This is a genomic window from Mycobacterium terramassiliense (assembly GCF_900157385.1).
Classification (GTDB): domain Bacteria; phylum Actinomycetota; class Actinomycetes; order Mycobacteriales; family Mycobacteriaceae; genus Mycobacterium; species Mycobacterium terramassiliense.
In genome coordinates, this window is sequence record NZ_LT717701.1 from 1212376 (window position 1) to 1270046 (window position 57671).

Annotated in this window: 50 protein-coding genes (1 of these 50 running past the window's edge); 21 read left to right on the forward strand and 29 right to left on the reverse strand. The window is 62.3% G+C overall.

Annotation, left to right across the window (positions count from 1 at the left end; all coding sequences use genetic code 11):
- Nucleotides 1–142 precede the first annotated feature (142 nt).
- Nucleotides 143–1012: an enoyl-CoA hydratase/isomerase family protein gene (locus MTAB308_RS20485; RefSeq protein WP_083746606.1), complete on the reverse strand. Its 870-nt coding sequence runs from the start codon at nt 1010–1012 to the stop codon at nt 143–145.
- Nucleotides 1013–1293: 281 nt separating this feature from the next.
- Between MTAB308_RS20485 and MTAB308_RS20490 the strand changes: the two genes are divergently transcribed.
- The 4 genes from MTAB308_RS20490 (at nt 1294) to MTAB308_RS20505 (ending at nt 6896) form a co-directional block, all read left to right on the forward strand.
- Nucleotides 1294–2913, forward strand: a complete 1620-nt coding sequence (locus tag MTAB308_RS20490) for an FAD-dependent oxidoreductase (RefSeq protein ID WP_077101629.1) — start codon at nt 1294–1296, stop codon at nt 2911–2913.
- A gap of 496 nt (nt 2914–3409) precedes the next feature.
- Nucleotides 3410–4543, forward strand: coding sequence for an Rv3169 family protein (locus MTAB308_RS20495; protein ID WP_077101631.1), 1134 nt, complete (start codon nt 3410–3412; stop codon nt 4541–4543).
- Nucleotides 4544–4552: 9 nt separating this feature from the next.
- Entirely contained in the window at nt 4553–5704 is a 1152-nt protein-coding gene (locus MTAB308_RS20500) for a phosphotransferase family protein (protein WP_077101633.1), read from the forward strand.
- Entirely contained in the window at nt 5694–6896 is a 1203-nt protein-coding gene (locus tag MTAB308_RS20505) for a cytochrome P450 (RefSeq protein ID WP_077101635.1), read from the forward strand. Before MTAB308_RS20500 ends, MTAB308_RS20505 begins: the two co-directional genes overlap by 11 nt.
- On the opposite strand, the gene MTAB308_RS20510 is transcribed toward MTAB308_RS20505, so the two are convergent.
- The 4 genes from MTAB308_RS20510 to MTAB308_RS20525 all read right to left on the reverse strand — a co-directional run bounded on the left by MTAB308_RS20510 (nt 6876) and on the right by MTAB308_RS20525 (nt 10276).
- Nucleotides 6876–7259 (reverse strand): salicylate esterase, encoded by a 384-nt coding sequence (locus MTAB308_RS20510; protein WP_077101637.1) that lies wholly within the window; start codon nt 7257–7259, stop codon nt 6876–6878. The genes MTAB308_RS20505 and MTAB308_RS20510 overlap by 21 nt on opposite strands.
- Nucleotides 7260–7410: 151 nt before the next feature.
- Nucleotides 7411–8190 carry an ATP-binding protein gene (locus tag MTAB308_RS20515; protein WP_077096936.1) on the reverse strand — a complete coding sequence of 260 codons (780 nt, stop codon included), beginning with the start codon at nt 8188–8190 and terminating at the stop codon, nt 7411–7413.
- On the reverse strand, nt 8187–9704 hold the full coding sequence (istA, locus tag MTAB308_RS20520) for an IS21 family transposase (protein ID WP_077096938.1): 1518 nt from the start codon (nt 9702–9704) through the stop codon (nt 8187–8189). The genes MTAB308_RS20515 and istA (MTAB308_RS20520) overlap by 4 nt, the downstream gene beginning before the upstream one ends.
- Nucleotides 9705–9793: 89 nt before the next feature.
- On the reverse strand, nt 9794–10276 hold the full coding sequence (locus MTAB308_RS20525) for an alpha/beta fold hydrolase (RefSeq protein ID WP_077101639.1): 483 nt from the start codon (nt 10274–10276) through the stop codon (nt 9794–9796).
- A gap of 546 nt (nt 10277–10822) precedes the next feature.
- Here MTAB308_RS20525 and MTAB308_RS20530 point away from each other — a divergent pair.
- Together MTAB308_RS20530 and MTAB308_RS20535 are read left to right on the forward strand one after the other, a co-directional pair.
- Nucleotides 10823–11776, forward strand: a complete 954-nt coding sequence (locus MTAB308_RS20530) for an alpha/beta hydrolase (protein WP_077101641.1) — start codon at nt 10823–10825, stop codon at nt 11774–11776.
- A 507-nt stretch (nt 11777–12283) separates the two neighbouring features.
- Nucleotides 12284–13417, forward strand: a complete 1134-nt coding sequence (locus MTAB308_RS20535; RefSeq protein ID WP_281253144.1) for an AraC-like ligand-binding domain-containing protein — start codon at nt 12284–12286, stop codon at nt 13415–13417.
- Between the two features lie 300 nt (nt 13418–13717).
- Here MTAB308_RS20535 and MTAB308_RS20540 read toward each other — a convergent pair whose 3' ends face one another.
- Nucleotides 13718–14389: a TetR/AcrR family transcriptional regulator gene (locus tag MTAB308_RS20540; RefSeq protein ID WP_077101644.1), complete on the reverse strand. Its 672-nt coding sequence runs from the start codon at nt 14387–14389 to the stop codon at nt 13718–13720.
- Nucleotides 14390–14447: 58 nt separating this feature from the next.
- Here MTAB308_RS20540 and MTAB308_RS20545 point away from each other — a divergent pair, with 58 nt between their 5' ends.
- Nucleotides 14448–15332, forward strand: a complete 885-nt coding sequence (locus tag MTAB308_RS20545; protein WP_077104570.1) for an SDR family NAD(P)-dependent oxidoreductase — start codon at nt 14448–14450, stop codon at nt 15330–15332.
- A gap of 101 nt (nt 15333–15433) precedes the next feature.
- Here the strand turns inward: MTAB308_RS20545 and MTAB308_RS20550 are convergent, their stop codons facing one another.
- Nucleotides 15434–16987: an acyl-CoA synthetase gene (locus MTAB308_RS20550; RefSeq protein ID WP_077101646.1), complete on the reverse strand. Its 1554-nt coding sequence runs from the start codon at nt 16985–16987 to the stop codon at nt 15434–15436.
- A gap of 646 nt (nt 16988–17633) precedes the next feature.
- Between MTAB308_RS20550 and MTAB308_RS20555 the strand changes: the two genes are divergently transcribed.
- From MTAB308_RS20555 to MTAB308_RS20585, 7 genes are all read left to right on the forward strand, one after another.
- On the forward strand, nt 17634–18236 hold the full coding sequence (locus MTAB308_RS20555; protein WP_216823686.1) for a TetR/AcrR family transcriptional regulator: 603 nt from the start codon (nt 17634–17636) through the stop codon (nt 18234–18236).
- A 98-nt stretch (nt 18237–18334) separates the two neighbouring features.
- Nucleotides 18335–19948 (forward strand): MFS transporter, encoded by a 1614-nt coding sequence (locus MTAB308_RS20560; protein ID WP_245831457.1) that lies wholly within the window; start codon nt 18335–18337, stop codon nt 19946–19948.
- On the forward strand, nt 19935–21305 hold the full coding sequence (locus MTAB308_RS20565) for a carotenoid oxygenase family protein (protein WP_077101650.1): 1371 nt from the start codon (nt 19935–19937) through the stop codon (nt 21303–21305). The genes MTAB308_RS20560 and MTAB308_RS20565 overlap by 14 nt, the downstream gene beginning before the upstream one ends.
- 743 nt (nt 21306–22048) lie before the next feature.
- Complete coding sequence (locus tag MTAB308_RS20570) at nt 22049–23680, forward strand: GMC family oxidoreductase (RefSeq protein ID WP_077101652.1); 1632 nt, start codon at nt 22049–22051, stop codon at nt 23678–23680.
- Between the two features lie 156 nt (nt 23681–23836).
- A complete protein-coding gene (locus MTAB308_RS20575) occupies nt 23837–24172 on the forward strand; it encodes a nuclear transport factor 2 family protein (protein ID WP_157900989.1) in 336 nt (111 codons plus the stop codon).
- Nucleotides 24169–24714: a carboxymuconolactone decarboxylase family protein gene (locus MTAB308_RS20580; RefSeq protein ID WP_083746608.1), complete on the forward strand. Its 546-nt coding sequence runs from the start codon at nt 24169–24171 to the stop codon at nt 24712–24714. Before MTAB308_RS20575 ends, MTAB308_RS20580 begins: the two co-directional genes overlap by 4 nt.
- 501 nt (nt 24715–25215) lie before the next feature.
- Entirely contained in the window at nt 25216–26211 is a 996-nt protein-coding gene (locus MTAB308_RS20585; protein WP_342744162.1) for an alpha/beta hydrolase, read from the forward strand.
- Between the two features lie 225 nt (nt 26212–26436).
- On the opposite strand, the gene MTAB308_RS20590 is transcribed toward MTAB308_RS20585, so the two are convergent.
- The 5 genes from MTAB308_RS20590 to MTAB308_RS20610 are packed head-to-tail and all read right to left on the reverse strand — an operon-like array spanning nt 26437 to nt 32791.
- Nucleotides 26437–28014 carry an MCE family protein gene (locus tag MTAB308_RS20590; protein WP_077101658.1) on the reverse strand — a complete coding sequence of 526 codons (1578 nt, stop codon included), beginning with the start codon at nt 28012–28014 and terminating at the stop codon, nt 26437–26439.
- Entirely contained in the window at nt 28014–29240 is a 1227-nt protein-coding gene (locus MTAB308_RS20595) for an MCE family protein (protein WP_083746609.1), read from the reverse strand. The genes MTAB308_RS20590 and MTAB308_RS20595 overlap by 1 nt, the downstream gene beginning before the upstream one ends.
- Nucleotides 29237–30643: an MCE family protein gene (locus MTAB308_RS20600; RefSeq protein ID WP_077101660.1), complete on the reverse strand. Its 1407-nt coding sequence runs from the start codon at nt 30641–30643 to the stop codon at nt 29237–29239. Before MTAB308_RS20600 ends, MTAB308_RS20595 begins: the two co-directional genes overlap by 4 nt.
- A gap of 41 nt (nt 30644–30684) precedes the next feature.
- The gene (locus MTAB308_RS20605; protein ID WP_077101662.1) at nt 30685–31764 is read right to left on the reverse strand and encodes an MCE family protein; all 1080 of its coding nucleotides are present in this window, start codon (nt 31762–31764) and stop codon (nt 30685–30687) included.
- A 1-nt stretch (nt 31765) separates the two neighbouring features.
- The gene (locus MTAB308_RS20610) at nt 31766–32791 is read right to left on the reverse strand and encodes an MCE family protein (RefSeq protein WP_077101664.1); all 1026 of its coding nucleotides are present in this window, start codon (nt 32789–32791) and stop codon (nt 31766–31768) included.
- A gap of 202 nt (nt 32792–32993) precedes the next feature.
- Here MTAB308_RS20610 and istA (MTAB308_RS20615) point away from each other — a divergent pair, with 202 nt between their 5' ends.
- Both istA (MTAB308_RS20615) and MTAB308_RS20620 read left to right on the forward strand, forming a co-directional pair.
- The gene (gene istA / locus MTAB308_RS20615) at nt 32994–34547 is read left to right on the forward strand and encodes an IS21 family transposase (RefSeq protein ID WP_077097370.1); all 1554 of its coding nucleotides are present in this window, start codon (nt 32994–32996) and stop codon (nt 34545–34547) included.
- Complete coding sequence (locus MTAB308_RS20620) at nt 34544–35356, forward strand: ATP-binding protein (protein WP_077097804.1); 813 nt, start codon at nt 34544–34546, stop codon at nt 35354–35356. Before istA (MTAB308_RS20615) ends, MTAB308_RS20620 begins: the two co-directional genes overlap by 4 nt.
- A 65-nt stretch (nt 35357–35421) precedes the next feature.
- Here MTAB308_RS20620 and MTAB308_RS20625 read toward each other — a convergent pair whose 3' ends face one another.
- The 10 genes from MTAB308_RS20625 to MTAB308_RS20670 all read right to left on the reverse strand — a co-directional run bounded on the left by MTAB308_RS20625 (nt 35422) and on the right by MTAB308_RS20670 (nt 45160).
- Nucleotides 35422–36606, reverse strand: coding sequence for an MCE family protein (locus MTAB308_RS20625; protein ID WP_281253124.1), 1185 nt, complete (start codon nt 36604–36606; stop codon nt 35422–35424).
- A gap of 279 nt (nt 36607–36885) precedes the next feature.
- Nucleotides 36886–38061 (reverse strand): PucR family transcriptional regulator, encoded by a 1176-nt coding sequence (locus tag MTAB308_RS20630; RefSeq protein WP_077101668.1) that lies wholly within the window; start codon nt 38059–38061, stop codon nt 36886–36888.
- 606 nt (nt 38062–38667) lie between these two features.
- Entirely contained in the window at nt 38668–39795 is a 1128-nt protein-coding gene (locus MTAB308_RS20635) for an NAD(P)H-dependent amine dehydrogenase family protein (RefSeq protein WP_157900990.1), read from the reverse strand.
- Nucleotides 39792–40394 (reverse strand): TetR family transcriptional regulator, encoded by a 603-nt coding sequence (locus MTAB308_RS20640; protein WP_077101677.1) that lies wholly within the window; start codon nt 40392–40394, stop codon nt 39792–39794. Before MTAB308_RS20640 ends, MTAB308_RS20635 begins: the two co-directional genes overlap by 4 nt.
- Before the next feature lie 36 nt (nt 40395–40430).
- A complete protein-coding gene (locus tag MTAB308_RS20645) occupies nt 40431–41213 on the reverse strand; it encodes an SDR family NAD(P)-dependent oxidoreductase (protein ID WP_077101679.1) in 783 nt (260 codons plus the stop codon).
- Nucleotides 41213–41722, reverse strand: a complete 510-nt coding sequence (locus MTAB308_RS20650; protein WP_077101681.1) for a VOC family protein — start codon at nt 41720–41722, stop codon at nt 41213–41215. The genes MTAB308_RS20645 and MTAB308_RS20650 overlap by 1 nt, the downstream gene beginning before the upstream one ends.
- Complete coding sequence (locus tag MTAB308_RS20655) at nt 41719–42537, reverse strand: glucose 1-dehydrogenase (RefSeq protein WP_077101684.1); 819 nt, start codon at nt 42535–42537, stop codon at nt 41719–41721. Before MTAB308_RS20655 ends, MTAB308_RS20650 begins: the two co-directional genes overlap by 4 nt.
- A complete protein-coding gene (locus MTAB308_RS20660) occupies nt 42534–43610 on the reverse strand; it encodes an NAD(P)H-dependent amine dehydrogenase family protein (RefSeq protein ID WP_077101686.1) in 1077 nt (358 codons plus the stop codon). Before MTAB308_RS20660 ends, MTAB308_RS20655 begins: the two co-directional genes overlap by 4 nt.
- Nucleotides 43603–43812, reverse strand: a complete 210-nt coding sequence (locus MTAB308_RS20665; RefSeq protein ID WP_077101688.1) for a ferredoxin — start codon at nt 43810–43812, stop codon at nt 43603–43605. The genes MTAB308_RS20660 and MTAB308_RS20665 overlap by 8 nt, the downstream gene beginning before the upstream one ends.
- A 4-nt stretch (nt 43813–43816) precedes the next feature.
- Nucleotides 43817–45160, reverse strand: a complete 1344-nt coding sequence (locus MTAB308_RS20670) for a cytochrome P450 (protein ID WP_077104578.1) — start codon at nt 45158–45160, stop codon at nt 43817–43819.
- 136 nt (nt 45161–45296) lie between these two features.
- Here MTAB308_RS20670 and MTAB308_RS20675 point away from each other — a divergent pair, with 136 nt between their 5' ends.
- From MTAB308_RS20675 to MTAB308_RS20685, 3 genes are read left to right on the forward strand one after another with little or no spacing between them, the layout of a single operon-like run.
- Nucleotides 45297–46445, forward strand: coding sequence for an NAD(P)H-dependent amine dehydrogenase family protein (locus tag MTAB308_RS20675; protein ID WP_077101690.1), 1149 nt, complete (start codon nt 45297–45299; stop codon nt 46443–46445).
- Nucleotides 46445–47254 (forward strand): MlaE family ABC transporter permease, encoded by an 810-nt coding sequence (locus MTAB308_RS20680; RefSeq protein WP_077101692.1) that lies wholly within the window; start codon nt 46445–46447, stop codon nt 47252–47254. Before MTAB308_RS20675 ends, MTAB308_RS20680 begins: the two co-directional genes overlap by 1 nt.
- Before the next feature lie 11 nt (nt 47255–47265).
- Complete coding sequence (locus MTAB308_RS20685; protein WP_077101694.1) at nt 47266–48111, forward strand: ABC transporter permease; 846 nt, start codon at nt 47266–47268, stop codon at nt 48109–48111.
- A 406-nt stretch (nt 48112–48517) separates the two neighbouring features.
- On the opposite strand, the gene MTAB308_RS20690 is transcribed toward MTAB308_RS20685, so the two are convergent.
- The 7 genes from MTAB308_RS20690 to MTAB308_RS20720 all read right to left on the reverse strand — a co-directional run bounded on the left by MTAB308_RS20690 (nt 48518) and on the right by MTAB308_RS20720 (nt 55046).
- Complete coding sequence (locus MTAB308_RS20690; RefSeq protein ID WP_245831459.1) at nt 48518–48994, reverse strand: Rv2253/PknI dimerization domain-containing protein; 477 nt, start codon at nt 48992–48994, stop codon at nt 48518–48520.
- Nucleotides 48995–49408: 414 nt separating this feature from the next.
- Nucleotides 49409–50044 (reverse strand): hypothetical protein, encoded by a 636-nt coding sequence (locus tag MTAB308_RS20695; protein WP_077101696.1) that lies wholly within the window; start codon nt 50042–50044, stop codon nt 49409–49411.
- Nucleotides 50041–50961, reverse strand: a complete 921-nt coding sequence (locus MTAB308_RS20700; RefSeq protein WP_083746610.1) for a hypothetical protein — start codon at nt 50959–50961, stop codon at nt 50041–50043. Before MTAB308_RS20700 ends, MTAB308_RS20695 begins: the two co-directional genes overlap by 4 nt.
- Nucleotides 50962–51226: 265 nt before the next feature.
- Complete coding sequence (locus MTAB308_RS20705) at nt 51227–51895, reverse strand: TetR/AcrR family transcriptional regulator (RefSeq protein WP_157900991.1); 669 nt, start codon at nt 51893–51895, stop codon at nt 51227–51229.
- 314 nt (nt 51896–52209) lie between these two features.
- The gene (locus MTAB308_RS20710; protein WP_077101700.1) at nt 52210–53634 is read right to left on the reverse strand and encodes an NAD(P)(+) transhydrogenase (Re/Si-specific) subunit beta; all 1425 of its coding nucleotides are present in this window, start codon (nt 53632–53634) and stop codon (nt 52210–52212) included.
- A complete protein-coding gene (locus MTAB308_RS20715) occupies nt 53631–53954 on the reverse strand; it encodes an NAD(P) transhydrogenase subunit alpha part 2 (protein ID WP_077101702.1) in 324 nt (107 codons plus the stop codon). The genes MTAB308_RS20710 and MTAB308_RS20715 overlap by 4 nt, the downstream gene beginning before the upstream one ends.
- Nucleotides 53955–55046 (reverse strand): Re/Si-specific NAD(P)(+) transhydrogenase subunit alpha, encoded by a 1092-nt coding sequence (locus MTAB308_RS20720; RefSeq protein ID WP_108637370.1) that lies wholly within the window; start codon nt 55044–55046, stop codon nt 53955–53957. It abuts the gene before it with no gap.
- 988 nt (nt 55047–56034) lie between these two features.
- Here MTAB308_RS20720 and MTAB308_RS20725 point away from each other — a divergent pair.
- A complete protein-coding gene (locus tag MTAB308_RS20725; RefSeq protein WP_077101704.1) occupies nt 56035–56874 on the forward strand; it encodes an IclR family transcriptional regulator in 840 nt (279 codons plus the stop codon).
- 204 nt (nt 56875–57078) lie between these two features.
- Nucleotides 57079–57671, forward strand: the 5' portion of a protein-coding gene (locus tag MTAB308_RS20730) for a phosphosulfolactate synthase (protein ID WP_083746612.1). Its footprint extends 202 nt past the window's final position; the window shows 593 of its 795 coding nt (coding positions 1–593); its start codon is at nt 57079–57081; its stop codon lies beyond the right edge, outside the window.

Genomic DNA, 57671 nt, shown 5'->3' on the forward strand with positions numbered 1-57671 from the left:
CGGTCGGCGCGGTAAGCGCGGGCCCGGATCACCAGGCTGACCGATTCAGCAGTGACGGTGGGGGCTGACGGCGCTGAGGCGGACTAGCCACCAACGAAGTCCCGAATCGGTGGCGGTGGCGCAACGGGATCGACCCGCTCTCTCACAGTGGTTTCCATGTTCGCTGGCCACCGTCGCGAAACGCGGCGAACGATTCCATAATTTCCCCGCTCGCAGAACACATCACCTGGGTGCGGTTCTCCAGATCGAGGGCGTGCCGGAGGCTGGGTGCATCGATGGTCTGCCACATGGTCTCTTTGGTCATCCACACCGCTAGTGGGGCATTGTTGGCGATTTCACGCGCCTTTTCCAGCGCGCTGTCCGGTAGTCGGTCGGCCGGGACAACGTCGACGACCAAACCCATGCCCAGTGCCTCGGCGGCGTCGAAAACCCTCCCGGTCAGCATGAGTTCGGCGGCGCGTGATCCCCCGACTAGCCGAGGCAGGTGGTAGCTGGTTCCCATGTCACACGCTGACACCCCGTGCCGAATGAACACCGCCCCGAACGTGGCGTCTGCGGAAGCAATCCGGATGTCGCAGGCCAGAGCCAGCGCAAATCCGCCTCCCAGGGCGGGCCCGTCGATGGCAGCGATCACCGGCTGGCGTAATCGGTGGATTTTTTCGAACGCCGATGCCATGAGCTCCTGGGCGGCGAAAGTAATACCTATCGGCGATTGAGCCGCGCCCAGAAACCCGGCGGCCGGCGTCGCGGCTGTGTTGGTGAAATCCTCAGGCGCAGCTTTGATGTCGGCGCCAGCGCAGAATGTCCCGCCGGCTCCTGTCAGGACCACGGCCCGGATGTCTGTTCTGCCCTGGATCTGGTCAAGCAACTGGTGCAACTCGGCCAAGGTTTGGCTGTCCAACGCGTTGCGCCGGTGTGGACGATTAATCGTCACGATTGCCGTCTGGCCGTCGTGAACGGACGCCAGGTCAATCGCCGGGCCGCGTCGCTGCGGCGGAGATGTCACGGTCATGAAGGCCTTCGTTTTCTGCGGATGGTCACCGGCCGGTGGTGCACCGCGACCCAGATTATATTACATGCTGTAAGCCAAGTCTTGGAGATTCCGACGCGGATGTGTACTAGACAGGTGTCCAGTCTCGTGGCGATCTAGTGATCATCTCAATACACCTGCCCACCGCGCGCTTTCGCGACGCATTGCAGGGCCACCGTGCGGCGCTCCTCAGCTAACCGACCTACCAAATCAGACACGTGTCCAGCTATGATGGGGGAACTAGATCGCTGAGGAGAACGCCCGTGACCTTTGTTATCACCCAGAACTGCTGCAAGGACGCCAGTTGCGTACCGGTCTGCCCGGTTGATTGCATCCGTCCCCTGGATGACTCCACTGACATGCTCTTCATCGACCCGGAGGCCTGCATCGACTGTGGCGCCTGTATGCAGGAATGCCCCGTCGAGGCGATCCATTATGAAGATGATCTGCCGCCAGAACAAAGAAGCTTCCAACAGATCAATGCCGAGTACTTCCGACACCATCCCCTTGAGCCGGCCCCGGTGCCCGCGCCGGCCCAGCCGGTGTCCGTCGGGGCGGGCTCGCTGCGGGTGGCAATCGTTGGCGCCGGGCCTGCCGGCAGCTACGCCGCAGCGCAGCTACTCGCCATCGACAACATCGACGTCAACATCTTCGAGCGGCTGCCCACTCCATTTGGCCTAATTCGCTACGGTGTTGCCCCGGATCACCAGAACACCAAAGCGATTTCGCGTATCTTCGAACCTACGTTCCGCAGCGGCCGGTTGCACTGTTTTTTCAACGTCGAAGTCGGAACACACATCAGCCATGAAGAGTTGACCGCACACCACCACGCTGTCATCTACGCCGTGGGCGCACGCAACGGCCGCACTCTTGACATCCCTGGCGAAGAATTAGCCGGCACGTACAGCGCCGCGCAATTCGTCGGTTGGTACAACGGTCACCCCGAGCATCAAGCTCACCAGATCGACCTCACCGCAGAGCGCGCCGTGGTCATCGGCAACGGAAACGTCGCCCTTGACATCGCGCGAGTGCTGCTTACCGACGCGGCGTTGCTGGCCAAAACCGATATCGCCGACCATGCACTCAACGCACTAGCCGCTAGCAGGATCCGGGAGGTTCACCTACTGGCGCGCCGCAGCTTCCGCGACGCCGCGTTCTCGGTAGGTGAATTCCTCGCACTGGGGCATCTCGATGGCGTCGACATCATCATCGACGACGAAGACCTCTCGCCCCGTCCAGAGGATGACCTCGAAGTCAAGCTCAAGCTGCAGATCGCCGGCCAATACGCCCGTCGCACGCCAGATCCGGCGAACAAGCGACTGATGTTCCGGTTTGGCCTCACTCCCTCCGAGGTCATTGGTGCACACAGAGTCCAAGGAATCCGGACACGGCCGACCGTAACGTCCAACGACGGCGAGGTGATCGCTACCTCGCTAGTTGTGGCCGCTATCGGTTACCGCGGGGCACCCATTCCCGGGCTGCCGTACGACTCTGTGCCCGGAGTGCTGCCCAACGACGGCGGCCGCGTGCTCGATACTGAGGGCGCCGTCATGCCGGCTGTTTACGTCACCGGTTGGGTCAAGCGCGGCCCCCAAGGAGTCATCGGCACGAACAGAGCCTGCGCGGCCGAAACCGTCGCCCACCTGATGGCTGACTTCGATCACGGGAAGCTAGCCCGAAACGTCAGCTCGGCCGATGGACTGCACGCCCTGCTTGCCCAGCGTGGATTGGCACCACTGGACTGGAACCACTGGCAACGCATCGACGCTGAAGAACGCAGGTCTGGCACCAAGACAGGACGGCCACGGGTCAAAATCGTCGACATCGCCCACATGCTTGATGCCGCGCAGGGGAATCACGACACATCGCGGGTCGCCCAGTAATCCCCAGTCCCTGAGATCGGCCCGCCAACTCCGCCATCTCACTCTCCGCTGGTGAGCGCGCCGAGTGTCGCTTAGTGCAGCGCCGGATTTATCGGGTCTGCCTCCGAAGGATCGGAAATTGAGAGTGACCGCCCGATAACGGGGGACAGGCGCGGAGCCGACCATGAATCCTCGTCGTGCATGAAGGTGCGGTTGGCATCGCCATGGCGCGCGGATTCAACACCTGACGCCTTACTGTCACGCGCATGGCACCCGCACAAGCGCGAGCCGCAATACGCCCCAAGTAAAACGACGACGGCAAAGACGTGGCCGCCCCTGAGTGAGTCTGGCCGGCTCGTGCCCGCATCGGCGGCATCGGCACATAGTGTGTAAACACGAGGCAATCCTCGTTTATAGTCCTGTGTGGAGCGTTCGTTGATCAGATTCGGGTCGAAACTGGCTGTCCGCTGCTGACGACGACTCAACGTCTCGATGTGCAAGGAGCAAAGGAACTTTCGTGCTGAGCCCGTTCGACGACTATCCGATTCACGCCTCGGCAGATCCGGTCACCCATCCTGCCAGCAGCGACCCCAACCACTACGACCGCTATTGGTTTAACGGCCACCAGCGCGACTGTGAGTTGTACTTCGGCGCCTCAATGGGCCACTACCCAGTCCGAAACATTGTCGACGCAGCATTCAGCGTCGTATGGGACGGCATCGAGCACTCAATTTTCGTCTCCGGCGCTATGCCCAAGGACCGCGCGACCAGGGTCGGACCAATACGGATCGAGGTCATCGAACCGATGCGCACCATCCGCTACATAGTCGAGCCTAACGAACACCGAATAGCTTGCGAGCTAACGTTTTCCGCGACAACTGTGGCGGTGGAGGAGCCCCGTCAACGGCGGCTCTCGGAGGTCGGTGTGGTCTTAACCGATCACACTCGCATGACGCAATGGGGGACATGGGAAGGAGTCATCAGTGTCGATGGACAGGATCTGTCGGTGCGCTCCGAGCAGGTACCCGGTGCCCGAGACAGATCCTGGGGTGTGCGGCCCGTGGGCGAACAACTCTCAACGTTGCAGCAGCCAATCATCCCGAACGTGTTTTGGCTGTGGGCGCCCCTGCACTTCGACGACCGGTTCACCCACCTCGCTCTACATGAGAACCCCGACGGGTCACGGTGGCTGGAATCGGCACTCATTCTCGATCCCCTCCGCGGCGAGACCGCGCCCTGGGACAAGGTCGGCGTCAGGGAATGCCAAAACCTTCGCTACCAACTCAACTGGGCGCCCGGGCGCCGGGAAATCACCAGGGCGGATATCTGGTTCGACGACCCGGCGGACGGTGAGGTGCACATCGAACTGACAAAGGCCTTCACCTTCCGGATGCGCGGGATTGGGTACTGGCATCCGTACTGGGCTCACGGCAGCATGCACGGCCAACTAGAGACGGGACGGGACTCGATTAGGCTCGACGACTTCGACCCACGCGATTTCAGCTCAGTGCACGTGCAAAACGTTGTCACAGCAAAAATGGGAAAACACAAAGGGATTGGCGTCCTTGAGCAGCTTCACCTAGGCCCACACGCCCCGTCCGGTCTTACCGGCTTCCTGGACGGCTACCAGCCATGGACGCAGCGGACATAGGAACCGCCGATGTCCGAGTACACCACTTTTGAGCAAGCCCGCCCCAGTGCGTCTCAGCGTGATCCAGAACACCTACGTAGCCGCTTTCAACACTGGCTGCACCACCGCTGGCCCGACGCCGCGGTTCTCGACGCGTCAGTTCCTTCCTCCAACGGGATGTCAAGCGAGACCGTCATTGTCACGACCGAGCGAGGCACACAGCAGCACCGCTTGGTAGTACGTATTGCACCACAGCCACAATCCAGCACCGTCTTCGCCCATTACGACATGCACGAGCAGTATCGGGTACTGGAGAGGCTACGGGCTCAGCTCGATCCCCCGGCGGTGCCGCAGGTGCTGTGGTGTGAAGACCACCCGGACCCGATGGGCGCACCATTTTTTGTGATGGATCACGTCGACGGCGAGATCCCTGCCGACGTGATGCCCTACACGTTCAACTCGTGGCTCACCGCGGCCAGCCCGCAGCAGCGTCAGCGGCTGCAGCACGCGACGATCGAACAGCTCGCGCGGGTGCACGCTGCAGCGCCGGCCGACTTCTCCTTCCTCGACCACCGGCAATCCGGCGAAACCGAGTTGCAGGCCCACGTCCGACGCACCCGCGAGTACTACGACTGGGCCAGGGGAGACCGGCCCGGCGTGCCGCTGATTGAGCAGGGATTCGACTGGCTGTACGAGAACTGGCCGCAGCAGGCATCGTCGCGCCCCGGCAGGGAAAGCGGCACGGTGCTGTCATGGGGGGATGCGCGCATCGGCAACATCATCTACCGCGACTTCGTCCCGGTGGCGCTGCTGGACTGGGAGATGGTCTCGTTGGGTCCCCGTGAGCTCGACCTTGGCTGGATGCTGTTCTTCCACAGCTTCTTTGAAGACATCGCACACACCGCGGGCCTGCCCGGACTTCCGGACCTTCTGCGCCGCGTGGATGTCGTCGAGGCCTACGCCGAGCTCGCCGGATATCGTCCCGCTGGGCTCGATTTCTACATTGTTTACGCCGCCCTGCGCCAAGCAATCATCTTGGTGCGAATCCAGCTGCGCGCCATCGCCTTCGGGCAAGCCGAGGTGCCAGACCAACCCGACAACATGATCATGCACCGTGAGACGTTGGCCAGGATGCTCGACGGCACCTACTTCCGAGAGGAAACAGATCACTATGACAGCTGAAACGAACGGCGGAATCAACTATGACCCCTACGATCTCCAGATCGCCGCCGACCCCTATCCGGTGTTCCGGCTGATGCGCGAGCACGCACCGCTGTACTACAACCCGACGCAAGAGTTTTACGCCCTGACTCGATTCACCGACGTCGACGCCGCCCTGGTCGACCACGACACGTATAGCTCAGCCCGCGGTGCGGTTCTCGAGCTGATCAAAGCCAACGCCCCCGTCCCATCCGGTGTCCTGGTCTATGAAGACCCACCGATTCACGGCGTCCACCGCAAGTTGCTGGCCCGCATGTTCACGCCCCGCAAGGTCTATGCGCTCGAACCCAAGATTCGCGAGTTCTGCGCCCGCTGTCTCGACCCGCTAATCGACACGGGCCGGTTCGACTTCGTCAAAGACCTTGGCGCACAAATGCCCATGAGAGTGATCGGCATGCTGCTCGGAATACCTGAAAAAGATCAGGAAACCATCCGCGACTGGTCCAACGCACACATCACCACCGAACCAGGCAAACCAATGAAGTTCGCCTCCGACGGCTATCAAACCGGCGACATCTTCACGGAGTACATCGACTGGCGTGCCGAGCACCCATCCGATGACATCATGACCGAATTACTCAATGCCGAATTCGAAGACGAGACAGGCACAATTCGCCGACTTACCCGGGACGAGCTGCTCCTGTATGTCAGCGTCGTCGCCGGTGCCGGCAATGAAACGACCACTCGGCTGATCGGCTGGGCCGGCAAAGTATTAGCCGAGCACCCCGATCAACGGCGTGAGTTGGCCCAAAACCCGTCCCTGATACCGCAGGCAATCGAGGAACTCCTACGGTATGAACCGCCTGCGCCTGCAGTGGCGCGATACGTCACCCACGACGTTGACTACTATGGGCAGACGGTCCCGGCTGGGAGCGTCATGATGCTGATGATCGGGGCAGCCAACCGCGACTACCGCCAGTTCCCGCCGGACGGGGACTTTTTCGATATCCACCGCGAGCCACGTCAGCACTTAACTTTCGGCGTGGGAACCCACTACTGCCTCGGAGCGGCGCTGGCACGCCAGGAGGGCCGCATCGCGCTCGAGGAAGTCCTCTCGCGCTTTCCCGAATGGCAGATGGACTCGGCAAAGGCTCGCCTTTGCACTTCTTCTCTTGTGCGCGGCTGGGACTCGCTACCCGCGGTTATCCCCTAAATAGTCATCACGTCCCGCCTCAACGAGTTTGTCGGCCACACTGAGCGGTTGGGTGAACAGAGCTTCGTGGCTGCCCGGCATCTGGACCAACCGGAAGGTCCCGAGACGAGTTGACATGCGTGGATGCCAACCCAAATCACCCGGTGGCATCACCAGGTCCTCAGTCCCGACAAGAAAGCTGCGCGGGATCGAAAGTTCATGGAACTTCGTCATATCCAGTGGTTCCACCCACGGACCGTACGGCTCGGGAGAAAGCTGGGAATAGGTTCGCTGAACGAGGTCTAGATCACCGTCGTTGATGAAGATATCGCGCCAGACATCGAAGGGGACGGTGAACGTGTTGTCTGCCGATTCGGACGCCATCTTCGTGAACGCCTCGCCCCGATGTCAATGGACAGCTGTAACTGCCCATGGGCGGACATGAGAACTGCTCGTAGGTGGCCAATAAGAACTGCCCAGTGGCGGACACGAATCTGCCCATGAGGGTGTGTCCGCCACCGGTCGTTCGCTGGTGTCAGGTCAGGGGTTTGACTCCTTTCCCGTGCAGGGCTTGGGCCAGGCGCACGGAGTCGCCGCTGGTTTGGCATAGGTGCGCGTGGTGCAGGAGCCGGTCGACGGTGGCGGTGGCCAACGTCTTGGGCATGAGCTCATCGAAGCCACTGGGATGCAGATTCGACGAGATCGCCACCGATCTGCGTTCGTAGGCCGCTTCGACGATGCGGTAAAGCCCCTCAGCGGCATCAGCACCGACCGGAAGAAGTCCCACGTCATCAATGACGACGAGCTCCGCGCGCACGATCTTGGCCACCGCCTTGCCCAGGGAATCGTCAGCACGGTGCGCACGCACCAGCACCCCGATCTGCTCGAGGGTGAACCACGCCACCGGCATACCGGCTTCGATAACTTTTTGCCCGAGCGCTTCCAAGAAGAACGTCTTGCCGGTGCCGGCAGGCCCGCAGACCACCAGGTTCTCGCGGCGACCCACCCATTCCAATGTCTGTAGCGCCTGTTGGGTGGGTAACGGGATTGACGAGGCGCCCGGATCCCAGGCGTCGAAAGTCTTCCCGGTCGGGAATCCGGCGGCTTTGCGGCGGGCGGCCAGCATGGAGCGGGCGCGTCCGGCGGCTTCTTCGGTCAGCAGTGCTTTGATGACCTCGGTGGGATCCCAGCGCTGCGCGCGGGCAGTGGCCAGCACATCGGCGGCGATCGCTCGTGCGTGCGGCAATCGCAACCCACGCATCAAGGTTTCGACGTCGGCGGGCAGCGCCGCGGTAGTAGTAGTGGTGGTGGTCATGCGATGCCTGCCTCGGGGGCATCAATGATGGTGCGGCCGAACAGGTTCCACCCGCTGGTGCCTTGCGCCAGCGAGGTGTCCTCGCCGGCGCCACGTCGGGTGGGATCCAACCCCTTGCTGGCAAGGATGGAGTCGAGATCGCCGGTGGCGAACCGGCCGTGCACGGCGGCATGACCCAAGGCCCAGTCGACATCAGCGCAGCCGGCCAGTGCTGAGAGTTCGACGGCGTGGGCCATTTTCTGCAGAATCCGTTCAGTGCCGACGGCGGCGGCTTCTTTGAGCCATACCGCTGCACCGGGACCCAAGGCCAGGAATGTCTGTTCGGAGACGGTGCGGGCATGGACGCGATAATCACCGGGAACCTTGTCACGGTGGTCGGGGAAATGATCATCGTTGATTGCGGGGCTGCCCGGGGCAGCGCGGCGGTGCCGGGCCACCTCGATGGGGCCGCCGTCATCGAGGGCGCAGATCACCACTTCGTCGGCGCTGTCGTGATGTCGGATCCACACCGTGTGGCCCAATAGTGTTGCTGGAACTGAGTATTGGCAGTGGTCGAAGGTGACCATCGGGGTGTTGTCCGGGACCCGACGGGTCACCCCCAATGCGGCGGTGTGGGGCAGGTCGGGCACCGCGTGCAGGGCGGGGCGTTCCTGGGTGAGCATCTCGACGGGGCGTCGACCCGTGGTGCGGTGGACCCGGGCGTTGATCTCGGCGTTGAACTCAGCGCACGCGGCTTCGACGTCGGCGAAGGTGTCGTACTGGGGCAGCAGGTTGGTCTCGGTGGGCACGATATCTGCTTTGGCGAGTTTGACGGCGTTCTCCACCCCACCTTTGGAAGCGGGGTCGGCGGGTTCGCAGGTCAGCACTGAGATGCCGTAGTAGCGGCCGAAGGTGACCGCGGCGCGGTTGCGGACCGGCACCCCGGCGACGTGTCCGGTGGTGACCGTCTTCTCGTTGTCGGTCAGCAGGTAGGTCGGGGCGCCACCTACAATGCGGAAAATCCGGTCCAGGCCGGCGAAGACACTGGGAGCGGTGCGGTCCCGCAGAGCCACGACGACGCGGTATCGGCTCCACGCCAGCCACGCCACCAGCAGGACAATTTTGCGGCCGGCCACAAGCGGGCCGTCGGCGAAGTCGTACTGCAGCCACAGCCCAGGTTCGGTGATCCACGGCCGGTGCACCCGCGTATTGCCCAGTCGCCATTGCGCTTTGATCTCCGCCAGGGCTCGTCGGGTGGTGCGGTCGGTGCCGCTGTATCCGAGCGCGACGAGTTTGTCGTGGGCTTTGTCGCCGCGGATCTTGCCTTTCGAATCCGCGACCCAGCCCTCCAGGACGTCGCGCCAATCGTCGATCATCCGGGCCCGCCGCGTGGCTGGCGGCAAGCCGGCGTCGCGGTCTTCAACCGCTTTCTTCACGGTGTGATGCGAGCACCCACACAGCTCAGCGGCAGCCCGGTAGGACCCGGTCAGGTCGTAGGCATTGAGTATTTCCATGAGTTCTCCGTCAGACTTCAAGTAGGTCTCTCCTGGGGTTGTCGTTTCGACTAGGCATCGACATCGAAACCGCAGGAGAGGCCGCCACAGCGCTGGCGCGCCGAGCAGCATCAGGTAGGTCTGGGCAGATTCATGGCCGCCTGCGGGCACTTTCGTGTCCGCCGGTGGGCAGAACTTATTGGCCGCGAATGGGCATTTCCATGTCCGCCAGTGGGCATTTTTTCATGTCCGCCGACACCCCGACCAGGCAGCAACTCGAGCGCGGTCTCTCCGCTGTAGAGGACAAAGGCACTCCAGAACACTAATCGACGAATGCGTTCCGGAACGGCCTCTGCCACCTTGCTGATGATTGTGCCTGCGTAACCGTGACCAACTAGAACGAAATCCGTCAGGTTCTTGTCGAGGATGAAGTTCACGACCGATTGAGTCGATTGGGCGTGGGTAACATTCTTTGGGACGTTCTTGCCGTGCCCGGCTACCGTTGGAGCGAAGGCGGTGTGGCCCAGTTGCTCTAAGTGTCGGACAATCGGCCGCCAGGCCGACCCGTCGTGACAACCGCCGTGCACCAAGACAAATGTATGCGTGTCGGACATGGCTGGTGGAACGCCTTTCCAGGTCGATTATTTGGTCAGGATCCTCGCGTCCAACGGGAGCGTGATGCACCCTCGCCCTCGAACGACCCCGACGTTGACTCACTAAGCGCCCAAGTCGGGATATCTCCACCACAACTGTCAGTCAGACACCGCGTAATCGCTTGTATATTTGCGCACAGAAGTTGGACAGATGCGGTCGTGCATTCCTGTGACTGAGGCCGGTGGCCGACCTCGGCTGACCTCGTCATCCGTGCCGATCCAGGTGCAATGGCTTGCCGCCATGAGGCGTGGTTTGTCGCTTGGCGGCGCCTTGGTTGTCGGATGGCGAACAGAGTTTGACTAGGTGCGCAAGGCCCCGGTTCGACGCCCAAGCTCTCTATTCCTCTCGGATACAGTCGCTTTCGTAATCGGCTACGGGCTGTCCGAATGACGGCACTGGTATGAGACTCGCTGGATGTCCTTCGGCCGACCAATACGGCCCATCACCTAGGGCCCTAGGAGTAACCAACGGGACGAATCGGTGAACAGTCACAAGGAGGTATCTCAGTGGACCATGTGCTTGATCCCGAACTTGCTGCGGTAGCGCGCGGCCTGCCGAAGATGGACCTTTCCGACCTTGCCTCGGCACGCGAGACTGAGCAGCTGCTGGTCATGCAGCTGCCGAAGTACGACGAGCGGATTGCGCTGACTGTCCAGGACGTCGTTGTCAGCGCCGGGCAACATGGCGCGGACGTAGCGGTGCGGGTCTATGCGCCGGCCGAGCGCCCGACTCTTGCACCTGCGCTGCTGTACCTGCATGGCGGGGCCTATGTGATGGGCGGTCTGGCGATGTCCGATTTCACCGCACGGCTGCTCGTCGAACGCGCCCACATCACCGTAGTGGCGGTGGACTACCGGCTGGCCCCAGAGCATCCCTATCCGGCGGGTTTGGAGGATAGCTACGCGGCCCTGCGATGGGCTGTCGACAATGGCGCGGCATTTGGCATCGACCCCACCCGCCTCGGAGTGTTAGGTGAGAGCGCCGGTGGTGGCCTGGCTGCGGCGCTCGCGTTGCTCACGCGCGACCGCCGTGGCCCCCGTCTGGCCGCGCAGTTTCTCGACGCCCCGACGGTTGATGATCGCCTGGACACTCCATCGATGGCGATGCTCGTCGACACGCCCATGTGGCAGGCCGTCAACTCTCCATATAGTTGGGGTTACTACCTGGAGGGCACTGCAGAGCCCGGCAGCGTCGACGTCCCGATCTATGCCGCCCCCGCCCGCGCCGCGGTGGCGGATCTAGCCGGACTACCGCCCGCGTTCGTGACGGCCTATCAGATCGATCCGACGCGGGATGAGGGTCTTGACTACGCGCACAAGCTCATTCAGGCAGGAGTGCCCACCGAGGTCCACCACTATGCCGGGGCGTTCCACTTGTCCCACGTCATTCCGGGGACGGCCATCGCTGGCCGAATGATGGCGGACCGCATCGAGGCGATCCGCCGGCTGCTGCCTGCGTAAACGTTGCGTGGCGCGCTGTACGCGTCCCTGCGACCACGCCATCATGGCGCGCCCCGGCGCACCCGTCATCGCCGAGCCGGTGTCGGTTCGGGTAACCGGTTAGGCAACGGTGTAGATCTCTCGCGAACGCCGAGAGCGACGGTATCCGCGGCTTCCTCGACGAAGCAACACAGCGGAGGCGCGGCCCGGCAGTCGTAAAGCGGCTGTGAGGAATGCCACTTCCTTCTGCCTGGAGTGAACCTTCATAGCGCTGGCCTCGTTTTCGCGGCAGGAACATCGTCAGCGGGACACGGGTGTCCGCGGTCGCGCGTTGGCGCAAAGAGATTGGTTCGGTGCAGCATGTAGTTCGGTAGTCCGAGCGCGCGGAAGATGCGATTGCACACGGCGTTAAGCTGCGGCGATCGTGCGGTCGGCTTTCCGTTAGCGCCGCAAGCAGCAGGATGATCTGATAGCGAAGGGGTTAACATTGGATGCGTCCGCTTGGTCAGTCGCGGGGTTATGCGGATCATGCGAAGGCTTCGCGGCCGCCAAGCGACACACGCTGTCAGCGAACGCCCTCTAGCCGACGACCTGAGCGCGCAGAAGCACCAAACGCCGAATAGGTTTGGGTCGTGGATATCTGGAGGTTGGCTCGTGACTTGTTGTGATTCCCGGGGCACGGAGCGGCTGGAAGCGTTCAATGAGTTCATTTCGAAGCGATTGGCTCCGATGCAGCTGTCGACCTCGCATTCGGAGAACTTCCGCGCCGGGGGGCGTGCCGCCGATCTCGGCGTCGTGCAATTGACCCACCTTTGGGCTCATAATGCGTTCGTCGCCCGGCGCACTAGAAAGCTCGTCTCCAGCGGCCCGGACCACCTGAAGGTCATGGTTCAGCTGCACGGCAGCTGCTGCATTTCGCAACAAGGTGGTTACGAGGCCGTTTTGGCGCCGGGTGACTTCGTTCTATATGACACGAGCCGTCCGTACCAGATCGTGAGCAATGGGTCGTCACGGATGCAGGCCGTGACATTTTCGCGCGACGCGTTACAGCTAGCCCCATCACAATTGGAGCGCGTTGCAAGTCAGCCGATCAGTGGCCGCCGCGGCTTGGGATTGGTGGTGGCACAGTATCTTTCCAATATCACCCGACAGATCGATGCCGGTGGCCGTTCTTTCTCCTGCCATCTGGCCGATGCCACGTTGGATTTGCTCGCTGCGTTGTTCACCGAGCGGCTGGACAGTAGCGGCGGAGCCAACATCAACGACGGGAAAATTGGATTGCTGTTACGTGTTCGAGCCTACATCGAGCATCGGCTCGGCGATCCGCGCCTTGACGTCGCGGAGATCGCGACGGCGCATCATATTTCGATACGTGCCTTGCAGAAGCTGTTCGAAAGTGACGGGCAAACGGTGACTGGTTGGATACGTACGCGGCGAATCGAGCACTGCCGCAGGGACCTTGCGAACGCTTCGCTTGCAGGCCAGTCGGTGGGCGCGATCGCCAGCAAATGGGGCCTGGTGGACCCGGCACACTTCTCACGACTGTTCAAGTCAACCTACGGTCTACCTCCGCGGGACTACCGAGCCAAAGCACTGGGCCGCATGTCGCCGGGGCTCGTGCCGGGGGAGCGCACCCAGCTGCAGCAGAATTGTGGGCCCTGATCTGGCGGCAGGTCTCCTCGAACAGCTGAACGTGGTTGGCAGGAACTGCGCGTGCCTAACCCAGCGTCCGTGAAGGGCACGCGAGCGGGCCTCGACGTGAAGCCTTTTGGCATCCCCGGCGTACCGCTTCAGGACGACACGTCGGTAAGCCATCGCCATCCGAAATCGCTCCCGATGTAGGCGACCTAGTCAGGGGCAATCGAAGACCGCCGAAACGACGGCGCCTCTCAATGCCAGCGCGCTCTTAATGCCGGCAACGAAAATCAGCTCGGCTCACAAGTTCAGGTTGCTGCCGTGCAGTCAATTCCGTCGTGCGGCAGCGTTGGTCATGCCGTCGAGTAGTGCTATCAGTATTCGGGTGACGCGGGGCTCGATCTCCACGACGGCGTGTGCCAATCGGGGGTCGCTGCGGTAGAGCCCGGCAACTTCGGGGCCTGGGGTGGCGACGTGCCAGAACGTGCCGGCCAGGCTCGTCGCGGTGGCAATGATGTCCGCTGCGTCCTGCTCATTCAGCGACGGCGACACCGAGCGGATGGCCGTCGCCAGACGGTCAACCTCGGCCAGGGCGATCAGCTTGTATTCGCGCAAAGTGCCGAGGGAGACGTTGCGTTCAAGGTGCAGGGGCGTTTGGGCTAGCAGGTCGCAGAAGAATCCGCGCGATGCCAGCGTCCTCGCGATGGTCGCGGCGACCTCTCCGGTCTGCGGTTGCCTGAGCATGTGAAGCTCGTGACATAGGGCGGCTGACCACTCCTGCCACGCATCGGCGGTGAGACGCAAAAAGATCTCCTCTCGCGTCTCGTAGTAACGCAGCATTGCCGATTTATGCATCCCTACCGCGTCGGCGATGTCGGTCAGAGTCACTTTGCTGATGCCGTTGTCGGTGCCCAGTGATCGCGCTGCATGCAAGATGGCTCTCTGTCGCTGTTGTTTTGCCTGTGAAGAGCGGGCTCGCTGAAACGCGTGGTCGGCCACCAGCGCATCATAACGCAACGGAGTTGCGGTATTTACGCAACAGTGTTTCACTATGGAAATGCAGAAAACGTGGTTCGTCACCGGCTCGTCCCGCGGCTTTGGACGCGCCGTCGTCCGGGCTGCTCTGGGCAACGGCAACAGCGTCGCGGCCACGGCTCGGCGCCCTGAGCGGCTCGACGATCTGGTCGCCGAGTTCGGCGATCGGATATACCCAATCGGGCTGGACGTCGCCGACCCCGATGCGGTGCAGGACTCTGTCAGCGAGGCCTGGCAACGGTTCGGCCGGCTGGACGTGGTTGTCAACAACGCCGGCTATGCCAATGTGGCGCCCATCGAGACCGGGGACGCCGCTGATTTCCGGGCGCAGTTCGAGACCAACTTTTGGGGCGTCTACCACGTTTCCAAGGCCGTGATCCCGCTACTGCGTAAGCAGGGCGGCGGTGTGATCATCCAGTTCTCGTCCATAGGCGGCCGTGTGGGCGGTACTCCAGGGATTGCGTCCTATCAGGCCGCCAAGTTCGCCATCGACGGGTTCAGCCGGGTATTGCGCGCTGAGACCGCCCCGTTTGGCATCAAGGTACTGGTGGTGGAGCCCAGCGGGTTCTCCACCGATTGGGCAGGCTCGTCGATGACCGTGCATGCAATTCCCGACATCTATTCCGACACCGTCGGCGTGATGAATACCGTTATGCGACAGCCAGATGCCGGCGCGGCCGGCGATCCCGAACGTGCGGCACAAATTCTGGTTCAGATAGCCGACCGGAAATCGCTTCCCGAGCACCTGCCGCTGGGCGTCAACGCCGCGGAGAGCGCTATCCAGGCAGACCTCCAACTGCTCCACGACGACTTGACCTGGCGGAGGGTCAGCCGGTCTGCCGACTACGCCGAACCCTATCCAGTGCAGTTTCCGGCAGACTGCGCCAGCAAGGTGGGGACTAGTTGATGCGCCACATTTCTCACGCGTGTTCGAGTTGACCCTATGGCCTACCGCCCGCCACGGCCGGGCCGGCGAGCGCTGCGGCGAGCGCGAGACGGCATCGGATGTCAGGAGATTAGCGGGCTCAAGGTGATCCCGGATTGAGCCTTGAGAACACCTTTGGCCAGCTTGCCCGCCTCGGACCGCGGAAGATTGTCGACGAATCGGACGGTCCTCGGCGCCTTGTAGGACGCGATTCGGTCCTTGACGAAGCCGATCAGCTCATCGGCGAGCTCGGCGGTGGGGGTTGTTCCTGCGGCCGGCTGGACGAACGCCGCCACCGATTCGCCCATCTCGGAATCCGGGATGCCGAGGACTGCGACATCGAAGACAGCGGGGTGCAACGCCAGGACGTTCTCGGTCTCCTGCGGGTAGATGTTGACCCCGCCGGAAATGATCATGAAGTCCTTGCGGTCAGTTAGGAAGAGATAGCCGTCATCGTCGACAAATCCGACATCACCTAAAGTCGTCCAATTCGGGTGCAACGGGTGTTGGGCGGCTCGGGTCTTGTCGGGATCGTTGTGATAGGTGAATATTTGACGGTCGCGCTCGAAGTAGATGTTACCGACCTTGCCCGCAGTGAGTTCGTTACCGTCGTCATCGCAAATGTGCAGCAACCCAATGACCGGCTTGCCGACGGTACCGGGCTTACGCAGCCACGTCGCGCTGTCGGTGACCGTAAAACCGTTGCCCTCGGTGGCACCGTAGTACTCGACTAAGATCGGACCCCACCAGTCGATCATCTGATTCTTTACCTCAATCGGACACGGGGCGGCCGCGTGAACCGCCATTGTCAGACAGGACGTGTCATAGCGCGCACGAATCTCGTTGGGCAGCTTGAGCATCCGCACAAACATGGTCGGCACGAACTGCGCGTGCGTAACGCGATGCTCCTCGATCGCACGCAAGCAGCCCTCCGCGTCGAACTTCTTGACGACAACGACCGTACCGCCGTAGGCCTGCACGCCGGTGCTCCACCGCAACGGTGCCGCGTGATACAGCGGAGCGGGGCTTAAATAGACAGTGTCCGGCCGGAGACCGAAGCGCCCGCCCAGCAGATCCAGCATCGGGTCGCCGCCCTCCCAGATCTGCCCAGCCGGCAACTGCGGTCGAACCCCTTTCGGCCGGCCGGTCGTTCCCGAGGAGTACAGCATCGCCGCGCCATGGGGCTGGTAGTCGAACGGAACTGCCGAGGCACCCGCCAGCGCCTCGGAGTAGCGCCGATAACCCGGAAGGTCATCGCCGAAGGCCAGCCTCAAACCCACATTGGGGGACGACTCAACCACGGCGGCGGCCAGGTCGGCCTTGGCTGAGCTGACCACCAGGGCCCGCGCACCGGAATCGTTCACAATGTAGGCGATCTCTTGAGGCGACAAGTGGTGATTGATCGCAGTGATGTAGAGCCCGGAACGCAGCGCAGCCCAGTACACCTCAAAGACCCGCAGATCATTGTCGCTCAGCAACGCGACGACATCGCCTGGGCGCAGACCAGCATCGTAGAGGACGTGAGCCAGCCGAACCGAGTCCTCTTCCAGCTGGCCGTAGGTGAGGACCTCACCGGTCTCGAAGAGAACCGCTGCAGGGCGGCCCGGCGAGGTCAAGGCATACTTACCGGGATACACGTCAAGGCGTCCTAGTCATTCCGTGGCTGAACATCAGCCGTTTCGGGGGTTTGACACCACTGTGGCTCGTACCATCGTCGCGATGCTTGTATGCGTACGCACCCTTGTTGAGTGGACGCGCACGACGGCTCAGCTTTACAACTGATACTGCCTTGCGTGACGACTACACAGTCATGGGAGGCAACGGCGATAGGGCTTCCGGATCACGGCATTGTTGACTAGCGCGCCGACAGCGTTGAAGCACGCCATGGTGGGATCACACCGCTGCATCTCACCCGATCCGGCCGAACTGCTGCACTTGGATTTCACGCCATGCTAGGCGGGTCACCGACCTGATCGATACACACACCGATGCGCGTCGCACGTCGAGCACTGCCGGACATGACGCACTATTTGCAGCCAGGTTCCCCAATTTCTACCCCATTCGGTGAGCCCCAACGGTGATGGCGTAGCAACAGCCATCGTCGGGGCGCCCGGCTTCGAGGCATGCGCCCAGACAGGGCGGCGGCGTACGCCATAACCCACTCGAAGCCACTAACCAGCCTGCGCAACCGCTAATGTTAGTGTTGTCAACATCGGGGAGAAGGGAGATCTGTTGGCCACTCCACGATCCGGTGCCGCGGTCGACGCGTACCACCACGGCAATTTGCGGCAGGCACTCCTCGAGCACGCTGTCGAACTCGCCAGGTCGGGTGGGCCAGACGCGGTCGTGCTGCGCGACGTCCAGCGCATGGCCGGCGTCAGTAACTCCGCGGCCTACCGGCACTACGCCGACCGCGACGCACTGCTAGCCGCAGTCACCGAGTATGCAGAAACGCGCCTCGCCGACGCGATGGTCGCACGGCTCAACGCCTTGCCTCGCCGAGGATCCACCGCCAAACGGGCGCTCGCCCGTCTTCGTGCCACCGGGCAGGGCTACATCGACTTCGCGCTCGCCGAACCGGGGCTTTTCCGAACGGTTTTCACACACAGGCGCCCCGCGCGCGGCGGCCATTCGCGCCAGCCCGACGACTCGGGCGCCGTGCGAGAGCGCCATACATTTCAGGTCCTGGTTCGCTGCGTTGACGACCTCGTAGACGCAGGCGTGGTCTCCCCCGACCGGCGCGACGGCCTCGATGAAGCCGCCTGGGCTGCGGTGCACGGTCTGTCAGTCTTGTTCATCGACGGCCCGCTGAGTGCAGTCGAGACCGGCCGCAAGCAGCTGATCATCGACCGGATGCTCGATCTAATCAGCGACGGCTTGCGCTGAGTCCGCTCAAATGTTGACAGCACTAACATAGCCTGTCATGCTTCAAATGTTAGTGCTGTAAACATTGTTTTCCCTGTCAACATTAAGGCGGTAGTCCGGTGACCATCGAAACTCCCAAGCGTCTCGCCCGAGGCGCGCATACCACTCCGCCGCGCCGGCGCCCCGCGCTCATCCTGGCCGTCGTACTTGTGGCTGCACTGGCCATAAATGTGGAAGCCACGATCGTGAACGTGGCTCTGCCGACGCTGAATTGGGCCCTTGGGGCGTCGACGCGCGGCCTGCAGTGGATCGTGGACGCCTACAACCTGGCGTTCGCCGCCCTGGTGCTGGCGGGTGGCACCGTCGGCGACAAGTTCGGACGACGCGGCGCGCTGATCGCCGGGTTGGCACTCTTCGCAGCCAGTAGCGTCGGGGCGGCGCTGTGCACTTCCACCGGAACGCTGATCGGGATGCGCCTAGTGATGGGCATCTCGGCGGCGCTGATCTACCCGACCACACTTGCGATCATCACTGACACCTTCCGCGATCCCAAGCAGCGGGCCGCTGCGATCGGCGCGTGGGGCGCGGTCACGGGCCTCGGGGTGGCCATCGGCCCCATCCTCGGAGGCGCACTGCTGGAGAAATACTGGTTGGGCAGCCTGTTCTTGGCGCTCGCACCGATTGCGCTCGCCGCCGTGCTCGGCGCGGTGCTGTTCGTGCCGACCTCGATCCCGGAGGCGGGCGCCCGGTTGGACCGGGGGGGTCTGCTGTTGTCGATCGTGACGCTCGGAGCGTTGGTGTATACCCTCATCGAGGCGCCCGACCGTGGCTGGACGGCGAACCGGACACTGCTAGGTTTCGGCGTGGCGGCAGCAGCCATGGCCGCATTCGTCTGGTGGGAACGCCGCCGCGCCGAGCCGCTGATCGACGTCAATCTGTTCACAAACCTGCGTTTCAGCGCGGCCAGCGGCGCCGTGACGGTCGCCTTCTTCGCCCTGTTCGGTTTCATCTTTCTGATCACCCAATTTTTCCAGCTACTGCAGCGCTTCGGGCCCCTTGACACCGGTGTGCGCATCCTGCCTGTCGCCTTATCGATCGCCGTCGGATCCGTCCTAGGCACACGGCTCGCGGTGACCCGGATCGGCACCAAGGCGATCGTGTTCACCGGCCTGCTATTGCTCACTACGGCGTTCGCGTGGGTGGCCACCATCACCGTCGACGTGCCTTACCTGCATGTCGCTGCGGCAATGGTGCTGCTCGGCGGCGGACTCGGTCTGACGACTGCCCCGGCTACCGACTCGATTATGGGTGTGGTCCGGCCCGAACAGGCAGGAGCAGGTTCAGCGGTTAACGATGCAACGCGCCAGATCGGCGGCACGCTCGGCGTAGCAGTGATCGGCAGCATCTTCTCTACTCTCTACGTCCGACACCTGTCCGACAGCGAGGTCCTACACTCTGCACCGGAAGCCGCGAAGATCACAGCGCGCCAAGGGCTGGCCCAAGGCCTGCAGGTCGCCGTCCAGTCCCCGCCATCGGTCGCCGCAGCAATCCGAGACACGGTCAGTGACGCGTTCATGTCCGGTCTACACGGTGGCTGCCTAACGGCCGCCGCCGTCTGCCTGGTCGGTGCATTCTTCGTCCTAGCCGCCCTGCCCGCCCATCCCGCCAAAGCGATTCCGGCATTGAGGAACGCAGGTCACATGAAAGGGGCCGACAGAGATGCACCCCGCTGACGCCAATCCCGACAATGCGACTCTGTTTGGCGCCGGCGAGTTCTTCCGGCGCGACAACTACGCGCCGGTCGTCGACGAACTCACTGCCTTCGACCTACCAGTTGAGGGGGCGATCCCTGCGGAACTGAATGGCTGGTACCTGCGCAACGGCCCCAACCCGCGGCAGTCCAGTGGGCACTGGTTCACCGGTGACGGCATGATCCACGGCGTTCGACTGGAAGGTGGACGAGCGGCCTGGTACCGCAATCGGTGGATACGCACCGACAGCTTTGAGGAGTACTTCCCGCTCTACAATGCCGACGGCACCCGCGATCTGCGCTCCAGTGTTGCCAACACCCACGTGGTCAACCACGCCGGCAAGACCCTCGCGCTCGTGGAGGCATCGCTGCCCTACCAGGTCACCAACGACCTTGAGACGATCGGGGCCTACGACTTCGGCGGCAAGCTTGTCGACTCGATGACGGCACACCCAAAGATCTGTCCGACGACGGGCGAGTTGCACTTCTTCGGCTATGGCAATCTCTTCGAGCCGCATGTCACCTACCACCGAGCGGATGCTAGCGGTGAGCTGGTCGTCAACCGCCCACTCGACGTTAAAGCCTTGACAATGATGCACGACTTCGCGCTGACCGCCGAGCACGTCATCTTTATGGATTTGCCGCTTGTCTTCGACGTGAATGTCGCGATGGAGGGCGCTTCTTTGCCCTTTCGATGGAACGATGCATATGGTGCGCGACTCGGTGTCCTTCGCCGCGACGATCCGTTCGGCCAGGTGCGATGGTTCGACATCGATCCGTGCTATGTGTTTCACGTAGCCAACGCGTACGACTCGACCACTCCCGACGGCACTGAGGTCATTGTTTTGCACGCCGTTCGTTATCCGGAGTTGTGGCGGGAAAACGGCGATCTGGACGCCGCGGGCGTGATGTGGAACTGGACAATCGATCTCACCGCCGGCCGGGTCGCCGAACGGCAGATCGACAGCCGGCCGGTCGAATTCCCGCGCATCGACGACAGGTTGGTCGGCTTGCCCGCCAGATACGCAGTCTCGGTTGCCGACAAGCACCTGGTGCGGTTCGACTTCGCCTCAGGCGAAGTCGAACCGCACCGTTTCGGTACTGCATCCGCTCCGGGTATCCCAGGCGAGGCAGTATTTGTTCCATCGGCGAGTGGTCCAGCCGACGAGTTGGGCGGCTGGTACGTCGGCTACGTCTATGATCCGGTCCGCGACGGAAGCGATTTGGTGATTCTCGATGCATCCGACTTCGGGGGTGAGCCGGTAGCCAAAATTGTTCTGCCGCAGCGGGTCCCATATGGATTCCACGGAAATTGGATCACCGACTGCATCGATGGGTAGGCGACCCCTTACGGTCCTTGACTATCCGATCACGCCCGCCATCCGGCATTTCTCGGACAGCTCCTTGGACGCTACTGGGTACGTCCGTACACATGGTGACCAAGTTCAGCACGCTGCCCCGGGGCGTGATCACTCCGACTCCCGACCCTGCGCCCAAATGTACTTTCGGGCCCGGGCGTCCGTATTCAGCCGGACCCGAAGTTCGGGGCACCCGGCTTCGAGGTGGAAACGGTATCCGGATCGAGGCCGGCCGCGACGATGCTGTCACGCATTTAACTGCTGTGAACCCCGGTGAAAGGCACCGTTAGACGATGTGGCGGGCAGTCGATTCAACGATTTTGTTCCGATATGCGTTAACGGTTGGTGTTGCTGCTACATCCGCGAGGGCGATCTGTCCAGCAGACCTAGCCACCGGTGAGCTCGGCAGAGGGATGGCTACCAGCAGCGGGCACCTCACAGTTGTGAGAATCTGTTTAGCTCCTATGCGAAGCACCGCCTAACTCCAGTAGCCGTGGGTAGCCGGTTCGCCCCGGAAATGCGTGATTCGCACGAATGCAAATTGCTTGCGCACCCGTACAAGCGATCGGGCGCGGTCTGCCTCACAGTGGTGATCAGGCAGAACAGATTCACAACACACCGTGCCTCTCCGGCAAAGCGAAACACGTCGCAAACAGTCACCTGGGCGACGGACTCGGTGGCCCGGCCGGACATGGCGACGACTACTCGCAGCAAGGAACGGATCAATGAATAACCACGGCTACGGCGTCGTCATGGCCGACTACGTTGTGGTCGGTGCTGGATCGGCCGGCTCGGTCATCGCCGAACGACTCAGCGCCGACCCAGGCAATCGGGTGGTCGTGCTCGAAGCCGGTGAAAAAGACAACGACAGGCGCATCCGCATGCCCGCCACTTGGATCCAGTTGTTCCGCAGCGAAGTCGACTGGGATTTCGTGACCGAACCGCAGCCGGCGCTCAACTGCCGACGTATCCACTGTCCACGCGGCAAGACGCTGGGCGGTTCCTCGTCGACCAACGCCATGATGTGGGTGCGCGGATTCGCCGCCGACTACGATGAGTGGGCGCAGTGCGCCGGCGAGCAATGGTCGTTCACCAGCATTGTCGAATATTTCCGCCGCATCGAAAAGGTCGAAGGAGCGTGCGAACCAGACGAAGGCATCGACGGCCCGCTGCACATCTCCCAGCAACGCAGCCCTCATCGCCTAACGGCGGCGTGGCTGCAAGCGGTTCAACAGTCCGGCTATTGCCTAGAACGCCCAAATCGCCCCCAGCCGAACGGCTTCAGTCAAGCAGTCGTTACTCAGCGCCGGGGCCGGCGATGGAGCACCGCCGACGCGTACCTGCGGCCCGCTCTGCGGCGTAGCAACCTCACGGTGATCACCAACGCCACCGCCACCCGAGTACGCTTCGCCGACAAGCAGGCGATCGGCGTGGAATGCGAAATCGACGGGAGAGTCCAGTTCGTTCGCGCCGGCCGCGAGGTCATCCTGTCTGCGGGCGTGATCAATTCACCCCAGCTGCTTATGCTTTCTGGCATTGGCCACCACAACGAAATGGCTCGGCATGGCATTGACACCATCTACCACGCTCCTCAGGTGGGGCAAAACCTGCGCGATCACCTCATGGCGATGCTCGGCTTCGATGTAGACGCCAACACCTTGTATGGAGCCGGAAAACCCTTTCAGATCGCCAATTATTTGGTTCGGCGTCGCGGCATGCTCACCTCTCCGGCCGCCGAAGCCTACGGATTTGTCCGCAGCAACCCCCGAATGGCTTTACCCGATTTGGAGCTGTTTTTTGGCCCCGGTCCCTTCTTCGACGCGGGACTGGGCGAGCCGTACGGACATGCAGTCACCCTGGGATCGATCCTAATCAAGCCGCACAGCACCGGACGCATCATGCTGCGCTCGCCCAACCCGAAAGCCAAACCCCTCATCGACCCTCGGTACCTGTCCGACAGCGGCGGAAGGGATCGGGCCGCGATCATGGAAGGATTACGGATCTGCGCAAAGGTCGCCACGGCACCGGCATTGAGTAGCCTGCTTGGCAGGATCGCCCGCCCCCGCGGCGCCGTCGATGCCAGCGAAGCTAATCTCGAACGGGCGCTCAATGACGAAGCGCATAGTCTCTACCACCCGGTTGGCACCTGCCGCATGGGCAGCGATCCCGATAGTGTCGTCACCCCCGAGCTCGTGGTTCGTGGGGTGCGGGGACTTCGCGTCGCAGATGCCTCCATCATGCCCAGCATCATCCGCGGCCACACCCACGCGCCGAGCGTCCTCATAGGTGCCAAGGCCGCAGACCTCATCGTTGAGGCAAACCGCGCACCGAGGCGGGCGATCTCGCACCTCGACTAAGAGGAGGCGGAGGTGACGACCGGCAACCGATGCAGCACGTTCACATAGCACCGGCAACGTATTTCACGAGGCCAACATTCGAAAAGCGCGATCCGACTGCGGATCCGATTATCTCGAAGGGAGCATCCGGTGAATGGCCCATGCATCGGGGACGTATTGCAGGAGTTAGTGTTTAGCCACCACGGAACCATCGAAGAACTCATCGACAAATACTTTGCCGATGATTACGTACATCGTTTCAACGGCACAGTACACACTCGCGCCGAGTTCGCTGCCATGGCGAAGGCCGCACGTGCGCAGATCGTGAAAGGAACCGTTACTACGCTCGAGGAGTTTTGCGCCGGCGATTGTTATGCCGAACGCCATCTGCTCGATGTCACCAGCACGGATGGATCGACCGAGCGGACCGAAGTGTATGTCATCGGCCGGTATTCTGACGACGGCCGCTTTGCGCGAATTAACGAGGCTGCTGTCAGGCTTTCGTCGTCATGACCCGTCTCAGCAGCTCACCGCGGCCCGAATTGCCCGGCGATGTAGCACAATTCATGTCGCGTTTGCCGTCTGACCCGCTTCTGGCGACGCTCAGTTACTCTCCGGCCACGGTGGAGTTATTTGTTCGGCAAGGATTGGCTCAATCCACCGGTCTCCAGTTATCAGACCGGCTACGTGAGGTGGTGATCCTTACGGTCGCTGCCAGTTGCGACTGTGAGTACATCGCTGCCCAACACGAGCCGATGGCGGCCGCCGCTGGTCTATCTCGTATCGAGTGCGCCGCAATCGCCAGGAACGATTTCGTGGGTGGTGATCTTCCCCCGATCGACCGAATGGTGGCGGAGTTTGTCACCGCGGTGATTACCACGCCGCGAGTGGCGGACCGACTTTTTGATCAGGCCCATGCCGTTCTCAGTGATCGGGAGATCGTCGAGGTGCTTCAGATCTGTGGGTACTACTGGTGCCTAGCCCGGGTAGCGACGGTCCTCGATATCACGTCGACCACCATCCACGGTCAGATGCCAAGTCTGGGCGACAGCTGACTTGGCCCAACGCGCCGTGCACACGAACGGTCGTCAGTTTGTTGCGGCAAACGTGCACGCTCAGCTAGTACTTAACTGCTCCGCCATGCCGGAGACTCAAGGCAGAGAGCAGAATTACCGGCTCTCAGGGCAAGGTTGACCGGGCTGCCCGACGACATCGCATTATCGGGCTGGTGCGTCCGTCAATAGTCGGTGAGAATGGCCGTAATCCGCTCTATCTGATAAAGCGGTCAGTTCGGCGCCCAGCGAGTCGCGCTTCCGATAGCGATGTATATCGCCAGACTGCAGCGTCTTTCGACTCGTCGTGGGTGCGCAGACTACGACGAGTGAGATTTCATATCCTATAAGTCAGAGGGCGAGCGCACCGCAATGTCGACGCCAAGTCAGAGCGTCACGCGCCGTATGTGTAGCGGCCCGCGCGCACGGTCGTCGGACCCATCTGGTTATGCTTCCGACTTTTGTCGGAAGCAAAACGAATGTTCACAGTGCAAACTCATAGATGTGGCTGATGAGATGTCCTTGACTGGAGCCGGAATCACACCGATTCCTGGAGTCGTCCTTACCTATCCGTTTGATCCCGAAATCGCCGCGGCGATACCGATGTTGCCCGAAATGCGTGAGATTGATTTGCCGACGCAGCGGCGCCGAACTGCAGAGATGTTCGCTCAACTCCCCAGCGCGGACACAACAGGCGTGACGGTAGAAGATCGGATGGTTCCGGGCGCAGTTGGTGACCCCGAGGTCGCGATCCGGATTTACCGGCCGGTGGGGGAGTGCTTCCCAGCGGCGATCTATGACGTCCACGGCGGGGGATTTGTGGTCGGTGACTTAGAGATGAATCACCGGGCCAATGTGGTGCTTGCGCGCGAGTTAAAGGTGGTGGTGGTGTCGGTGGATTATCGCTTGGCACCTGAGAATCCGTATCCCAAACCTCTTGAGGACGTCTATGCCGGGTTGGTGTGGGCGGCGACCCATAGTGATGAACTGGGTGTGGACGCGCGGCGGATCGTGATTCACGGTGCCAGCGCCGGCGGTGGACTGTGCGCTGGCTTGGCGTTGTTGGCCCGCGATCGCGGCGGCCCGGAGATTGCGTTTCAATTCTTGAATGTCCCTGAGCTTGATGATCGGCTGATGACGCAGAGCATGATCGCGTTCACTGAGACGCCCTTGTGGAATCGCCCGTTGGCGGTGAACAGCTGGGATCATTACCTTGGGGCCGGTCGCGCTGGCGGTCAGGATGTTCCGATCTACGCCGCGCCTGCGCGTGCGACAGACCTGACAGGTCTTCCGCCAGCGTACATCTCAGTCATGGAATTCGATCCGCTGCGAGACGAGGGCATTGCCTACGCGCAGGCTTTACTGGCTGCCGGCGTCAGTGTAGAGCTCCATCTATTCCCGGGAACGTTCCACGGGTCCGGCCTTGTTGAATACGCGGCGATATCCCAGCGTGAGAAAGCCGAATCGTTGGTCGTGCTAAGTCGCGCGCTGGGGCTGTAGCGAACCCGAGTGTGGAGTTGTAGTCCCCGGACACACTACATCGACGGGGCGTGACAGATGTTGTGCCCCAACAGGCCCAAGATACAACCGCTTCCCTCGCCTCGGGGCGATTCTTTGGGCACCCGCAAGTTATCGGGCGCAACTGTGGTTAGGGAACATATATTCAACTGCGGGTGGGCGTAGCCCGGATGCTCCCGCATCGGGGGTTGCGGCTTTCGTCGCGGCTTAGCTCAGCGGCAGCATGAGATCTTTCCATGATGTCGGTGTCCTCCCCTGGGCAACGTCAGCTTGGCGATAGAGGTGTCGGTCTGGGGCGAGATAGCTTCCAGTGCGCGGGTTGTAGCGAACTGCTGCAACCGCTCCGTGGTCGGGAACGCCGTTCTCGAATGCACTTGGCGCCGTAGCAGGTTGCCCTTCTTGCTGGCTGGGCGGAAATGGATTCGTCGTCGGCTCCGTGGTGGGCTGCGCTGGCCCCGCGGGCTCTTTTGGCGGAGGCCCGGGGGTCCCGTCGACCGGACCGTAGAGGTGATCGTCACTGTTTACTCGGGAATCCGGCGGGATGCCCTGACTGATCAAGTTCGGGTCAAGCGGGTAGGGCCCGGTCACATGCTGGCGCACCACTAGCGGAAGATACGGCTGGTCGCTTTTGCAGATTTCAACGGTGGGAGCGCGTTTGCCCGGTTTGTCCATGCATGGAGCGTTGCGTGCGCCGCGCACCGCGACGGGTGAATCCTGGGGCAGTTTGCAGTAGAGGCCGTCCGGAGTGTCGATGGTGGTGGTGTCTGCTGGTGTGCGCCATGAGGAGGGTGGTAGAAACCCGACGGTGCAGGGAGGTGGATCATTGATCTGGAGGGTGAAGCTACCGGGATTCATTCCGGTGCGATTGTTTTTCGGTAAGTTTGCCTGCCCACCTGCGATAGACCCCGGTAGCAGAACCAGCATCTGCTCAAGGCCAGGGTTGTAGGTCAAGGCGACCTGGCCCACGGTGGTGAGGTTGGCCAAGAGCACAGGCAGTGTGGGCTTGAGTTTTTCTAGAAGGTTTTCGACGTCCCGGGAGAAGCTCGGCGTCTTGTGAAGTATCGTCCGCAGCTGAGGGTCGTTGGTCGTGATTTGTTCGGTGATGCCGGCGAGACTGCGTGCCCACACTCTGATCTGGTCAGCGGTCGCTGCTTGGGAGTCAAGGAGTGGTCCGGCGTCGTCGATGAGGGTGTGAGTGTTGTCTGCGACGCTGCCGAGATCTCGGCTCAGGGTCGCGCCTGAGTCGAACAGGGAGCCGAGATCATAGCCGGCCCCGCCCAACCCGCGTGAGGATTCATCGATGAGGTCGTGGAGCTTGTCTTTGGGGATGCTGTCTAACAGCGCGCTGGTGCGATCCAGTACGGGCCCGATCGGTTGTGGAATCGTGGTGGCGCTTAAGGGAATGATCGAGCCATCGTGCAGATAGGGCGGCCGGTTGGCCCCAGGGTTGAGATCGACATACTGTTCGCCCACCGCGGAGATACTGCGCACGTCTGCCCGCAGCTGGCTAGGAATTCTCGGCGAGCTGTTCAAAGACAGTGTCGCCTCGACGCGGTTGCCGGGCTTGAGGGTTACCGCAGTGACCGTGCCGACCGTAACCCCGCGATACGTCACGTTCGCGAAGCGGTACAGCCCACCTGCGGCGCGAAGTTCCAGTGTGACGGTGATGCGACCGATTCCAAGAAACGTCGGGACTTGCAGGTATTTCGTGAACAGCACGGACATCCCCACGATTGACGCGGTCGCGAAGATGATCAACTGGATGCGGACGAATCGCGTGAGCATCAGCCACCGGATCCCGGTAGATCGGTCGGCGCGACAGGCCCCAGGCCGGGGTCAAGGGCGCCCTGGAGAGTGCCCGGCGTCGATGGTGGGGGCGGCGTGGCGTTCGGCGGCGCTAGCGGCGGCCCGGCGAATGGTGATGCCAGTGGGTCGTGACTGTAGTTCCAGAAATCTCCTGGGGCGGGGACCAGTTCGGCGCCCGGCTGGCCCCAACGGGTCCCAAGCATGAGGTTGCCTTTCAGCCGGGGAACGGTCAAGTCCATGGTGATGAAAAGGTTCATGTAGTCGCCTCGGATGGCTCGATCGATGAAGTTCTGCGTATAGGGCCAGGTCGTAATTTCCACAAGCGCGTCTGCGAGTTCGGGTCCTACGTCGGCGAGTGCCTGCACGGTGGGGGCGAGGTTTTGCAAGTTGGTAACCAGATCTGATCCAGAGTCAGCGACTAGCCGCGTCGCTAGCTTGCTGAACAGGCCGAGTTTGTCCAAAGCCGTTGTAAAGTTCGGCAGTTCACGGTTAAGGATGTCGAGCGCGGCGGGCACTTTGTTCAAGGCGCGGTCGATGATCTTGTTGTTGGCGGCCAGTGTCGCCGACAACCGGTTTAGCCCATTGAGCATGCTGACGGCTTTTCCGCGTTGGCGATCGAGGATGCCAAGAAAGTCGTCGAGCCGAGCCAGCATGTCACGGAATTGATCCTCGTGTCCGTTGAGGGCCGCGTTGAGGTTGTGAACGATATCGCCGAAATGCGCCACGCCGCCACCGTTGATCAACGATGACACCGATGCCAAGGTTTGTTCGGTGGATGGATAGATTGACGACCGGTTTAGCCCAATGGTGGCGCCGGGTTGCAGCCGTCCTTCGGGCCGCTGTTGGGCGGGTGGATCGAGGGCGAGGTGCATCGAGCCCAGTAGACTGGTCTGTCCGATGGTCGCCTCGGCGTTGGCGGGGACGATTGCGTCGGGTTTGATAGAGAATTCGACATCGGCGTGCCAGTCAGTAACCGTCATCTTGGTGATGCTGCCCACGACGACATCGCCGATCATGACTGGCGAGTTCGGTTCTAGCGTACCGACGTCGGGCAGTTCTGCGTGGTAAAGGGTCGATCCTGCACCGTGACCGACCGTGCCGGGTAGAGGCAGCGAGTTGAGCCCGCTGAATCCGCAGCCTGCGCTGCTCATAACGAGGATGCATCCGCACAGGGCGCCGACACGCTGTCGCATCACGTTGATCATTGCGGTGGTGTCCCCTCACCCGGTAGGGGTGCTGATGCGCGGTCGCCCGGTGGTGATATTGGCGCTGGTGGCGACGCGGCGTCTGCAGGTGATGGCGGCACCGCGGTGGGCAGTAACAAGCCGGGCAATCCAGTCGGGGCCGGCGAGATCGGAACAGGCGGGGCGGGAGCCGAACCAGTATCGACCGGTTGGTAGGCCGATACGGCAGGCGGGATTTCGGGTGGGCCAGGCTTGGGACCGCTGCCGCCGGGAGCCAGTTCGGGCTCGGTGTAGATCAGTTTGCTCGGATCGGGCGATCTGCTGAGGTACGGGTTGATCGGAAAGGGCAGGCTGTTGAAATTGAAGACGCTTAATGCGGGGCCCAGGTACTCCCCGCATAGCTTTGCGGTCTCTGTTGCGGTGATGTTTTCGATGCCAGCGAGGGCCCCGCAGATGAATTGGATTGGGCTAGAGACGTTATTGAATACGAACGTCCCTGGGATGGAACCGGTGTCGGGGTCGTATGCGCTGTAGGTGTTGGACACCGCCGTGGGAGCGATGTGCAGCACATTTTCCAGCGTGTCGCGCTGATCTGCCAGGGTCTGGGTGACGTTGGCCAGTCGCGCGACCTGCTCGGCGGTCTGGCTGCCTGTGTTCTTGACCAAGCGCTGAACGTCGCTGATGGCGATCGACAGGGTGCTCAGTGCGGCATCTAGATCCGAGCGGCCCTCGTCGAGCACGCTCGTGAGCGTGGCGAGTCGATCCCCGAATTGGACGATCTGTTCGTTGCTGTCGCGCAGTGCGGTGACAAATGTCTGTAGATTCTTGATGATATCGACGAGGTTGCCACTTCCGTCGGCCAGAATCCGGCCCACACCGGACAATTGCGCCAGAGTCTGGCGGAGCTTGTCGCCGTTGCCCCCCATCGCGTTAGCGGCGCTGTCGATGAAGTGGCCCGCAGATGTTGTCGATGTTGGGCTGGCAGGCCCCATTTCGGTAGCAAGCCGCATCAGTTGGTCTTTGACGTCGTCCCATTCGACCGGTACCGCGGTGCGTTGGAGGGGAATGACCCCACCGTCCTTCATAGCGGGCCCGCTACCAGGCTGGTAGGTCGGGGTTAGTTGGACATAGCGTGCTGCGACAAGGTTTTGGGCCACGATGACCGCCTTCGCGTCAGCGGGAATAGGCGCATCGCTGTCGACGGCCAGTATCATTTTGACACGGTCGCCATCTGGGTCGATGCCGGTGATGGTGCCGACCTTGATACCGGCCACTCGCACGTCGTCGCCGACGTAGATAGCGTTGGCGGCGCTGAAATACCCAGTGATGGTCAGAGGTCGAAAAAAGGTAGCCCGCACGATAACTGCGCTGGCTCCAAGCAACGAGCCGACCAGAACGGCCGCGATGGCAATCATCGCCGTCATGCGTGGCACGCGGCTGAGCCGGCTGAACAGAATGGATGCTCTCATCGTGGCGGTACCGGAATCTGGCGGTGGGGCCACGGGAACTCAGCGCGGGGTGCGGTGCGATCGGGCGCCTGCCCGGTGGCGTTGCCACGCCGGAATCCGAACGCGTAGTCCAGGAATGGCTGCAGAGTTAGCACGGCCAAGTTGGCGACGTAGGCCGTGGCGTAATGTCCGGTGGCGATGGTTTCTGCTTGCGTGATCTCGTATTTGTACACGCCGGGTAGGACTTTGGAGATGGTGTCGCGGTTTTTTTCTAGCATCGCGGTAACCGAGTTCAGTTTCTCCAGAGTGGGTTTCAGTTGGTTCTCGTTGTCGGCCACCAGACCTGAAAGCTGATGCGACACCGCCGATATCGAGACAAGCAGGTCGACAATGACGTGTCGGCGCTGTGCGAGAACATCGAGCAGGGCGTTGGCGTTGAGGATGAGTGAGTTGACCTTCTGGCTGCGCTCCGACAAGACACCAGTCACGTCGGCTGCGTGTTTGACCAAGTCGCGAAGGGACTCGTCACGGCTGTTCAACGACCGGGACAGTTGGGTCAGACCATCAAAGGTCGGGCCTAGCTGAGGCGCGATGTGGTCGATGGTCGCTGACAAAGTGTCCAACGACTGGTTCAGTGAGGCGGTGTTGATGCCCGCGACATCGGTGGTGAGATCGCCGATCGCGTCGGACAGCGAATACGGCGACGATGTGCGCGAAACCGGAATCGTTGTCAGCGGCGCCATGGTCCGGCTGCCGGCGGACTCTAACGTCAACATCCGTCGCCCAAGTAGAGAGCCGGTTCGGATGTGGGCGGTCGTCTCGTTTCCGAACTGCACCTTGCCGTCGACAGTGAAAGTGACCACGACCTTACCGCCGCGCAGCGCCACCTCGGAAATGTCGCCGACCTTGACCCCGGATACTTTGACGTCGTTGCCGACTTCTAGGCCGCCTGCCTCCGTGAAGACGGCCTGGTAACGCACCTTGGTGGCCCAGTTCACCAGCTGCACAGGCTGAAGGCCGACGGCAATGACCAAAACGATCAACGCGACGCCGATGAAGCCCGCTCGAAAAAGTTGCGGTGCACGGTATTTCAGCATTTTAGGGCTCTGCGCACCTTCCGGTTTCTTGTTTGACCCAGGGCAGTACCGTCGTCCCGCCCTGGCCATTGGTGAACCGCAGAGACATGCCACAGATGTATTCGTTGACGAAACTTCCGTAAGACCCCATGCGGGTTAGCTTTCGGTAGTTGTCGGGGGCCCTGCGCAATCCGATCTCGAGGACGTCTTTGCGCTGATCCAGCAGCGGCGCGAGACGGTTGAGTTGGTCGACTGTGCTCTTCAACGGCGAACGGGCCCGGCCCAGCAAGTCGGCGATGGATGCAGTGCCGTTGTCGAGAGCCGTGATGGCATCACCGATCGGATCGCGGTCGGCCGCGAGCCCCGACATCAGCTTTTCGAGCCGCTCGACGGTGCTCGAGAATTGGTCGCCGTCGCGTGACAGGGTGTCAACCACAATGCCGAAGTTGTCGATGACCTGCTCGATGGTCTGGTTGTTGTCAGCCAACGTTCGTGTGAATGACGAGGTCTTGCTCAACACGGAGTTGAGCACCGCCCCCTTGTCTTGCAGGGCACGTAACAGCGATGACGTGAGGGCATTGAGGTCGGCTGGGCTCAAGCCCCGCAACACGGGTTTGAGGCCGCCCAACAGCAGGTCGAGATCTAACGCCGGCGCGGTGCGATCGGCTGGAATCTGTGAGCCCGCAGGGATCATGCGCGTTGATCCCGGTGTATTGACCAGCTCGAGATAACGGTCTCCGACCAGGTTGAGGTAGCGCACTACGGCCTTGGTGCCGGACGTGAGCACTGTTGTGCGGTCGGCGTCGAACGTCACGATGACGTTCTTGTCCTGTTGCAGATCGACCGCCGAGATCGTGCCGACCCTAATGCCGGCGACTCGGACGGTATCGCCGGCCTTGAGACTGGATGCGTCCGAAAAGACCGCCGAGTAGGTGTTGGTGTCGCTAGTGCGCTGCTGTGAGAACACCATGAACAGGAACGCGGTCAGCAGGGCCGCCACGATGAAGAAGGCCGTGAATTTGAACGCTGAGGACCGAGCGAGATTCATCCCGGCTGTCCGATCTGCCCGTTATTGCGGGGTGGGCTGTCGGCTGCCAGGTGAATGGGACCACTTCAGAGCTGGTTTTGCCATGAGCATGGGACCACCTGTTTGCCATTGATGGGACCACTCGACTGGCTGGTTTGCCAGTTATGGGACCACCCGGCGTGGTGTCGGGTTCTTCCGGTAGTTGGGCCGCTGTATTGGCCTGATGAGCTACCGGGAGGTGTCGGTGATCGAGATCGTGGAGATGCTGCGGCTGTGGCTGCAGGGGTTGGGGTTGCGGGAGGTGGCCCGGCTGTCGGGCACCGACCGCAAAACGGTGCGACGCTACGTCGACCGAGCCCGTGCTAGTGGGCTGGACCGCGATGGTGGAGACGGTCAGCTCACTGATGAGTTGATCGCGGCGGTGATTGCCGGAGTGCGTCCGCACCGGCCCAGCGGCAAGAGCCTGGCGTGGGAGACGATCGCTGCAGAGCATGAGCAGATCAAGGCCTGGCTCAAAGACGGATTGACGCTGACCAAGATCCACACGCTGCTTGGGCGCCGCGGTGTGGTGGTGTCCTATCGGACGCTGAATCGTTACGCCACAACCGAATTGGATTTCGGACGCCGTCAAGCCACGGTGCCGGTGGCCGACTGCGAACCGGGTGCGGAGGTGCAGGTCGACTTCGGCCGCCTCGGGATGCTCACCGACGCCAGCGATGGTCGGCGCCGAGTCGTGCAGGGGTTGATCTTTACCGCGGTGTATTCGCGGCACATGTTCGTCTGGCCCACCTACCGCCAGACCCTGAACGATGTGATCGCCGGGTTCGATGCGGCGTGGGCGTTCTTCGGCGGGGTGTTCGCGGTGGTGATCCCTGACAACATGAAAGCCATCGTCACCACCGCGCATGCGACCGAGCCTCGGCTCAACGATGCGTTCCGCGAGTATGCGCAGGCTCGTGGGTTTGCGGTCGACCCGGCGCGGGTGCGCAGCCCGAAAGATAAGCCACGGGTGGAACGCATGGTGCAGTATGTGCGATCGAATTTCTTTGCCGGAGAAGATTTCCGGGATCTCAATGACTGTCGCAGCCGCGCCGAACATTGGTGCGCTCAGACCGCCGGTATGCGCATTCACGGCACCACCCGCCTGCGGCCGGCCGAGGTGTTCATCGGCGATGAGCTGCCCGCACTAGGGCCCGTATCCGACACCGCCTTCGACGTTCCGATCTGGACGCGCCCGAAAGTGGCCCCGGACCGCCACGTCCAGGTCGCCAAAGCCCTCTACAGCGTGCCCGGAGAGCTGGTCGGCAAGCGCATCGAGGCCCGTGCTGATGCACACTCGGTCAAGCTCTATTGGCGTGGTGAGCTGATCAAGGTGCATCCGGTCGTGGCCCCGGGTCGCCGCCATACTGATCCGGCCGATCTTCCCTCTGAGGTGTCGGTCTATGCGATGCGTGATCTGAATGCCCTGCAGCGCAAGGCAGCCGCCCACGGCACCCATGTCGGCACCTACGCGGCAGCGGTGCTCGAGCATCCGCTGCCGTGGACCAAGATGCGTCAGGTCTACCGGCTGCTGGGGCTGGTGCGCCGCCACGGCGCCGAGGAGGTCGACGACGCGTGCCGGCGTGCCCTGGACGCCGAGGTGATCGACGTCGGGCTGATCGAGCGGATCTTGACCCGCGGCGGCGGTGAACAACTGCCCCTGCTACCGAAACCGCCCGGGGCAGCGTCGCGGTTTGTCCGAGAAAGCTCTGATTTCGCGGTGCGGAGGCCTTCATGAGCCCACAGCGCCCCGACGCCACGCCGGCGGTCAAGCCAATCGAGGTGTCCGGCGAGCTCAAAGCGTTGATGCGCCGCCTCAAACTCGGCCAGCTGCTCGACACGCTGCCCGAACGGCTGGCGCTGGCCCGTACCAACCGGCTACCACACCACGACTTCCTGGAACTGTTGTTCGCAGATGAGGTCACCCGCCGCGACCGCGAATCCGCGACCCGGCGCGCCAAGGCCGCCCATCTCGATCCGGCCATGCAGCTACAGGCCTGGGATGACTCCGCCGCCGTGGCTTTCGATCAACAACTATGGGCCGAGCTGACCTCACTGCGGTTCCTCGCCGACGCCTACAACGTGCTCGTCATGGGACCGGTAGGAGTGGGAAAGACGTTCTTGGCCAACGCATTAGGTCACATCGCGGTACGCCGGCATCACAGCGTGCACACCGAACGGGCCGACAAAATGTTCAAACGCCTTCGCGGGGCACGCCTGGACGGCAGCTACGAAGACGAGATGCGCAAACTGCACCGCGTCGAACTGCTGATAATCGATGACCTCGCGCTGCACCGCCTGGAGGCCACCGAGACGACCGACTTCTACGAGATCATCGTCGAACGCCACCGCGCCGCATCGACCGTCATCACCAGCAACCGCGAACCACCCGAGATCCTGACCATGATGGCCGACCCGCTGCTGGCCCAATCCGCGATGGACCGACTGCAATCAGCGGCCTACGAACTCGTCGTCGAAGGCGAGTCCTACCGGCAACGCCAGAAGCCAGGAAACCGAAAGCCGGCCTCTCCGACTGCGTCGGATTGACCGGCAACCACCCCTTCCGCCACTATCAACACACGGCCTACAACCGGAACAACCCGGTCCCATGCTCATGGCAAACCAGAGGTCCCATCACCCTGGCAGGCGACAGGTGGGCCGTCGATGGGCCCGAACAGCAGTTGCTTGAGCCCGTCGGAGTTAAGTAACCAACCTGGGTTGCCGTACCTTGCTGGGTTGGTTCCGATGTCGGCGATCAGGTAGGGCGGCAGTTTCTCGAATCCGACATCGGGCATGCCAAGATCGGCGCAGTGTGGTCCGCCCGTGGCGGCTACCTTCGGCAGGTCCTGCGGCCAACGGTAGCGCTCCTTGCCCAGCAAGATGCTGCCTAACCCCAGCAGGCCGGGAACCGGGCTGGGCGGGTTATGAACGTATGGCAGCATCCCGGCCACGACACAATTGAGCGAGATGTGGTAGCGGTTCAGCAGTGTCGTGGTCGGGATCAACAGGCCCAATAGGTCGGTAAGCGGTTGCCTGTTGGTACCCACTACGTCGTTGCCCACGTCGGCCAAGCCGATGACGCTCAGTAGTGCGGCGTCGAGGTTGTCGTGTTCGTCAATGAGGGTTTGGCTGATGCGAGTGCCGTTGTCAAACACCCGGATTAAATCCGGAGCGGCGTCGGCGTAGGCGTTGAGCACATCCGGAGCCGCGTCGAACTCGTGGTCAAGTTGAGGCAGGCTGGGCTGGATGGTAGCCAGAAAGTGGTCGAGATCTGCGATCATCTGGCCGATCTTGTGGCCGCGACCACTCAGCGCGGACGACAGCGCACTAAATGTTGCGTTGAGCTTCGCGGGTTCGATCTTTGACAACAGTGCCGACAGTTGTTGAAACACCGTGTTGATTTCGACGGTGACATGGTCAGCGTCAAGGACCTGTCCGGCATGCATCGCTTCCGGGGAAGGGGTCGCCGGAGGCCGGAGCTGGATGTACTTAGCACCAAAGACTGTGGTCGAGGCGATGTCGACGAGCACATTGGCGGGTATCAAGTGAAGCTGCGATGGATCCATCGCCAGATGAATCGCTGCTTGCCCATTGGGAAGGTCATCGATCGAGGTCACGCGGCCCACCTGGACGCCAAGCATTTTGACCTTGGCCTCGGGGTTCATCACCAATCCGGCACGACTGGACAAGATCGTCACCGCGACGGTCGGCGTCAGCGCGCCACGAAACATCTGAGCCGCCAGCACCACCACAGAGACGATGGCCCCAGTGGTCAGGAGGCCCAACAGTGCGCGCAACAGCCTACGGGACAAGGGCCTACTCGCCGGCTTCGTAGACGTTGATGTGGGCGGACAGGGATACTCCGGTCAGCAGTCGCTGAGTATCGAACGGCGACAAATGTCTATAGTCGCGCTGCAATGCGCTCCAAGTCGAGCCCCAGAGTGACAACGATGGCCTCCAGACGGTGCAAATCTGCCTTGAAAAGACTGTCAGTTCGACGAGCGTGATGTCATCAGCCACTCGTCGGCTGTTTGGGGGCTCATCGCCGACGATCGCGCAGCGTGTATTCACGCAGTTCAGCCATCGCCGGGCGGTGCCGCGGACGGGTGCACCAGCCGACGGGCCCAGAGTGCTAACTGTGCCCGAAACCTCTCGGCCGGGTCATCAAGGTGCCAGTTCATCGCTTCTTCGACACGGGCAAGGCGGGAGGCAACGGTGCTGTGGTGAAGGTAGAGGATCTGTGCGGCCTGGCGAAGCGATCCCGTGCGGCAGTACGCCTCCAAAGTCGCAAGATCCAGGGCGCCGCTCTCGGTGGCGCCGAAGGCGTTCAGCGCAGCGATGTAGGGATTGCCCGTCAGTCGATCGGGCGGGATCTCGGCCAGCAACGCCAGCACCCCAAGTTCGTCGTAATCGACGACGGCCGCGCCTGGATCACTGACGGTTAGGCAGGTATTAGCCGGAGGTGCAAACCGCAGCGCTGTCAGCGCCTGCTCCCAGGATCGTTCTGCGTCCGTACAGTCAGCGTTCGCCCCGACTCCGACGTGCACACCAGCGTGCAGGCCCTGTTCCTGACTTCTGCCACGCAGGGCGTTACGCAAGTCTGGTGCCGGTGAGCAGGTTGTGCCTTTTTGCTGGAACAGCACGGCTGCAATCCCGCCGACGACCGCGACATGGGCCGACCGCGTTGGGTCCAGCCGGGCGATGAGCGCGATGGCGTCGACGGCGGGATCACGACCAGCGGCTACCCGTACCGCGGCAACACGCAGCGGCTGGTCGGAGGCCAAACCGAGCGCGCGCAGCGCGCGGCATCGATCGACCAGCGATTCATGTGTGCTGAGCACCGCTTCCATCAACGCGGGGTCTGCCAGTCCTGCAACTGGTCGGGACCGTTGGTTGTTCAGCAAAATGCGGGCAGCCAGGGACGCGCGTTCGAGCACAAGGTCGTCCATTGGCGCGGGGCCGCCCGGGCGTTCCAGCCACAGGCAACCGGCCGTCTCGTTGGCTCTGAATTCGGCCCGCCCCGATACAGAACACTCCTGTTCGATGGTGAGGGCGTTGCCTGTAGGTCCGAATCGCCATTGTCGGCCATCGAGTCGCATACCGCAGCCACATTCGGCCAGCCCGCTGGTCGCACGAACCAACGCATCCATACCTGCGTGCCGCTCGACGAGCGCGTCGAAGAATGCGATCACTTTCAATGCAGTCGCCGCGTCGGCATCGAGCGTCGACAACCGCAGTAGCAGGCCGCGCATGTCGTATCAGCTCCTTATTCTCAGCGGATCGGAGCAGCATTGCAGGACGGGTGAAGTCATCGTCATGGGTTGTTCGCGTCGCGCGTTGCCTTTTGCCGAACCGGGGCAGCTCGTCGTGCGTGATCCCCAGAACCGATCCACGGCGGCGCAGGCATAGTCGACGCTGACGGCGTCAACAGCACGACGGCAGAGCCGGCATGGCTGTCGATGGTCCTCGATTCCGCTGCAGCACAGGTGTTTCCGCCAGGCGCATCCCCACACCTTTTCGCTCAGTGCCGCGCAGATCTGCTCGCCAAACGGCGAATGTGATGGTGTTGCTCGGTGAGTAGGGCTGTCGCCCAGTGAGATACAGGCGAGGATCTCGTGTTCGCGTCGGCTTGTCAGCCGAAAACATTGCCTCGCATCAGCAAAGCCCCACCGGCTGAACCGATGCTTGGACCCATCAGATCGATGTGGGGAGGTGTTGGTGCCGCCAGTTGGTGGCAGTGTCGCATCACGGCGTTTAGGGATGACCGAAAGCGCAGCATGGCAAGCGGTGGCGCACGGGTCGCCGCCATTCAATACGGATTGCCTCAACATCTTTTCGGATTGCCCATCTGTGGTTCCTCATCCGCCGCCGTGGCTTACGAATGCCGGAATCCCGTCGCGGCGGGGATGCAGTGCGCCCAGCGGGGCGGTAAGCGGGATATGCAGGGCCTCAACGATTCCGGGAGGTGCGGCGCAGACGGCGGGGATGGCGTTGACGGCCCGCATGGCGGTGGCGAGTAGCCCGTGGTCGCCGTGGTTTTCGCCGGAGTGGTGTCCGACCTCGAACTCGGCGTCGATGCTCGGCTCCCCATCGATGATGACCCGCCACGTGCCATCGGTGCCGCCGGAGCGGCTCTTTGGCCAATCAGGGGCGAGGTCGTCGGCGATCCGGTCCACGTGTTCGATAGTGATCACCTCCTGGCCGTCCACGACGCCGATGCAGCGGGCGCGCGTCGCGCCGACGGTGCCGGCCTCGACGAGGCCGAACGCGGTGGCGATGTCGCGTGGAGTGGGTAGGAAATCGCAAGTCTCGCGAATCTCGTCGAGGCCTACTCCGAGGGCGTCGGCGACCATGGTGACTGCCGCTCCCCAACCCCAGCGCAAAACTCCGGGCGTCGTCAGTCCACCTTTGTAGTCGAGTGGTTTGCCAAACCCGAACAGCTCACGCATGTCGTACTCGTTGGCGTACCGCGAGTAGTTGGTGATCTCGATGCCGCGCACCGAATAGACTCGGTGCGCCATCGTCATCAACGCGATAGGGAACAGGTCCGCGGCGAAACCGGGCTCGATCCCCGTCGAGAACAGCGAGCTTTGCCCCGATTCGGCGGCTTCTCGAATGGCGTTGACGATTTTGTCGGGCAGTGAGCCCCGTGAATGGACCAAACCCGACATCGAGGTCGTGACGACGTTCTTGCCCGCAGCCAGGATTCGGCACAAATCTCGGATGGCTTCTTTCATCCGGTGGGGTGTCGGCGCGGCGTACACCACGCAGTCAGCGTCGCCGTTGAGGATCTCTAACTCATCGCGTGTGGCGTGCACACCGAGTGCACCGATTCCGGCGAGTTCGCCTGCATCGCAGTGTTTCTTCTCATCTGAATGTACCCAAACCCCGACGAGGTCAAGGTGTGTCCGGTCGACGATGGTGCGGATCGCGTACTTTCCGACTCCGCCGGTGGCCCACACGGCCACCTTGTAGGTCGTAGTCACCGTGACCTCCAACGGGAGCCCTTGATCATGTCGAGGGCCTCAGTGACGTAGGCGTGCAGCGGCCGCGGATTCGGCGTGGACTGGCGCACCCATTGCTGGAAGGCGAAATCGGCTGCGGCCAAGCCGACATGGACCAGCAAGCCGGGCCGCAGGTCGACGTCGGATTCAACCCCCATGCGCTTCGCGATCAGTTTCGTCGCGCGTTCCTTATCGGCGGGCGTGTGCATCGAGACCTTGTCCAGCAGGCCCGGTACCAGAAGCATAGCTTCACGCCACTCCTCACTGTCGGTCTCAGCGAAGTCGCGGGTGCGCGCGAGGATGGCGTTGGTCAGCGCGACATCGGGGCTTTCTTTAGGGGGCCGTTGTTCAAGCTGGAGCACGACCTCGGCGCCGGCATGCCGGGCCGGTCCAAGGATTAGTTCTTCCTTGGCGGGCACGTATCGGAAGAATGTCCGTGGTGAAACTCCCGCCGCTGCCGCGATTTCGTCGGTGGTCACCGCATCGTATCCGCGTTCGATGAACAGTCGGAATGCTGCCCGCCGGATGTCGGCGCGGATTTGTGCGCGCTGCCGAGCACGTAACGGCGCTTCGTTGGCCATCGTCTGCTCCTGTTTTCCGCTGCCGTTCGCCCGTTGTCAGCGAAAGCAGCCCGATCCACCGTCGACATGAATGGTTTGAGCGGTGATAAACGATGCGTCGCCGCTCACCAAGAACGCCACCAGGGCGCCAACGTCGGAGCGGGGGTCGCCGATACGTTGCAGCGGAACGCCTTTGAGGGCTGCCTGATAGTCGTCAGGTGCGAACTGCCGCCACAGCTTGACGCCGTCGGACTCTGCGAATGGGCACACAGTATTGATGCGAATATTGTGCTGTCCCCATTCCAGGGCGGCGACTTTTGACAGGCCGCGGATGGCTTCCTTTGCGCCGGCATAGCCGCCCCAGCCCACGGCGCCACCGGTGCCCGAACCGGAGCCGAAGTTGACGATTGCGCCTCCACCTGCTTTGACCATCACCGGGTGCACGGCCTGCATGAGAAGGAAGGTGGCACGGGGGCCGACGTCGTAATCGAGCGACAGGTCCCCTGTGGTGATGTCGAGGAAGGGCTTGGGCTCGTTGGTGGCCATGGCATCGTTGACCAGGCTGTTCACGGTGCCAAACCTTTGCACCGCCGTAGCAACGATGAGTTCCGCGCTGTCTGGGTTACGCAGGTCGGCGATCAGTTTCTCGGCGGTGTGTCCTGCGGCGGTGAATTCCTCGGTGGTCGAGGTGAGTTGATCGCCAAGGATGTCGACAAGCAGCAGCGACGCGCCGCGTTCCAGGAGCGCTGCAGCGACGCCCTTGCCGATGCCGCGCGCCGAGCCGGTCACGATCGCGACATGTCCGTGTAATGACTTGGGGTGGGTGTACGTAGCGGCCATCACTCCGGACCCATCCGCAACGTCACGCCCCGATACATTTCGTAGGTACTTCGTGCGCCGTCGGGCAATTCGATGAACTCCACTGGGGTACCGTCGGGATCTTTCACGAAAAACATTCGCACGCCACCAATTTCAAACGGCTCCTGGTCGGCGCGGTGGCCTGCGGCGGTGATGCGACGGTAGGTGTCATCGAGGTCGGTCACCGACAGGGACACGTTGTGGATCCCGGTGATTGCACGCCGGGCCGGTTTGGTCTCCGTTGGACTGGCTCCGAGTGAGAGCAGTTCGACCATCAAGCCGCCCAAAAGTCCGCCGACTACGCGGCCTTCCTGCTTGCGTGATGCATGCAGAACTGCGTCGAACGGCTCGCCAGAGATCAGTGTCTCGAAGACGATGTCCATGCCGAGCACATCGCGATAAAACGTCAGCGCCCGGTCCATGTCGGTGACACCAACGACAAGATGGCAGAACGAGATGTCGTCGAGAACGCTGGTGCGTGGTGGGGTCATTTCCTCTCCCGATTGGCAGTTGGTTGCAGCGGTGGTGCGGGCAGGTCGAACGAGGGCTTGGTGGTGCCACCATCGACGCGAAGTATCACCCCGGTCACCCATGCCGACGCCGGCGCAGCGAGATATAAGGCTGCGGCGGCGATATCGCGGGGTGTGCCGATCCGGCGCATCGGCGTGTTTGACTCGTATTGGGTACGCAGCTCATCGTTGGACATGACGAAGTCCATCGACTGGGTGGCGACACCGCCCACGGCGATACCGTTCACACGCACCCAAGGCGCGAGGTCAGCCGCCATGTTCTGGGTCACCATGTTCAATGCTGCCTTGCCGGCACCATAGGCGAGCATGGAACTCATCACCATGTCCCCAGAACGCGACGAGATGTTGACGATGGATCCCTCACCGTCGGTATCGACCATCGCCTGCGCGGCGGCCTTGCTCAACAGGAAAGGTGCCACAGCGTTGAAGTGCAAAGCGGTCGTCAGATACCGCGACGAGGTCTGCATCGCGGGGCGTGGCTGGGTGCCACCGGCATTATTGACCAGTATCGAGAGCCGCCCGAAGTGCTCGACGGTGGTGTCCACCAGTCCGATCAGATCGTCTTCGACCATGACATCGGTGACGACCGCGAGTCCGCGGCGCCCCGTATGTTCAATCTGGGCGACGGTCTGCTCGAGGTCGGATCCGGTACGCGCCGCAACCACCACGTCAGCGCCGGCTTCAGCGAACGCCACAGCGATGTCGCGGCCGATGCCAACACCGGCGCCGGTGACGATGGCGACACGGTCCGTAAGGCGAAATTCGTCGATAATCATCGAGTTAAGGTCAGGTCGGAGGCCGGTCTGCCGGCCAGCAGGGGAAGATCCAGATAGGTTTTGATTCCTGGGTCTGCGGCGCACACGTAGGGGATCGCGTTCACGCAGTGGTTGGCGGTCGCCGCGATACCGGGATTGCGTTGTACCCCTTGACTTATGGACTGCGGGTGCACTCCCTTGAAGACCACACTGATGTCAGGGTCGCCGATGATCTGCACCTCGAAGCGCTCGCCGCGATCCCCGAAAGTCCACCCAGTGTCCAGGTCGGCTTCGCCCATCAGCCAATTGACTGCGGCGGTAATCACGGGCTGGCCGTCGACGAGCGCCTCCCAGCGGAACCGGCGGGCCGCAACCGTGCCTGCGCTGATCGGCAGCACCTCAGAGCTGATATCGCGGGTGGCGACACCGATTTCCTGGGTGGTTCTGATCGCCGGTTCGATACGAAAGCCCATGTGGTCAGCCACCATTCGCACCGACATCTTGAAGCCGGACTCTAGAATGGCGGCCATTGGACCGTGCAGAGCATCCTCGGGTGCCCCGCCGAAGCCCATGAGGTGGCGCACCACGTCGGGGGAATTGTAGGTGCGGATGTCGGAGAACTCCTCGGCGCGCACATGGCGGACCGCTGAGGACAGCGACGACACCATCAGCGGAAACCGCTCGGTAATGCCGCCGGGGTGTATGCCCGATCCGTGCAGTGTCACACCGCCATCTCGGGCGGCTTCGGCGACGGCCTCGACCTTCGGGTTGGTCGGGTCAGGATACACCCAACCGATCGGGGTAACGATGTTCTTTCCAGACCGCAGAATCGCTTGCACCTCATACTGATTCGCGATTAACGGACTGTACATCACGCAGTCGGCGTCGAGCGCGAGAATGTCCTCGGCGCTGCTGGTTGCGGTGACGCCAACGGGATCCGTTCCGATGATCTCCCCGACATCGCGGCCGTTCTTGTCGGTGCTGTGCACCCAGCATCCGACGAGCTCAAGCTCGGGGTGATTGAATATCGATTCGATGGCAGCCTTTCCGACGCCGCCGGTCGCCCATTGGATGACGCGCAGTCTGTCACTCATCGCCGACCTCCCGTATCGACAGCGCCCGGCATGGACAAGCGTCCACCGCGCTCTGGATCTGTGCCCGTGCGGATTCGGGCGGAGTGGGGTTGAGAACCTCGACCGGTCCGCGGCGTGGCACCGTGAAGTAGTCGGGGGCCTCTAGCTGGCACATGGCGTGGCCCTGGCAGAGGTCTTCATCGAGTTCGACGACATAGCCCACGGTCTTAGTGGGCTTTCACGCGCCGCCGGTAGCGAACCCGCGCCGGCTGCGCGAGCTGTACCACCATCTTCGAGTGATCATTGTGGTAGCTGTCTGGCGCCTGTGCCATCTCGAACTCATACTCCCGCAACAACACTGAAAATATTGCCTTGATCTGCATGATCGCGAATGCCGCACCTACGCACCGGTGTCGCCCCGCTCCGAACGGAATGTAGGTCCAACGGTTCACGACGTCCTCTTCACGCGGTTTGTCATACCGCTCGGGGATGAATGCATCGGGGTCGGGAAAGTCTTCAGCAATCCTGTTGGACACCGCCAGAGAGGTCGCGACAATATCGCCTTGGGCGATCACGCGCCCGGCAATCTGCAGGTCGGTCAACGCCATACGCATCAAGATGATCAACGGCGGGTGGAGCCGCAGCGTCTCCTTGATGACGTTCTCCAACAGCGGAATCTGGCGCAGCGCATGGAAACTCACCGATTGACCATCTGCGTAGAGCGCATCAAGCTCTGCGAGCAGCGCAGCGTGCACCGAGGGGTGGCGCAGAACCTCGATGAGGCACCACGCGGCGGTGCCGGTGCTTGTGTGATGGCCGGCGAACATCATCGAAATAAACATGCCGGTGATCTCGTCGGAGCTGAACCGCGGGTTACCGTTGTCATCAGTAACTGAGATCAACACGTCCATCAGATCTCGGTCAGCCTTGTCCGTCGGTGGATTGGCGATGCGGAGCTGCTTGATCTCCTCGACGATCCCGACCAGTGCCACTCGGGCCGCGTCCCGACGGCGGAAGCTCTCAATCGGTAGATAGGGATCGACGTAACACAGCGGATCGGTACCGCGTTCTAAATCGTGATAAAGCCGGGGAAACCGCGAATCGATTTGGTCGCGGAACTTCCGCCCGATCAGACACGATGACGACGTATAGAGCGTCAGCTCGGCAAAGAAGTCCAGCAGGTCGATTTCTCCCTCGTCGTCCCAATCGGCGATGGCGGCGCGCACCTCGGCTTCGATGGTGCCGGCGTGGCTCTTCATGTGCTCGCCGCGCAAGGCGGTGTTGTGCAACATTTCTTTTCGACGCTCGGGGTCGGCGTCGAAGACCACACCCTTGCCGAAAATCGGCGTCATAAACGGGTAAGCCTCGTTTTGGCCGAGATCCTCGTCGGGCGCGCGGAAGAAGAACTCGTTGGCCTCTGCGCCGGTCAGCAAAATAACCCGCCGTTGTGCCAAATTGAAGGCGCCGACATCTCCGCATTCGTCACGCACCCGCTGCATCAGACCCACAGGGTCAGTGCGGAACTCCTCAAGGTGGCCTTGTTCGCCGTCACTACCCGACACGACAGCAATGCTTTCGCGTGGCTGGGTATGGGGTGCAGTCAATCGAGTGTCTCCTGCTGTCTCGAAGTGGGCGCTTTACACGCGCCCTGGTTCGATGGCAGGCTATGCCTAGGTGGCAGAACTGTCAACAATTGGAGGTCGCTCTATGGCACCGACGGCGACGCGCAACAGGATCAAGGTATTTCAGGTTGCCTCGGGAAACGTGGGGTCGGAGATGATCCGCCGGATCCGCTCCCACCCCGATCTGGCCCTGGTAGGCCTGCACTGTTATAGCGCCGACAAGATCGGCAGGGACGCCGGCGAAATCGTCGGTATACCAGCCAACGGTGTGATCGCCACAGGGTCCGTCGACGACATCATCGCTGCTCGTCCTGACGTCGTAACGTTCCACGGTGTCTTCCCCGACTTCGACCTCTATGAGCGGGTCCTGGAGGCCGGAATCGACGTCGTCACCACCGCTGACTGGATCACTGGCCATCACCGCGACCAGAACCACCCACACCCTTCTGGCAAGCCGCCGAGCGTGGTGTTGGAAGAGGCGTGTTGGCGCGGCGGATCGACGTTCTATGGCACTGGTATGAACCCGGGCTTATGTCACATTCTTGGAACCATCCACACCTGCGACGTCGCCAACCTAACGAAGGTCACGGTGACCGAGTCGGTCGACGCATCCTGTCACCATTCCGTTGGGTCTTGGCAGAATTGCGGTTTCGGCCACCCGATCAATGATCCGGAGCTACCGCAGATGCTGCAAAAGGGCACCCGGGTCTATGCAGATGGGGTCTATCTGATGGCAGATTGCTTCGGCGTCGATCTCGACGGACCACCTACTTTCGACTATGAACTTGGTGCTTGCAGCAAGGACATCGATCTGGGGTGGTACTTCATGGGCCAAGGAACACTGGGCGCATGCCGCATTCGCTACGTTGGCACGGTCGAGGGTGTGCCACGCGTTGAGTCAAAGATCGAGCTGGCCATGACCCCGCATACCGACCCTCAGATTGAGGTCAAAAGTTGCTACATCGCCGAGGTCGAGGGGGATCCGTGCATATACAGCAAACACATGATCTTTCCGAAACCGGGCACCGATTTCTCTAGCTCCGAAGCGTTCGCCCGCGTTGGTATGACCGTCACCGGCATGCCCGCCCTCAACGCCATCAAAGCCGTGGTTGCCGCACCGCCAGGATGCATCACCAGCGCCGACCTACCGCTGCGCGCGTTCGCCGGACGATTTGAAAGCGCCACGGCGGCATCAGATTCGGCTCCAACACCTGCGACCTTCGGCCGTAGATAATGAATAACGGACCTGACCGGCGGTCACCGGGACTAGCAGTGTTGCGTCGCGACTTCGCGGGGCCAATGCGTGCTGTTGGTGGTCTGTTCGCGATGTCGGCCGACGCGGTGAAATTTATCTTCCGCCGACCCGTTCAATGGCGGGAGTTCTTGGAGCAGGCGTGGTTTGTGGCGCGGGTGTCCTTGGCGCCGACCTTGCTGGTGGCGATTCCGTTCACCGTCTTGGTGAGCTTCACCCTCAACATCCTTCTGCGCGAGCTGGGGGCTGCGGACTTGTCGGGCGCGGGCGCAGCATTCGGCGCGGTAACTCAAATTGGTCCGCTGGTGACGGTGCTCGTCGTGGCCGGCGCAGGGGCCACAGCGATGTGCGCTGATTTGGGATCGCGCACCATCCGCGACGAAATCGACGCCATGGAGGTAATGGGAATCAACCCGATCCAGCGATTGGTGACGCCGCGGATGCTGGCCTCGGGCCTGGTGGCCCTACTGCTTAACAGCATAGTGGTGGTTATCGGAATCCTTGGCGGCTACACGTTTTCAGTGTTCATCCAGGACGTCAACCCTGGCGCGTTCGCCGCGGGAATCACCCTATTGACAGGGGTGCCCGAAGTGATCATCTCCTGCGTCAAGGCCTTGCTGTTCGGGCTGATCGCCGGACTGGTGGCCTGTTACCGCGGTTTGATCATCACCGGGGGCGGCGCCAAGGCGGTCGGCAACGCGGTCAACGAAACCGTGGTCTATGCGTTCATGGCTCTATTCGTAATCAATGTGGTGGTGACTGCCGTCGGCATTCAGCTGACCACCCGGTAAGAGATGACACTATGAGCCTTCGAGCTGCCTATCCCCGCTTAACACGTCAAGTCGATCGCCCCATAAACTTTTTCGTCCGTATTGGCGACCACACTGCGTTCTACCGCGAGGCGTTGGCCGCTACGCCGTTTGCCCTGGCCCGGTATCGGCGTGAGGTCATACGGCTAATCGCCGAAATCAGCATGGGTGCAGGCACACTGGCGATGATCGGTGGCACCGTCGTGATCGTCGGTTTCCTCACCATGGCCGCTGGCGGCACATTGGCAGTGCAAGGCTATTCCTCACTGGGCAACATCGGCATCGAAGCTCTAACAGGGTTCTTAGCTGCGTTCGTGAACGTGCGGATCTCCGCGCCCGTCGTCGCCGGCATCGGGCTCGCAGCCACCTTCGGCGCCGGAGTGACCGCACAGCTAGGTGCGATGCGAATCAATGAGGAAATCGACGCGTTGGAAGCGATGGGTATCCGACCGATTTCGTACCTGGTCAGCACCCGGATCATCGCCGGGATGATTGCCATTACCCCGCTGTATTCGATCGCTGTGGTGCTGTCTTTCCTGGCCAGCCAATTCACCACCGTCGCGCTATTCGGACAGTCCAGCGGTCTCTACACTCACTATTTCAACACGTTCCTCAACCCCGTTGACCTGCTCTGGTCGTTCCTGCAGGCCATCCTGATGGCATTAGCGGTGTTGTTGATTCATACTTATTTCGGCTACTTCGCCAGCGGTGGGCCCTCGGGTGTTGGGGTGGCCGTGGGTAACGCCGTGCGCACCTCGTTGGTCGTGGTGGTATCAGTGACATTGCTTGTCTCGCTATCGATCTACGGGGTCAACGGAAACTTCAATCTCTCCGGGTGACGGAAATCGGCGCCGGGTCACGAGGCTGGATCAAGACCGGCCTCCACATGGGTCGCCGCACTGGCGGGCGCGGCATCGAGTGCACGTAGTCAACCGCCAAGTTCGGGATACTGATCGCCATGGTCTTTCCCTTGGGGATGGAGCTAGTAGTTCAACCGCTCCGTCCCTCGACGGGCCCCCCATCGCGCCCCATAGCAGCTCGCTGCCTAGGCGCGCCTCAGTTGCTGGATGTATGCCCCCATCGCGCCGCAATTTCGTTCACTTGACCGCTCATGAACTCCACGATGATTTCCTTGCTCCGACATCGACGGGCATGGCACCGCGGGGACAAACTGTTGCGGCGAATTCAGCTTCGCTCGCTGCGCTAAAGCCGTGCAAGGCGCGGCTGTTCGAGGATACCCGGCACTCAACTGATCGGAGCCAGCTGGAACGGCATGTTGATCACCAGCGGTTGATTAATGCCGCACGCGCCGCTGGGCGCAACCGTCTTGTCCCAACCGATGAAGGTCGTCCTTCCTTCCGGCTGCGCTCGACCGGTGAAATCGGCGGGGTAGAACCGATAGGTCTGAAGTCCGTCTGCGGTGGTGTCGTCGCGGCAATGCTCCCAATGCGGGAGAGCGCGTTTGACCAACCATTCGCCACTGCGCGTGTAAATCGGCGCGGTCCACCCCGCGTCGCTGTTCACCTGTCCTGAACAATCGACCCGCGAGCTGCAGGTTGTTGCGATAGTCCACGTGCTGGTCACACCGGTTTCGTCGTGGTAGACGTCGTTGGTCTGGGCCCAGTTGCCAACGGAGGTGGCCTTGAAGGTTCCGTTTAGGCCCCACCCATCTGTGGAGGCGTCCGCCACCGCGGGGGCGGCGAGCGCCACAGCTATGGCCACTGTGCTAAATGTTGTAGTCAGCCATCGCATCGTCGCCATTGTGCCTCCTCTAGTCGTCGCGCTGCTAGCAGCTAATATGTTGGTATTCAGTCGTTTACGCGGCGGTGGGCGCACCCCCGACCGGGGTATGGCCCGATCAGTTTGTCGCGGCGATTTTGTCGGGGTACCTGCGGTCGCAGGGCAATGCTGTTCCGCCCACCACATGCCGCCGGATGAGCGCAGTTCGGAATTCACTACCGCGGCGCTCGAATGTGGTTTTGCCAGAAGGAAAATGATTACGTCGTGACGGCGGCGTACGACGCTATGGAAATGAAGTTGACGATGACCGCGGCCGCTGCTGTGGTTGCCTTCGGCCTGGTGACTACACCGCTTGCGACGGCGATGGCGGTCGGGGGGCCGGTTGTTCATCGTGGGTTACACGGGATCGAACGAGGAGATCAGCCAGTCATCGCCGACTTTGCGTACGCCGACTTTGACAATTGCGGCTGTCGTGCTCGGTGCGGGGGTCTGGGCACTGATCGTGGATTGATTGACGAACAGCACAACCGTGGCCGAATCGGATTCTAATTCGGCCACACCGGCTTGGATGACGGTAGCGGTGGTCTGTACACCTTTTTGTCGCACAGCGGGTCCGACCACTTGCTGAGTGAACTGATCGTAATAGGAAAGGAAGTCACCTGTCAGATGCGACTTCGCTGCGCCGAAGTCCGCCACAGCTGTCTCGGGTTTGTACGAGAGCACCGCGACCGCACCGCTCGACGCGGCCTTAACCACGGTGGCCGCCACTGCAGGACCGGTCTGCTCGTCCGCGCGGTACTGAAAAGCATAGAGCCACAACGCCGTCGCAGTTGAGGAGACCAGTAAGACAGCGCTGACGGTGATGACAAGCGCGCGGCGTGGTAGCCGGATCCGCTTCCTTGCCCGCTGCTCAGGATTGTTGCCACCCTCGCCGTCGCCCCGGCCCTTATCGTCGGCTACTGGCTGCGCGTCGTCCTGTTCTTCGGTTTGCGGCCTGCCGCCGTTGGTGCCGGAGTCAGGGGCGCTCCTCATAGCACGAACTCGACTTTCGACATCTTGAGCTGTCCGGCATCGCTCGCGACTGTCACACGGAGCCGCCATACTCGTGGCTCCTTTTGGGCACCGTCTGAGTTGGTGACCCGCGATGTGGCGGCCACCAGCACCACCGCAGAGTCAGCCGTCATAGATTGCAGGGCAGCGATGTTCACCTCAACGCTGGTGATTACCTTGGACTGTTCAAGCGCCGCGGTGAAGTCGTTAGCGCGCTGCTTAAACTCGGCGCGGAAGTCTCCGGTTGTGTGGTCGATGATCTGCTGGACATCCTCTTTCGCTTTGGTGAAGTCCATTGCCATCAACGTCACGATGCCTTGTTTGGCGGCCGCGGTGAACTCGACCGCTCGATGCCGCTGCTCGACTGCTACTCGGTGCTGCATCATCATCCATCCGCCCGCTGCAATCGCAGCGCAGATCGCCAAGGCGACGATGAGGGCCACGCCGACGCGCAGCAGCCTGACTCGCCTGCGACCTGTCGGCCGCCTACCATCAGACTGTTCGGTGCCGTGCGCGCCCGGCTGCTCGCTGTCGACTGTGACCGTACCTTCGGTAGAGTCGTTGTCGATTTCCCCAAGCCCGTTGTCGGTGTCGCGGCCAACATCCGAAACCGAACCGGTGGCACGGCCAGACCCTTCCGGATCAGGCAGTGATGGTGATGCGGCTCCGAATATCTCATCGCACCTTGCGGATTCAATGAGTGCACGCAACTGTAGCGACCGTGCGCGCGCCTGGGCGGCGGAGGCCGCGGCTTCGGCCGCCTCCGCCTCGGCCTCGGCTTGCTGCGCCTCCAGTTCTTCGATATCGCTGCCGTCGAGCGGCGATGCTGGCGCCGCCGTGGCCTGATAGCTATCCGTCGCCGTGGACTGTCCCGTGTTGTCTTTAAGCCTGCGTCTCAATCCTGAACACCTCAGAACGCCGGAACCCGGACAATGGGGCGTGTGGCCAGAGTAATGTTGTCGTCTCCTGCGTCGCGTGCACGGATTTAGTCAGTCGTTCAAATCGCATCCTAAGTAGAACAACGAGCTTGCACAATGGCGTTGGGCGTTTTGGCGCTGGGAGCGCCGATTAGCCAACCTGGCCAACTTGTGGTGAACCCGCCGCGCAGCGAGACCTCTGGATCGAGACAGAACGGCGATATCTCGACAACGACAACGGTGGTGCTCAGTGAAGTCGTTCTTTCGCGCGCCGAGCCGAGTGACGCCGACCGGTTGCGCGTGACTTTGGGAAAGGCGTGGCAGCAAGTCCCGCGCTGGTGAACAACAGCAGTTGTTGCACGAACAGCGGATCAAGCCCATCGGGCCCAAGTGGATGTCCCAAGCCCTCTGAATCGGCGTTGGCGAGCGCGGCCATCGCCGAGAAGAGTGCGATCACCGTACGACTTCGAACCTCGATATCGGTTAAGTTGGGCATCGCGCGAGCAGCCGCGGCGCTATACAGATGCTCGAGCTCGGTTTGGGCAACGATTGCCTTACGCCATACCGGGCTACCCATCAGACCCAGATTGCAGAAGACTCGCAGCCACCAGAATCCGCTAACCGGGTCGGCATTGACAACGTCGATCAGCGGCTGCAGTGCCGCAACGATGACGTCATCCACGCCGACGGGCGCCTCTTGCTCAATCAAAGCAGTCAGCCGAACGGATGTCGCTTCGGCGACCGCGCCAAATCGCTTCGCGATCAACGCTTCAAGCAAATCGCCACGGTCAGCAAAATGGTGTGTCAGCGCGCCTGGAGCCACGCCAGCCTCACGCGCAATCGCACGTAACGACACGGCTTCTCGAGGCTCGGCGCCCCACAGACGTTCTGCGGTGTCGATCAGCAGTGTCCGCACATCCACATCATCGCGCGGTCCACGGCGCCGAGAAGGCATCTGAACAGCTTAGAGGGATATCAAAGGCCGCCCGATGTAGCGGCTGTAATAAATGTCGCCGACAGCATGGGCCGCAGGCCATGTTGGCCAGTCAGGATGGTCACCGCCCTTGTTCCTTCCCGTTAGGCCATGCACTTGGATTTGCAATCGGCGGGTGATCTGGTCCGTCGAGGTCCGCAGCCGACAGTTGACGTTGGCGAACTGACCACCCGACTTCTCGCCGCGCGCCTGACCAGTCCCGTCTTAAGCAAAGGAGGGGCGCTTTCCGTCGCCATCTAGAGCGCTTTGAGTTCCTCGGCGACCTCGGTCACCGATTTTTTCGCGTCGCCGAACAGCATGCTGGTGCCTTCCCCGTAGAACAGCGGGTTGTCGATGCCGGCGAAGCCGGAGTTCATCGACCGCTTGAGCACGATCACCGACTTCGCCTTGTCCACGTTGAGGATCGGCATGCCGTAGATCGGGCTGGACGCGTCGTTGCGTGCCGCGGGGTTGGTGACGTCGTTGGCGCCGATGACGATCGCGACATCGGTGCGGGAGAACTCGTCGTTGATATCGTCCATGTCCTTCATGGCGTCGTAGTCGACCTCGGCCTCGGCCAGCAACACGTTCATGTGCCCGGGCATCCGGCCGGCCACCGGGTGGATCGCGTACTTCACCGCCACCCCCTTGTTCTCCAGTAGGGCCGCCATGTCCTTGACGGCGTGCTGGGCCTGCGCGACGGCCAGGCCGTAGCCGGGCACCACGATCACCTGGTTGGCGTAGGCCATCTGGATCGCCGCGTCGGCGGCCGAGGTGGCCTTGACGTGCTTGTCGCCGCCGCCGTCACCGCTGGGGGCGACCCCGCCGCCTCCGAAGCCGCCGGCCACGATCGCCGGGATCGAGCGGTTCATCGCCTTGGCCATCAGATTGGTCAGGATCGAACCGGAGGCGCCGACGATCATGCCGGCCACGATCATCGCGGTGTTGTTGAGCGCCAGCCCGGCCGCGGCCGCCGACAAACCGGTCATCGCGTTCAGCAGCGAGATGACCACCGGCATGTCGGCGCCACCGATCGGCAACACCACCATCAGTCCCAGCACCCCGGCGGCAGCCAGCAGCCCGATCATCCACCACAGCGGCGCTCCCCCGCTGCCGGGATGCGCGTGCACGCCGATGACCACGGCGGCGGTCACCGCCGCGATCAGCAGTAGCAGGTTGACGGGTTGCTGCGCCTTGCCGAAGCCGATCGGTGAGCCGGAGATGATCTCCTGCAGCTTGCCGAACGCGATGATCGATCCCCAGAACGAGATCGAGCCGATGATCGCGGCGAACAGCGACGCCACCACGATGTGCACGGTTGGCGATTCGCCGTGCTGGAAGGCCGAAAAGCCTTTGGTATCGGTGAATTCCGCAAGCGCTATCAGTGCGACGGTGCCGCCGCCGACGCCGTTGAAGAACGCCACCAGCTGGGGCATGGCGGTCATCTTGGTCAGCCTGGCCGGCGGAACACCCAGCACCACGCCGACGACCAGGCCGGCGATGATCAGCACCCACGACTCGGTGTGCCGGATCTTGACCAGCGTTGCGCCGACGGCGAGCACCATGCCCGCCGCGGCGATCAAGTTGCCGCGCACCGCGGTCTTGGGCCCGGTCAGGCCCATCAGGCCATAGATGAAGAGCGCGAAAGAGATGATGTAGAGCACCGTCACCAGATAGTTCACTTGGCAACGTCATCCGACTTGGCGGGCGCCGGCTTCTTGCCCTTGAACATGCCCAGCATCCGGTCGGTGACGATGAACCCGCCGATGACGTTCAGGGTGCCGAACACCACCGCGACGAACAGGATGATCTGCACCGCCAGCGACGGGTGCTCAACCTCGCCGAACACCACCAACGCGCCCAGCACCACGATGCCGTGGATGGCATTGGTGCCCGACATCAGCGGCGTGTGCAGCGTGTTGGGCACCTTGGAGATCACCGCGAACCCGACGAATCCGGACAGCACCAGGATCGCCAGGTTGGCCAATAACTCGTCGTACATCTAGGAGTCCTCTCCAGCGCGGGTCACGCACGATTCCGCGATGACCTCGTCGTCGAAATCAGGGGCGAGCTTGCCGTCGGTGATCAACAGGTCCAGGAGCGCGGTGATGTTCTTGCTGTAGAGCTCGCTGGCGTGCTCGGGCATCGTGGCCGGCAGGTTCAGCGGCGACGCGATGGTGACGTCGTGTTTGACGACGGTCTGTCCGGGCTCGGTGAGTTCGCAGTTGCCGCGGGTTTCCCCGGCCAGGTCTACGATCACGCTGCCGGGCTTCATCGCCTCGACCGCCGCCGCGGTCACCAGGCGCGGCGCGGGACGCCCAGGGACCAGCGCGGTGGTGATGACGACGTCGAAGCCGCTGATCGCCTTTTCCAGCGCCTGCTGCTGCTGAGCGCGTTCCTCGTCAGTCAGTTCACGGGCGTAGCCGCCCTCGCCGGCCGCATCGATGCCGACATCCAGCCACTGCGCCCCCACCGACCGCACCTGGTCGGCGACCTCGGGTCGCACGTCGTAGCCCGTGGTGCGCGCCCCGAGCCGTTTGGCGGTCGCCAGCGCCTGCAGCCCGGCCACACCGACACCGAGGACCAGCACCGTGGCCGGCTTCACCGTCCCCGCCGCCGTCGTCAGCATCGGGAAGAACCGGGTCGACTCCGAGGCCGCGAGCAGCACGGCCTTATAGCCGGACACGTTGGCCTGCGACGACAACGCGTCCATCGCCTGCGCGCGCGAGATCCGCGGGATGGCCTCGAGCGCGAACGCCTGCACGCCCGCCGCACGCAGCGCGCCGATCGAGTTCTCCGCATTGCGGGGCGCCAGGAAACCGATCAGCGCCTGGCCGCTGCGCAATTTGCCGACCTCCTCGGCGGTCGGCGGCGCGACCTTGACCACGACATCGGCGGCCCACGCATCCCCGATGGTGGCGCCCGCCTCGATGTAGAGCGCGTCGGGCAGCAGCGCGCCTTCACCCGCGCCGGACTCCACCACCACCGCCACCCCGCTACCGACCAGCGACGCGACCGCCTTGGGAACCAGCGCGACCCGGCGCTCGTCCGTCCCGGACTCAGCGACCACCCCGATCGTCGTCTGCGCGATCACGGAACAGTGACCTCAATGCCGGGACGCCAACATGTGTATATAGACACCTGTCCAATATTATGGGCAGAGGTGTCCTTGGAGCAAGCGTGGTGACTACGTCCTCTACCAGCATATTTCGAGTAGGGCACTCGATCAAAGGCTCCTCAAGTCCACCTGTATGTGATTAATGACCGAATCGACTGAACAGTTGTCTACTCTCTCCGCGGAACTGTTGAGGAAGTTCGACTTCGACGAGCACGTCTGGGAAATAGCTTTCTCGAAACGGCTATTTCCGTATCGTGAGTTGCCGACATCAACGAACAACCGCCTAGTGCCACAGCTTCGCCTGAGGTCACGACTGCGCTGCGGACCTGGGTGCTCGGCTGTGCCCGCAGTCCAGTCCGTCAAGCGCAGAAATACGCATTTCGCTGTGCATTTCACGGTCGCCAGCTTGGGACCCGTCGACGGGTACCGGCGCTCGGCGGGGAACGCCACCGACATCCTCGACGGCGCGTCGCCGCGTTGTGCGGTCTCGGCGTTTCACCCGCCCGGCGCGGGAGGGGCGACCACCCGTCACCAAGCACAGCCGCCACGGCCATCCCGAACTGGTTAACGCGTGTGGCTGCGCACGTCAGGCCGCCAGGCGGGTCACGACCCCCTATTCGCAGCGGATTAGCAACGGCACGATTCGCACCAAACGCCGGCGCTCGCCTACTTCTGCAACTAACTCGTCGAACAGCATCCTGGCGTCACCGAATGCCAGCAGGTGGTACCGCGCTCAGCACAAGGATTCGTGCGGCGGGCTCTAGCGACCGCGCAAAGCGTGTAATACAGCTCCGGTTTGGCCGCCTGGCCACCTCGCCGAATTCGGGGCCCGGCGCTGAGCCTGCCGGCCAACAGAGACGTTCGTATCCACGGCGCACAGGTGAGCCCGCTATCTAGTCGAACGTGCTGCTAGGCTTGCTCGTGTTTCGCCAAGCGAAACATCATTTACTATGAAGTGAGATAGATGGCGCGCAAGAGGTCAGTGACGGGCCGGGCCCAACCCGACAACCGCAGCAGCTACATCGTCACGGCATTGGCGCGGGGACTGGCGGTGCTCAACGCGTTCGGTCCGGAACGGTACGAACTGAGCCTGCGTGACCTCGCGGACGCCGCAGGCGTCACGCCGGCGAGCGCATTTCGCATCGGATTTACGTTGATTGAGGCCGGTTACGTCATTCGCAACCCAGTGACGAAAGGCTATCGGCTCGGGCCTCGAGCCCTGTCCATCGGTATAGAGACGCTTTCAGCGATGACGTTGACTGAGATCGCCGCCCCATACTTGGTCGCCCTGCGTGACCGCACGAACGAGACCGTCAAACTCGCCATTCCAACCGGCCTGCAGGTTGTGGTGGTCGCACGTGTGCCCTCGCTGTCATATCCGACCATGACCAACTACATCGGTGCACAGATGCCCGCAACCATCTCGTCGCTTGGACGCGCTGTATTAGCCTGGGAGACAACAGAGTTGATGACCTCTGTGCTGAGTAAGACCAAGTCGCTGAGGCTCACCCCCAAGACACTGCCTAAACCTCAGCTACGCGAGGAACTAGAGACAACCAGGAAACGCGGATACGCTGTCAACGACCAGGGTACGACCATGGAGCATCGATCAGTAGGCGCACCGCTGCTGGCCAGCAGCGGACATCCGATCGGAGCCGTAAACGTCTCAGTATCGGCGCAGCGCATCAGCATGGCCGAACTAAAACGGCGTATCGCACCCGAGGTCGTCCAGACCGCCGCTGACATCAGCCGGGTACTTCCGCCGGAAGTGCAAGGAGCCGGCAGGCTCGGCGTGTCCGTCTGACGGACCCGCCGCCACACCGACGAATCAGTCGCATCCCCAGAACGCTCCCGCTGCTACAAGCCGCCGCCGCGTGCAGGTCAGTCACCGGAGACGCTTCGACGGCGGCTTTTCGTCTGACGAAACATGTTTTGTGCTGTGCGGATGACTCTGTAGCGTCGAACGACGCCAAGCTCCGCCTGGATTGCTTTGAGAAGGGAATCCACTATGCCCACTTCGGATCTCGCTTTTAGTGACGTGTTACCGATCATCAGCCTGCCGCCGAAGCCCCGCGACGTGGCATTGACCGAGGTGCGCACTGCTGCACGGTCACTGATCGACATCCGTGGCTACACCGACACCCTCAGTCCCTACCTCGACAGTGTCAAATGGACCGTGGGGACTCAGCGATTACTGTCGCGGCGTCAGGTCAGCGAGATCAACGCCCACCTGCACGAGCATCAGATCGAGGTCTCCAGCGGCGGGCTAATCGAGGCTGTCATGCCGCTGGGCGCGAAAGCGGTGCACCGCTATCTAGAGCAGTCCAAGGAACTTGGATTCGACATTATCGAGATCTCCTCGGCGATGGTGGCCATCTCCATCGAGGACAAGTGTCGGATTGTCACTGAGGTTCTCGCTGCCGGGCTTAAACCGAAACCGGAAATTACGGCGTGGACGCCGGGTGATCGCGGAACGATCAGCGCTGAAAAGGCTCTCCGGGAGGCCGAGGCCGTCTTGTCGGCCGGCGCGTGGAAGGTGATGATCGAAGAAGACGGAATATTTAGCACCGCCAACTCCGGCAACCCCGCCGATGAGTGGAA

Bases quoted from the DNA above. Each gene is read 5' to 3' on its own strand.
- MTAB308_RS20485 (WP_083746606.1), bottom strand. From the start codon at position 1,012: ATGACCGTGACATCTCCGCCGCAGCGACGCGGCCCGGCGATTGACCTG.
- MTAB308_RS20500 (WP_077101633.1), top strand. From the start codon at position 4,553: ATGTCCGAGTACACCACTTTTGAGCAAGCCCGCCCCAGTGCGTCTCAG.
- MTAB308_RS20505 (WP_077101635.1), top strand. From the start codon at position 5,694: ATGACAGCTGAAACGAACGGCGGAATCAACTATGACCCCTACGATCTC.
- MTAB308_RS20510 (WP_077101637.1), bottom strand. From the start codon at position 7,259: ATGGCGTCCGAATCGGCAGACAACACGTTCACCGTCCCCTTCGATGTC.
- MTAB308_RS20515 (WP_077096936.1), bottom strand. From the start codon at position 8,190: ATGACCACCACCACTACTACTACCGCGGCGCTGCCCGCCGACGTCGAA.
- MTAB308_RS20525 (WP_077101639.1), bottom strand. From the start codon at position 10,276: ATGTCCGACACGCATACATTTGTCTTGGTGCACGGCGGTTGTCACGAC.
- MTAB308_RS20535 (WP_281253144.1), top strand. From the start codon at position 12,284: ATGCGAAGGCTTCGCGGCCGCCAAGCGACACACGCTGTCAGCGAACGC.
- MTAB308_RS20545 (WP_077104570.1), top strand. From the start codon at position 14,448: ATGCAGAAAACGTGGTTCGTCACCGGCTCGTCCCGCGGCTTTGGACGC.
- MTAB308_RS20565 (WP_077101650.1), top strand. From the start codon at position 19,935: ATGCACCCCGCTGACGCCAATCCCGACAATGCGACTCTGTTTGGCGCC.
- MTAB308_RS20570 (WP_077101652.1), top strand. From the start codon at position 22,049: ATGAATAACCACGGCTACGGCGTCGTCATGGCCGACTACGTTGTGGTC.
- MTAB308_RS20580 (WP_083746608.1), top strand. From the start codon at position 24,169: ATGACCCGTCTCAGCAGCTCACCGCGGCCCGAATTGCCCGGCGATGTA.
- MTAB308_RS20590 (WP_077101658.1), bottom strand. From the start codon at position 28,014: ATGCTCACGCGATTCGTCCGCATCCAGTTGATCATCTTCGCGACCGCG.
- MTAB308_RS20595 (WP_083746609.1), bottom strand. From the start codon at position 29,240: ATGATCAACGTGATGCGACAGCGTGTCGGCGCCCTGTGCGGATGCATC.
- MTAB308_RS20600 (WP_077101660.1), bottom strand. From the start codon at position 30,643: ATGACGGCGATGATTGCCATCGCGGCCGTTCTGGTCGGCTCGTTGCTT.
- MTAB308_RS20605 (WP_077101662.1), bottom strand. From the start codon at position 31,764: ATGCTGAAATACCGTGCACCGCAACTTTTTCGAGCGGGCTTCATCGGC.
- MTAB308_RS20610 (WP_077101664.1), bottom strand. From the start codon at position 32,791: ATGAATCTCGCTCGGTCCTCAGCGTTCAAATTCACGGCCTTCTTCATC.
- istA (WP_077097370.1), top strand. From the start codon at position 32,994: ATGAGCTACCGGGAGGTGTCGGTGATCGAGATCGTGGAGATGCTGCGG.
- MTAB308_RS20620 (WP_077097804.1), top strand. From the start codon at position 34,544: ATGAGCCCACAGCGCCCCGACGCCACGCCGGCGGTCAAGCCAATCGAG.
- MTAB308_RS20630 (WP_077101668.1), bottom strand. From the start codon at position 38,061: ATGCGCGGCCTGCTACTGCGGTTGTCGACGCTCGATGCCGACGCGGCG.
- MTAB308_RS20640 (WP_077101677.1), bottom strand. From the start codon at position 40,394: ATGGCCAACGAAGCGCCGTTACGTGCTCGGCAGCGCGCACAAATCCGC.
- MTAB308_RS20645 (WP_077101679.1), bottom strand. From the start codon at position 41,213: ATGGCCGCTACGTACACCCACCCCAAGTCATTACACGGACATGTCGCG.
- MTAB308_RS20650 (WP_077101681.1), bottom strand. From the start codon at position 41,722: ATGACCCCACCACGCACCAGCGTTCTCGACGACATCTCGTTCTGCCAT.
- MTAB308_RS20655 (WP_077101684.1), bottom strand. From the start codon at position 42,537: ATGATTATCGACGAATTTCGCCTTACGGACCGTGTCGCCATCGTCACC.
- MTAB308_RS20660 (WP_077101686.1), bottom strand. From the start codon at position 43,610: ATGAGTGACAGACTGCGCGTCATCCAATGGGCGACCGGCGGCGTCGGA.
- MTAB308_RS20675 (WP_077101690.1), top strand. From the start codon at position 45,297: ATGGCACCGACGGCGACGCGCAACAGGATCAAGGTATTTCAGGTTGCC.
- MTAB308_RS20680 (WP_077101692.1), top strand. From the start codon at position 46,445: ATGAATAACGGACCTGACCGGCGGTCACCGGGACTAGCAGTGTTGCGT.
- MTAB308_RS20685 (WP_077101694.1), top strand. From the start codon at position 47,266: ATGAGCCTTCGAGCTGCCTATCCCCGCTTAACACGTCAAGTCGATCGC.
- MTAB308_RS20695 (WP_077101696.1), bottom strand. From the start codon at position 50,044: ATGAGGAGCGCCCCTGACTCCGGCACCAACGGCGGCAGGCCGCAAACC.
- MTAB308_RS20715 (WP_077101702.1), bottom strand. From the start codon at position 53,954: ATGTACGACGAGTTATTGGCCAACCTGGCGATCCTGGTGCTGTCCGGA.
- MTAB308_RS20725 (WP_077101704.1), top strand. From the start codon at position 56,035: ATGGCGCGCAAGAGGTCAGTGACGGGCCGGGCCCAACCCGACAACCGC.